The sequence below is a fragment of the Bacteroidetes bacterium SB0662_bin_6 genome, assembly GCA_009839485.1.
In the GTDB taxonomy this organism is placed as follows: domain Bacteria; phylum Bacteroidota; class Rhodothermia; order Rhodothermales; family VXPQ01; genus VXPQ01.
The window spans coordinates 57,672-115,342 of record VXPQ01000018.1 but is presented as its reverse complement, the minus strand read 5'-3'; the positions used below and the strand labels follow the sequence as shown (position 1 = coordinate 115,342).

At 58.4% G+C, this 57,671-nt stretch carries 39 protein-coding genes (2 of these 39 cut by a window edge); 18 read left to right on the top strand and 21 right to left on the bottom strand.

What is annotated here, in order from left to right:
- The 3 genes from F4Y00_02890 to F4Y00_02880 all read left to right on the top strand — a co-directional run.
- Positions 1–372 carry the 3' end of a sulfatase-like hydrolase/transferase gene (locus F4Y00_02890; GenBank protein MYE03907.1) on the top strand. Its footprint begins 1,056 nt before the window's first position, so only the last 372 of its 1,428 coding nucleotides appear in the window; its start codon lies off the left edge, out of view; its stop codon occupies positions 370–372.
- Between the two features lie 10 nt (positions 373–382).
- The gene (locus F4Y00_02885; protein ID MYE03906.1) at positions 383–2,311 is read left to right on the top strand and encodes an alpha-amylase; all 1,929 of its coding nucleotides are present in this window, start codon (positions 383–385) and stop codon (positions 2,309–2,311) included.
- A 237-nt stretch (positions 2,312–2,548) separates the two neighbouring features.
- Positions 2,549–4,867: a T9SS type A sorting domain-containing protein gene (locus F4Y00_02880; protein MYE03905.1), complete on the top strand. Its 2,319-nt coding sequence runs from the start codon at positions 2,549–2,551 to the stop codon at positions 4,865–4,867.
- A gap of 119 nt (positions 4,868–4,986) precedes the next feature.
- On the opposite strand, the gene F4Y00_02875 is transcribed toward F4Y00_02880, so the two are convergent.
- Genes F4Y00_02875 through F4Y00_02865 form a run of 3 tightly spaced genes read right to left on the bottom strand, consistent with a single transcriptional unit; the run spans position 4,987 to position 8,168 of the window.
- Positions 4,987–5,520, bottom strand: a complete 534-nt coding sequence (locus F4Y00_02875) for an ATP-binding cassette domain-containing protein (protein MYE03904.1) — start codon at positions 5,518–5,520, stop codon at positions 4,987–4,989.
- 30 nt (positions 5,521–5,550) lie between these two features.
- Entirely contained in the window at positions 5,551–6,327 is a 777-nt protein-coding gene (locus tag F4Y00_02870) for a restriction endonuclease subunit S (protein MYE03903.1), read from the bottom strand.
- Positions 6,318–8,168: an N-6 DNA methylase gene (locus F4Y00_02865; GenBank protein ID MYE03902.1), complete on the bottom strand. Its 1,851-nt coding sequence runs from the start codon at positions 8,166–8,168 to the stop codon at positions 6,318–6,320. The genes F4Y00_02870 and F4Y00_02865 overlap by 10 nt, the downstream gene beginning before the upstream one ends.
- 394 nt (positions 8,169–8,562) lie before the next feature.
- Here F4Y00_02865 and F4Y00_02860 point away from each other — a divergent pair, with 394 nt between their 5' ends.
- Positions 8,563–8,952: a hypothetical protein gene (locus F4Y00_02860; protein MYE03901.1), complete on the top strand. Its 390-nt coding sequence runs from the start codon at positions 8,563–8,565 to the stop codon at positions 8,950–8,952.
- A 15-nt stretch (positions 8,953–8,967) separates the two neighbouring features.
- Here F4Y00_02860 and F4Y00_02855 read toward each other — a convergent pair whose 3' ends face one another.
- From F4Y00_02855 to F4Y00_02845, 3 genes are all read right to left on the bottom strand, one after another.
- Positions 8,968–9,642 (bottom strand): hypothetical protein, encoded by a 675-nt coding sequence (locus tag F4Y00_02855; GenBank protein MYE03900.1) that lies wholly within the window; start codon positions 9,640–9,642, stop codon positions 8,968–8,970.
- Positions 9,643–9,676: 34 nt separating this feature from the next.
- Positions 9,677–10,087, bottom strand: coding sequence for a sel1 repeat family protein (locus tag F4Y00_02850; protein MYE03899.1), 411 nt, complete (start codon positions 10,085–10,087; stop codon positions 9,677–9,679).
- 97 nt (positions 10,088–10,184) lie between these two features.
- Positions 10,185–10,559: a methylated-DNA--[protein]-cysteine S-methyltransferase gene (locus F4Y00_02845; protein ID MYE03898.1), complete on the bottom strand. Its 375-nt coding sequence runs from the start codon at positions 10,557–10,559 to the stop codon at positions 10,185–10,187.
- 434 nt (positions 10,560–10,993) lie between these two features.
- Between F4Y00_02845 and F4Y00_02840 the strand changes: the two genes are divergently transcribed.
- From F4Y00_02840 to F4Y00_02825, 4 genes are all read left to right on the top strand, one after another.
- Positions 10,994–14,347 carry a c-type cytochrome gene (locus tag F4Y00_02840; protein MYE03897.1) on the top strand — a complete coding sequence of 1,118 codons (3,354 nt, stop codon included), beginning with the start codon at positions 10,994–10,996 and terminating at the stop codon, positions 14,345–14,347.
- Between the two features lie 982 nt (positions 14,348–15,329).
- Positions 15,330–16,412, top strand: a complete 1,083-nt coding sequence (locus F4Y00_02835) for a DNA cytosine methyltransferase (protein ID MYE03896.1) — start codon at positions 15,330–15,332, stop codon at positions 16,410–16,412.
- Positions 16,409–19,444, top strand: coding sequence for an ATP-dependent helicase (locus tag F4Y00_02830; protein ID MYE03895.1), 3,036 nt, complete (start codon positions 16,409–16,411; stop codon positions 19,442–19,444). Before F4Y00_02835 ends, F4Y00_02830 begins: the two co-directional genes overlap by 4 nt.
- Complete coding sequence (locus tag F4Y00_02825) at positions 19,422–20,990, top strand: ATP-binding protein (GenBank protein MYE03894.1); 1,569 nt, start codon at positions 19,422–19,424, stop codon at positions 20,988–20,990. Before F4Y00_02830 ends, F4Y00_02825 begins: the two co-directional genes overlap by 23 nt.
- Before the next feature lie 229 nt (positions 20,991–21,219).
- Here F4Y00_02825 and F4Y00_02820 read toward each other — a convergent pair whose 3' ends face one another.
- Positions 21,220–23,961: a UPF0182 family protein gene (locus tag F4Y00_02820; GenBank protein ID MYE03893.1), complete on the bottom strand. Its 2,742-nt coding sequence runs from the start codon at positions 23,959–23,961 to the stop codon at positions 21,220–21,222.
- 109 nt (positions 23,962–24,070) lie between these two features.
- Here F4Y00_02820 and F4Y00_02815 point away from each other — a divergent pair, with 109 nt between their 5' ends.
- On the top strand, positions 24,071–29,017 hold the full coding sequence (locus F4Y00_02815; GenBank protein MYE03892.1) for a T9SS type A sorting domain-containing protein: 4,947 nt from the start codon (positions 24,071–24,073) through the stop codon (positions 29,015–29,017).
- Positions 29,018–29,114: 97 nt separating this feature from the next.
- On the opposite strand, the gene F4Y00_02810 is transcribed toward F4Y00_02815, so the two are convergent.
- The 3 genes from F4Y00_02810 to F4Y00_02800 form a co-directional block, all read right to left on the bottom strand.
- Positions 29,115–29,879, bottom strand: coding sequence for a DUF1080 domain-containing protein (locus F4Y00_02810; protein MYE03891.1), 765 nt, complete (start codon positions 29,877–29,879; stop codon positions 29,115–29,117).
- A gap of 136 nt (positions 29,880–30,015) precedes the next feature.
- Positions 30,016–31,410 carry an MFS transporter gene (locus F4Y00_02805; protein ID MYE03890.1) on the bottom strand — a complete coding sequence of 465 codons (1,395 nt, stop codon included), beginning with the start codon at positions 31,408–31,410 and terminating at the stop codon, positions 30,016–30,018.
- 31 nt (positions 31,411–31,441) lie between these two features.
- Positions 31,442–32,551, bottom strand: coding sequence for a Gfo/Idh/MocA family oxidoreductase (locus F4Y00_02800; protein MYE03889.1), 1,110 nt, complete (start codon positions 32,549–32,551; stop codon positions 31,442–31,444).
- A 209-nt stretch (positions 32,552–32,760) separates the two neighbouring features.
- Between F4Y00_02800 and F4Y00_02795 the strand changes: the two genes are divergently transcribed.
- From F4Y00_02795 to F4Y00_02780, 4 genes are all read left to right on the top strand, one after another.
- Entirely contained in the window at positions 32,761–33,807 is a 1,047-nt protein-coding gene (locus F4Y00_02795; GenBank protein ID MYE03888.1) for a hypothetical protein, read from the top strand.
- Positions 33,808–33,810: 3 nt separating this feature from the next.
- Complete coding sequence (locus tag F4Y00_02790) at positions 33,811–35,010, top strand: VCBS repeat-containing protein (protein MYE03887.1); 1,200 nt, start codon at positions 33,811–33,813, stop codon at positions 35,008–35,010.
- An 81-nt stretch (positions 35,011–35,091) separates the two neighbouring features.
- Positions 35,092–37,710 (top strand): dehydrogenase, encoded by a 2,619-nt coding sequence (locus F4Y00_02785; GenBank protein MYE03886.1) that lies wholly within the window; start codon positions 35,092–35,094, stop codon positions 37,708–37,710.
- Between the two features lie 97 nt (positions 37,711–37,807).
- Positions 37,808–38,755: a phytanoyl-CoA dioxygenase family protein gene (locus tag F4Y00_02780; protein ID MYE03885.1), complete on the top strand. Its 948-nt coding sequence runs from the start codon at positions 37,808–37,810 to the stop codon at positions 38,753–38,755.
- 32 nt (positions 38,756–38,787) lie between these two features.
- Here F4Y00_02780 and F4Y00_02775 read toward each other — a convergent pair whose 3' ends face one another.
- Both F4Y00_02775 and F4Y00_02770 read right to left on the bottom strand, forming a co-directional pair.
- Positions 38,788–39,228 (bottom strand): type II toxin-antitoxin system VapC family toxin, encoded by a 441-nt coding sequence (locus F4Y00_02775; GenBank protein MYE03884.1) that lies wholly within the window; start codon positions 39,226–39,228, stop codon positions 38,788–38,790.
- A complete protein-coding gene (locus F4Y00_02770; protein MYE03883.1) occupies positions 39,225–39,464 on the bottom strand; it encodes a hypothetical protein in 240 nt (79 codons plus the stop codon). Before F4Y00_02770 ends, F4Y00_02775 begins: the two co-directional genes overlap by 4 nt.
- A 25-nt stretch (positions 39,465–39,489) precedes the next feature.
- Between F4Y00_02770 and F4Y00_02765 the strand changes: the two genes are divergently transcribed.
- From F4Y00_02765 to F4Y00_02755, 3 genes are all read left to right on the top strand, one after another.
- Positions 39,490–41,349, top strand: a complete 1,860-nt coding sequence (locus F4Y00_02765) for a DUF5060 domain-containing protein (protein ID MYE03882.1) — start codon at positions 39,490–39,492, stop codon at positions 41,347–41,349.
- Between the two features lie 98 nt (positions 41,350–41,447).
- Positions 41,448–42,110 carry a Uma2 family endonuclease gene (locus F4Y00_02760; GenBank protein ID MYE03881.1) on the top strand — a complete coding sequence of 221 codons (663 nt, stop codon included), beginning with the start codon at positions 41,448–41,450 and terminating at the stop codon, positions 42,108–42,110.
- On the top strand, positions 42,037–42,711 hold the full coding sequence (locus F4Y00_02755) for a Uma2 family endonuclease (protein ID MYE03880.1): 675 nt from the start codon (positions 42,037–42,039) through the stop codon (positions 42,709–42,711). Before F4Y00_02760 ends, F4Y00_02755 begins: the two co-directional genes overlap by 74 nt.
- A gap of 53 nt (positions 42,712–42,764) precedes the next feature.
- On the opposite strand, the gene F4Y00_02750 is transcribed toward F4Y00_02755, so the two are convergent.
- The 6 genes from F4Y00_02750 to F4Y00_02725 form a co-directional block, all read right to left on the bottom strand.
- Complete coding sequence (locus F4Y00_02750) at positions 42,765–43,310, bottom strand: RidA family protein (protein ID MYE03879.1); 546 nt, start codon at positions 43,308–43,310, stop codon at positions 42,765–42,767.
- An 86-nt stretch (positions 43,311–43,396) separates the two neighbouring features.
- On the bottom strand, positions 43,397–44,578 hold the full coding sequence (locus F4Y00_02745; GenBank protein MYE03878.1) for an exo-alpha-sialidase: 1,182 nt from the start codon (positions 44,576–44,578) through the stop codon (positions 43,397–43,399).
- Complete coding sequence (locus F4Y00_02740) at positions 44,571–45,773, bottom strand: protein-glutamate O-methyltransferase family protein (GenBank protein ID MYE03877.1); 1,203 nt, start codon at positions 45,771–45,773, stop codon at positions 44,571–44,573. Before F4Y00_02740 ends, F4Y00_02745 begins: the two co-directional genes overlap by 8 nt.
- Positions 45,774–45,786: 13 nt before the next feature.
- Entirely contained in the window at positions 45,787–47,460 is a 1,674-nt protein-coding gene (locus tag F4Y00_02735) for a sodium/solute symporter (GenBank protein MYE03876.1), read from the bottom strand.
- 387 nt (positions 47,461–47,847) lie between these two features.
- Positions 47,848–49,521 (bottom strand): sodium/solute symporter, encoded by a 1,674-nt coding sequence (locus tag F4Y00_02730; GenBank protein ID MYE03875.1) that lies wholly within the window; start codon positions 49,519–49,521, stop codon positions 47,848–47,850.
- A gap of 18 nt (positions 49,522–49,539) precedes the next feature.
- Positions 49,540–50,970 (bottom strand): fucose isomerase, encoded by a 1,431-nt coding sequence (locus F4Y00_02725; protein ID MYE03874.1) that lies wholly within the window; start codon positions 50,968–50,970, stop codon positions 49,540–49,542.
- A 141-nt stretch (positions 50,971–51,111) separates the two neighbouring features.
- Between F4Y00_02725 and F4Y00_02720 the strand changes: the two genes are divergently transcribed.
- Positions 51,112–51,969 carry an SDR family oxidoreductase gene (locus F4Y00_02720; protein MYE03873.1) on the top strand — a complete coding sequence of 286 codons (858 nt, stop codon included), beginning with the start codon at positions 51,112–51,114 and terminating at the stop codon, positions 51,967–51,969.
- An 87-nt stretch (positions 51,970–52,056) separates the two neighbouring features.
- Here F4Y00_02720 and F4Y00_02715 read toward each other — a convergent pair whose 3' ends face one another.
- Together F4Y00_02715 and F4Y00_02710 are read right to left on the bottom strand one after the other, a co-directional pair.
- Positions 52,057–54,582: a TonB-dependent receptor gene (locus tag F4Y00_02715; GenBank protein ID MYE03872.1), complete on the bottom strand. Its 2,526-nt coding sequence runs from the start codon at positions 54,580–54,582 to the stop codon at positions 52,057–52,059.
- 358 nt (positions 54,583–54,940) lie between these two features.
- Positions 54,941–55,621 carry a hypothetical protein gene (locus F4Y00_02710; protein ID MYE03871.1) on the bottom strand — a complete coding sequence of 227 codons (681 nt, stop codon included), beginning with the start codon at positions 55,619–55,621 and terminating at the stop codon, positions 54,941–54,943.
- A 303-nt stretch (positions 55,622–55,924) separates the two neighbouring features.
- Here F4Y00_02710 and F4Y00_02705 point away from each other — a divergent pair, with 303 nt between their 5' ends.
- The gene (locus tag F4Y00_02705; GenBank protein MYE03870.1) at positions 55,925–56,875 is read left to right on the top strand and encodes a shikimate dehydrogenase; all 951 of its coding nucleotides are present in this window, start codon (positions 55,925–55,927) and stop codon (positions 56,873–56,875) included.
- A 120-nt stretch (positions 56,876–56,995) separates the two neighbouring features.
- Here F4Y00_02705 and F4Y00_02700 read toward each other — a convergent pair whose 3' ends face one another.
- Positions 56,996–57,671, bottom strand: the 3' portion of a protein-coding gene (locus F4Y00_02700; GenBank protein MYE03869.1) for a sugar kinase. It continues 353 nt past the right edge of the window; only the last 676 of its 1,029 coding nucleotides appear in the window; the start codon falls outside the window, past its right edge — the gene reads right to left on this strand; its stop codon occupies positions 56,996–56,998.

Sequence of the window (57,671 nt, the reverse complement as noted above, 5' to 3'; positions counted from 1 at the left end):
CTCCTCGATTACGCGGGCGTGGCCATCCCGGACGATCTCAAGGCCATGTGGCCGGGGCAGTCGCTGCGCCCTGTCATAGAAGGCGCCGGCAGCATCGATCGCGACATGCTGGTGGGACACGCCACCCAGCAACGCAGCGAAGACGACGTGATGGGGCAGTCCGCCGATCATTATTATGTACGTACGCCGAGATGGCATTTTATATGGGACGCGCGCGAAGGAAATACCGGCACCGCCTCCATGCAACTGTATGACATGGAGCGCGACCCGGAAGCCTCCGAAAACGTCATAAGCGGCCACCCAGATCTCGCGCCCCGGTTTCTGGAAGCCATCACGGCCTGGAAAGCAAACATCGTTTCGAGTACCGAATAAACGCATCGTTATGAAACATCATGCAACGCCCTGCGGCGCCATGGAAACCCGCGCCCTGACCGTCTTTCTCGCGGTATTGCTCGCTATCACCGGGCTATCCTGCCAGGTGGAGGCCGGGGGAAACACCGCGGACGAATCCGTGACGACCTCCGACGACCTGACCAGCGTGCCCGAATGGAGCCGCGAGGCGATCTGGTATCAGATTTTTATGGAACGATTCCGCAACGGCGACCCGTCCAACGACCCCGTCTTCGAGAGTACCGAAGGGGCATATCCCAACAGACCGTTCGAAGGATGGAGTCCCACCCCGTGGACCCATGACTGGTACGAACAAGAAGACTGGGCTGCGGCTTCCGGCGAGGAGTTCTACCGGACCGTGCAGGCAAGGCGGTACGGAGGCGACCTGCAAGGCGTGCTGGACGGGCTCGATTATCTGGAGGAACTGGGCGTGACGGCGCTGTACATCAATCCGATCAACGATGCGCCGTCGCTGCACAAGTACGATGCCCGGCACTACAGGCATATCGACCGGCATTTCGGGCCGGACCCTGAAGGGGACGCCGCGATCATGGCGGAGGAAAACCCGGTCGATCCCGACACCTGGCAATGGACGTCAGCGGATCTGCTTTTCCTGGAGCTCGTCGACGCCTTGCATGAGCGGGGCATACGCATCATCCTCGACTATTCGTGGAATCACACGGGGATTACGTTCTGGGCCTGGAAAGATATTCTGGAGAACCAGGCCGCCTCGCCCTATGCGGACTGGTATGAAATCGTCCAGTTCGACGACCCCGACACCGAGGAAAACGAATTCGAATACCAGGGCTGGCTGGGCGTCTCCACGCTCCCCAACCTGAAAAAGGTCGGGGTGGACGAGAACGGATTCGACGAGGGCAACCTGCATCCCGAGGTGAAACAGCATGTGTATCACGTGACGCGGCGCTGGATGGACCCCAACGGGGACGGCGACCCGAGCGACGGCGTAGACGGGTTCCGGCTGGACGTGGCGGAGCACGTGCCCAAGGGGTTCTGGCGCGAGTACCGGGCCTTTGTGCGCGACATCAACCCGGACGCCTATCTGGTGGGCGAGGTATGGTGGGAAGACTGGCCGGACCACATGGCCGATCCGGTTCCCTGGGTGCAGGGCGACGTGTTCGATGCGGTGATGAATTACCGCTGGTACATGCCCACCCGGAGTTTCTTCGCCGAAGCGCCGCCCCACCTTACGGCCACCAGGTATATCGCCCACCTCGATTCCGTGGAAAGCGGGATCGACCGGGCGCATCTCGAGGCCATGATGAATCTCGGCGCCAGCCACGATGCCCCGCGCCTCGGCACCTCGCTCTACAACAACCAGACGAAATACAAATACCAGGCCCACCCCCGCGGCAATCCCGAGTACAAGATCGATCGTCCGGACGAACGGACCGACGCCGTGCGGCGCCTGTTGCTGACCCAGCAGTTCACGTATTACGGCGCGCCGCATATCTGGAACGGCGACGAAGTGGGCATGTGGGGCGCGGACGATCCCGACTGCCGCAAACCGCTGGTGTGGGCCGATCTTGCGTACGAGGACGAGCGCAGCATGCCCCATGAAACACCCCGCCGGACGGACCAGGTTGCGCCGGACATGGAATTGTACGCATTCTACCAGGACCTCGCGCGCATCCGCAAGGCGCACATGGACCTCTTCGTGCGCGGCGATCTTGACTATGTGCTGGCCGACGACGACCGGCGGCTGCTTGCCTATGTCCGCACCTGGGAAGGGGAAGCCGCCCTGGTGGCGTTCAATGCATCCGAAGAGACGCACACGGCGGATATCGCGATCGAAGGGAGTTTCGAGGATGCACTGGCGCCGGAAACCACCGTGCAATCGGAAAACGGCCAACTCACGCTGGAACTGCCTCCCCGAACGGCCATGATCCTGATTCGGGGATGAGGGCAAGACGTTCCATGAAAGACTTGCTGCCTGTTTCACGGGTCAATCCGTACATCCCCGCCACGGATTTGACAACCGAACCCCGGCGATGTATTCTGTGAAGGATGTGCAGAGAATGTACATATTGTACATTTTGTACATATTTTGCGAGGAGAGGTACGTAAAAGCCGCTGCCCCAAACGGAATAATCCGGCGTGGCAGTGCCCCTGAATCCGCGAAAAAACTCTTTACAAGACGATGAAGGCTAAACTATCCATGTTCCTGGGATGCTTGCTGGCGTTTGCAGGCATATTTGCCGGTGCACGCCCGGCCTTTGCGCAGGATGTCTGTCCGGCGCCGGAAGGCATTACGCCTCCGGGTTCGGCCATCGCAACGGCCGAACAGGTGGAGAATGACCAGGCCACCCTGGCGCAGTTGGTGAGCGATTATTGGAATTACGCATTTCAAATCACGATCAGCGCTCCCCGGCTGTCGGCCGGGTACCTCGGATGTCTTTTGACGCACGAGGGCCCCTGGAATTACGGTTCCACCTACATTGCTACGATGACCCCCAGCGGCACCCTGGCTCTGCACGGGCAGGATGTGCTTTTGACGGGCGGAGTGGTTGACTCTACGATGCTTGAGGCGGTCAGTGCGGCGGCGGATATGTCGGCAACGGGCGGCGCTTCCGAGTTCGAGGGCGACGACTTCTACGCCCGGCCGTACTTTAATCCGGACGGCAGTGCAGGCATCCTGACCGCCGGCCTCGATATTCAGGAATCCCACGTCACGGAACCTGAGATCGATCCCGGCGATCCCCCCGCCGTACAGGCCCGCGACGTGATGGATCGCGAGAGCCTGAAGGCCTTCGTGAACGGAGCGGCGGACTATGCCCAGGCGCTCTATGAGGAAGAAGGCTATGATGCCGGTCTCAGAATCAAGCGGGTATTCCGGGATACGACCGGCTACTGGAGGTACGGTCCCACCTACCTCTTTATCATGGACGGCACGGGTTACACATATTTCCACGGGGCGTTTCCGGAGAAGTACGAGCTTCAGGCCCCCACGCAAACCCTCAGGGACGCCGTTACCGACGAGCTTATTCTTCCGCAGATTATCGAGGCGGCGGCGAGCAACCCCGAGGGAGGCTTCGTCGAATATCATTTCGACAACCCCGACGACGACACCGACAGCGCCGACATACCCAAGGTGACCTTCGCCCGCCAGTATGAGTTTACATTCACTCTGCCCAATGGTACTGAGGCAACCAATGAACTCATCCTGGGCGCCGGCATATACGAGGATGCCGTGGCGGCGTGCCGGAGGCCGGAGGGAATTCCGGAGATACCCGCGAGCAATGCAACGGCTCAACAGGTAGAGAACGGCGAGGCCACCCTTACGGAGTTCGTGACCGGTTTGTTGTTATACTCGCGGCAAATCCGGAATCACCCCCTTTCGAACGGTTACGCCGGATGTCTTTTGACGCATGAGGGGCCCTGGAAATACGGTTCCACGTACGTGGTTACCATGACGGCCACCGGTAGAGTGGGTCTGCACGGAGACAATGTGGTTTTGTCGGGCAGACTGCTCGACCCGGCTGTTCTCGAGCCGATCGCCGCAGCAGCGGCTTCGTCGCTACGTGGCGGCACGTTCGATGTGGGAGGCGACGACGGGTACGCCGGCCCTTACTTTAATCCCGACGGTAGCGCGGCCCTCGTGACGATCGGCCTCGATATTCAGGAATCCCATCTCGTGGACGAACCCTTCGACCCCGGCGAGGCCCCTGCCGTAACGGCCCGCGATGTGACGGACCGTGCAAGCCTGAAGGCTTTCGTGACCGGGGCAAAGGATTACTTGGGGAATATCAATACCACGGAAGGCTATGAAGGCCGCCTTAGAATAAAGAGGGCGCTCCGGGATACGACCACCGGGTACTGGAGACACGGCCCCGTCTACCTCTTTACGATGGAACGCACCGGCTACACGTTCTTTCATGGGGCGTTTCCGGAGAAGTACGAGTTTCAAACCCCCACGGAGACCCTCAGAGACGCCGTTACCAACGAGCTTATTCTGCCGCAGATTATCGCGGCGGCGGCCAGAAACGACGGAGAGGGAGACTTCGTCAGGTATCATTTCGACAACCCCGACGACGACACCGACAGCGCCGAAATACCCAAGGTGACCTACGCCCTGGAGAATGAATTTACAATCACCCTCCCCGATAATACCGAAAGAACCAATGTAGTCATCATTGGCGCCGGCATATATGGGGATGACATGACGTCGGTCGAGCCTTTGGACGGAGAAATTCCTGCGGCCTTCGCGCTGGAGCAGAATTATCCGAACCCGTTCAATCCCGCCACAACGATCGAGTTCTCCCTCGAGCGGGCGCAGGCGATCACGCTGACGGTCTATGACATGCTCGGCCGCGAGGTCCGGGTGCTGGCGGACGGTGTGCAGCCGGCGGGCCGCTACAGCATTTCGTTCGATGGAGCGGGTCTGGCCGGGGGTACGTACCTGTACGTGCTGCGTACCGGGCAGAACGTCTCGGTGAAGAAGATGACCTTGCTCAAATAATTTATTCCGGCGGGGCCGGCGCCTGCAAACCTTCCTTGTGGGCGCCGGACACCCCCTGCTGTGAGATATATCCTCCGGTCGCCGGAAGTATCTGATGGGAGAACGGGGTGGTCATCCGATCAGCTCCCGACCGGCCGGAGCCGGTCAAGCGGGGTGAAATCCGGACGGAACGTCCCCTGCTCGATGCGATACACGCGGTCGGCCCGCGGCAGGAACGCAGCCGAATGCGAGGCCACGATCGCAATGCAATCCTTGCGGTAGCGATCCAGCATATCCATGGCCTGCTGCGCCGTCGTGCTGTCCATGGCGGAAGTGGGCTCGTCGAGAAGGAGCACCTGCGGATCGCGCACCAGCGCCCGCGCCAGACCCACCAGTTGCTGCTGTCCACCGGAAAGCGCAGCGCCCCCTTCTCCCACAAGGGTCAGGTACCCGCCAGGCAACGTGTCGAAAAAGCCGGAGAGTCCGAGTTCCTCGCATTTCCGCATGGCTTCCTGCGGGTCGATTGCAAGACCCAGCCGGATGTTGTCGACCAGCGTGCCGCTGAATATCCGGACATTCTGAGGCACCACGCCAAGCATATCCCGCCATCCGGTCACGGAAAATTCGTTCCAGTCGCACCCGTTAACCAGCACCTCGCCGATTCGGGTTGTAATCCGCCTTTACTAGCTCCAACCAATGGGATACTACGTGGAAATTGGTGGTAGCTCAGCCAACCTCGCTTGGACATCAGTCAGTAAAACTGCATCCAATTCTTCTTCTATAACGGCCGTTGGTCTATAAGCCTGCTGACCGCTGAGAGACCCAGTGATTTCCTCAAGGGCCTTGCTCCAATCTCTATTGGCGACACGGATTGCTTTTCTGTATTCGCGTAAGGCAGCGACCACCTTCGCTGCGATTGCGTCCTGCTCTTCAATTGTGGGTACCGGGATGATTGTCTTTTTAACATCGCTGTCAAGAATAGCCGGATAACTTGAACCGGTGCTCCACTTTCGAAATTGCTCCAAAGTACTGGGGAGGCGCAATGCGTAATGAAGGTAAAACGGGTTGACATCATCATGTGCACGCACGATGGAAAAGGCCGTTGATGCAATTTGATCGTGTAGCTTCACGGGCACAACAGCAATAGCACCTCGTGTTGGCCGGCATGTAGAGACCACGAGATCAAACGCTCGCACTACTTTTCGTGCGCGGGATGGAGCTTCCGAGCCTTCGATGTCCTGTGGGTTTGTCACTACTCCGATAGCTACATCCACTGAAGAGATATCAATGTATCGGAATCCTTTGTCCGGTTCCCTTGTTGGATCACGTTTATCCTTAACTATATCTGCGACTTGATCAACGCGCCTTAGAAGACTCTTCGAAAATTTGAGGATGCCTTCGGGCGGCAGGTGGAAATCTATGTCCCAACGACCGGCACTCTGTAGCTCCTTAGAATTCTTAAGTAGAATCTTCATCTCCACCCCACCTGTGCATGGAATGCCGCAATGGCGGCTGGCACCTCGGTACCCGTCTTCGCTTTCCCGGTCGCTTCGTACCCAAGGTTCTCGATCTCACACAGGAACGCAGGTTGAGAATCGGTGGGCCTTTCGCCTTCCTTGAGCTTTTGAAAGACGCACAAGCATGTCTTGACCATTGCGCCGAACGGAGTAAATGCGTCCTCTGGAAAGAAGAAGATGGCCTTGATACTGGCAATTTCATGTACCCACTTCCGCACAAATAACGCTCTCTTGCCCTTCGTCAAATGCTCAGGCAACACAATCGCCAACCTTCCACCCGGCTTTAGAAATTGCAGGCTCCGCTCCAAACCTAGTATTTCAAGTGGCAGAGACTTCCTCTTGTGGCCCAAGTCGAAACGACCGAGCATCTCTATGACCTCTTGTTTCATGATGCTCCCAAACGGTGGGTTAGTAAGGACAATATCGAAGATTGCTGGATCTTGGTTGCCGTCATCGCGCAAAGCGATCACATCAGGGTAATTGTCAAAACTCAATAGAGCGTCTTGATTTCTGATATTTGTGTGGCCATCATCGTGCAGCATCATGTCTGTCATTGCAACACGCACCATCCGGTCAGATTTGTCAATCCCATGCAGATGGAAAAATTTGAATTCGTGCAACGCGTGCGGTGTAAGAGAATGACTTTGATTCTCCACCACGAACTTCAGCGCCTTGGTCAGAAAGTGTGCTGAGCCGCAGAACGGATCAAGAATGAGGTCTGTAGCCCGTGGCTGTACGATGCCTATTGCCAATTCTACGATGGGATCAGGCGTGAAGTATTGTCCCATTCCAGCCCGAATTGCGGGCCCGAGGATTTTCTGGAATGCCCTACCTTTTATGTCTGCCTTGCTATCAATGAGAGAAAATTCCTGCAAGCGCTCCACTACGCGATACAGAGCCACGTCTGACAAGCGCAGCTGATTCTTGAAAACTCCTCGCGATCTCTCGTAGCCCGGAATCCGCTTAGAATACACCTCGATATCAGTGTTCCGCGCCTCTTCGTAGAGCACCCGAATATTTGATGCGACTTCTGATGCGTTGCTGGCTCCAAATGTCTGAAATCGAAACGGAGTACCCTCAGCCTGTTTGGTAACATTACGTTCGTCGAATATCTTTGCGTAGATCACTTTGCAAATTTCGTCCAAGGCCTCATCGGCATGTAATCCATCCGCATCACGCGATGCACTGTGACAGTCAAATAAAACACGCTCGTAGTCGTTATCCAGCACCTTTAATCCAGTGCTTCGGCCCTCTCCAATATTATCGGGCAACTCGCGCACCAATTGCGCCCTAATCGACGGTTTCAGACCATAGGATGGTAAGTCAGGAATGTACTCAAAGTCATTGGGATCGACCTTCTTACGAATGGCCTTGACCCGTTCACCATCAGTCACCATGCCGATGGTCGCGGTATGTGTGGAGGCAAGATATGTTTCGAGCTGTCGCTCCGCTTCTGTGAACTCGCTGTCAGAAATTCCGCGACTCTTGGTTTCCACATATAGGAACGTGCGGTGATTCGCGTTTTTGATAGAAACATCAGCCTCTTTCTCAGTGGAGCCCATCTTTACAAGTTCCTCGACAACGATCCGCTCTCCGATCCAATGGACGGGATACCTGTATGCTTCAAGAAGTTGAGCCAGGACCCATTGGCGAATGAACTCCTCAATCTTGTACTCGGCACCGTCGTAGGTGCCGTGAATTTCGAAATATTCTTCGGCTCGACGCTTACCGTCCATCACATTGCCGTGGCCGGGAAACAGCCAGTCTTCAGGCAGAACCAGATAATAATTGCCTATCAAAGCCATTTCATGTCCCAGTTCTTATTGCCGCCACGCAGTGCCTCTAGGGACACCCATGCCCACACATGGGTGCTGAATGCGGTTTGGATAGCAAAAAGTATATAATCCCCTTCAACAACGGCAAGAAACCCTTCTATCGGCAAGCCGACAAAAGGGTTTCCGCAAGCGGCAGGCCCCGCAGGATAGCGCCATTGCGCAGTGCTTTCGCCTGTTACGATTAAGGCAGGGCGAACCTAATTGCATAATATCCATAAACCGTAGGGAAATTCCAATTTTTTTTGCAAACCCCAATCTTGTCACCGACGTATCTTGCCGCAGTCGAAACAGAACGGACCTGCGCCTTATCCATCACGCCGCGCATCTCCCTTAACCCTCCTCGTACGCACCCGCTACATACGTCATGCAATCGCTCACGCCGAACGTCATCGTCGAAGCCATCGAACCGGTGCTGCCCTTCTGGGTGGACCGCCTCGGATTCACCGTCACCGCCAAGGTCAACGAAGGGGATCGCCTCGGTTTCGTCATCCTGACGCACGGCCCGGTCGAGGTGATGTATCAGACCCTGGAGAGCGTCCGGAACGATGTGCCGGAACTGGTCGATATCCCCTTGCGGGGAAACGCGCTGTTCGTCAAGGTGGCGACCCTGGAGGAGCTCGACGCCATAGACGAAGCGCTGGCCGATGCGGACCGGGTCATTCCCCGCAGAAAGACCTTCTACGGAGCCGACGAAATTACCGTACGCGAGCCCGCCGGGAACGTGGTGACGTTCGCCCACTTCGCCGGGTCGTAAGACGGGCGCCGCCCGTTACCGGGCAAGATACGGGCGGACGACTTCCGCCCAGATGGCGTAGCCCGCTGCGTTCAGGTGCAGCCCGTCGTCCACGAAAATGTCCGGCAACGGCTCGCCGTCCTCGCCCAGCATCGGGGTGAAGATATCAATATAGTCGAGGTGGTCGCGGGCAGCGGCATACTCCTCGATAAGCCCGTTGGCTTTTCGCATCTCGTCCATGAGAGACCGGCGGGCCAGACTCGGCTTGATGGCGATGAATGCGATGCGGGTATCCGACAACTGATCGTGCACCAGGGAAACGAACTGCTGATAATCCGCAAAGACCTGTTCGGCGGTCTTGCCGGCAGCTACATCGTTGTCTCCTTCGTAGACCAGGATAAGCCTCGGGGCGTACGGCGTAACGATCCGGTCTGCAAAGTGGATCAGGTCCGACATCTGCGAGCCTCCGAACCCCCGGTTGATGACCCGGGCATCGGGAAAATCTTCCGCCAGCGTGCTCCACAGGCGAATGGACGAACTGCCTGCAAAGAGGATGGCGCCCTCAGGCGGCGGATTCGTCTCGTCCATCTGCTCGAAGGCCTGTATGGCCTCCTCCCATTGCTCCTGCGCGAGAGCCGGCTGCAATGCTGAGAAAAGCATCAGGATACCGGCAAGAAGAGCCGGATACAGGGGGGCTTTGATATGCTTCATGGCTGCACGCTTCATATTATTACGGAATAATAAGTTATGGGCTTATGTCGGACATCTGTTCAAAGAACACCCTCCAGTTACTCTTTTCCATGCCGGTCATGCCTAAATACTCCCGGAGCATTCGCATAAAGTGTTTGCGTGTATGCGGGGAAGGGTTTCTGTCGAACTTGTCAAATGATGATTTCAACTCTACCGCTTCCCCAAATCCCTGATCTTCTGCCCGATAGAGCCATTTTTTCCCTTCCTCGTAGTCCGTATCGTCAAGGAGTATGAGCCACTTGAGAAATAGCATCATGCTCAATGTGAATTGTGCCCCCGGATGATTCTGTTCATCTGCTACGCGGCGGAAGCATTCCATTGCCTTGGGGAAGTCTTGTGGGAAGCCCCCAAGCCCCCTTTCATACATTTTGCCACGCCTGTAATCGTCTAATTCAGAGCCCTTCATCGTTTTGTCTCCATACTATTATATAAGGAGTGTATTCTAACAGGGCATCCGGGTTTCAAGTGATAGTGTCAGCCATTCCTATCTGATCGGGTTTTCCCTACCCGAACAATTCCCCCTGTGCTTCCGGCGCCTGACCCTGTTCGAGGGCGAGCAGGAAGCGTTTCCGCTCCAGGCCGCCTGCATAGCCGGTCAGCGAGCCGTTTGCGCCGATCACCCGGTGGCACGGTACGACGATGGAGACCGGGTTGCGCCCGTTGGCGGCGCCTACCGCTCGCACCGCGTCGGGTTTGCCGAGCGATTTCGCCAATTCCCCGTAGGATTGCACGGCTCCGTACGGTATGGCGCGGAGCGCCTCCCATACGCTTCGCTGGAATGGCGTTCCGCGCAGGGCAAGCGGCAGGTCGAAATCCCGGCGCGCTCCGGCGAACCACTCGCTGAGTTCCCGTGCCAGTTGCTCCGCCAGCGGGTCCATGCCAGGGGCGCCGTTTTCCGACTCGCCGCCGCAGGAAACAGGCAGGTCCAGCCGCTGCGCGAGCCTCGTCAGATATTCGCAAAGGGAATCGGTTTCCCGGAGCGTTTCTTCGGGGGGGAACGTCAACAGGCACAGCCTGCCGGCCGTGCCGGAGCCCCCGGTGCATCCGGCCAGCACGGGTCCGAGCGGCGTATCCAGAAACCACAGGCGCATCGATTCCGGCGCATTCCGGTGCGCGCCCGAAGGGGATCCGTTCCCGGAAGAAGCGTATCCGGCGCGCCGATTGACGGCCTCGAGCAATTTCCCGTTCAGCACGGCGGCCGCAGGGATTTCCCGATTCGTTTCCCGGTGGATTCCCATGCAAGAATTGTCTATCGTTATGCTTCTGTAGTGCGCCTGATCGCGCAACATCACATACTGTCCATGCGGCCTCAATGTTCACCTCTTCCTGTGCTTCGCTGATGTTCCGTCCCGTTTGCCGTTTTTACCTGTTTGCCCCGGTGCTTGTCCTGTTGTTTTTTAGCGCGTTTTCCGCGTGCAGTCCCGCGCAAAGCACCGGCGAACGGGCCATTGCCCCCCCGGATACGCTGCCCTTCGTTTTTGCGTCCGAACCCGCCGTCGAACTGGATCCCGCCGAAGCCGCGAACAAGGCTCGGGAGACGGAAGCCGCCCTCGAGGCATCCGCGGCGCCCGGCCTGGTTCTTTCCATGTACGCCACCGAGGATCTGATCCAGGATCCTGTGGCCATCGATGTGGCGAACACCGGCGAAATGCTTGTTACCAGATCGAGCCGGACCATGGGTCTGCTGGACATACGGCAGCACCCGGATTGGCGGCTCGACGCGCTTGCAATGAAGACGACCCATGACTTTGAAGCGTTTATGAGAGAGGTCATGGCGCCGGAGTTGAGCGACGAGAACGGATGGATACCCGATCTCAACGAAGACGGGTCGCGGGACTGGCGCGATCTGACGGTGGTCAAGGAGCGGCTTTATCGCATCGAGGATACCGACGGCGATGGCGTAGCCGACCAGGCGCACACGGTCGTCGCCGGTTTCAATACGCTGGTTTCGGATATTCTGGGAGGGCTGCTGGTGCACGAAGAAGATATCTATTTGTCCGCGGCGCCGGGCGTGTACCGGCTGGAAGATGTACTGGGAAATGCCGCGCCGGACGCCTCGGACGTAACCACCCTGAGTTGGGGATACAATGTCCACCCCGGATTTTCCGGACATGGCGTGTCCGGTATCACCGTAGGGCCGGAAGGACGCATTTACTGGGGCGTCGGCGATATGGGGTTGAGCCTTGTCTCCCAAGAAGGGGAATCTATCCATTATCCCCAGGAGGGCGCGATTCTCCGGGCTTTTCCCGATGGCTCCAGGCTGGAACTGTTCGCCCGCGGACTGCGCAATACGCATGAGTTTGCGTTCGACGCCCACGGCAACCTGATCAGCGTGGACAACGACGGGGATCATCCGAACGAGAGCGAGCGGCTCGTATACCTCGTAGAGGGGTCCGACAGCGGTTGGCGAACGCACTGGCAATTCGGCAAATACCACGAGGAAACGAACAACCCCTATAAGCCCTGGATGGACGAGGGGTTGTATCTGCCGCACTTCGAAGGGCAGGCGGCCTTTATTACTCCCCCGATCATGAATTACCATGACGGCCCGACGGGGATCGTGTACAACCCCGGCACCGCCCTGAACGAAGCCTGGAACGGCCGGTTTTTCATGTCCGAGTACACCGGTTCCGCCTTCACTTCGGATATTCATGCGTTTCGTCTTGCGCCCAGAGGGGCAGGGTTCGAACTGGCGGAAGAAGATGTGGCCGTGAAGAGCGTACTCGGCGTGGGGTTGGCGTTCGGCCCGGACGGCGCGCTGTACTTTGCCGACTGGATCGACGGATGGCGCACCAAGGGAGCCGGGCGCGTATGGAAACTCGACGCCGCCGAGCCGGATGAAGCGGTGCGCAGCGAGGTGCGCGCGCAACTGGCCGCGGATTTTGGAGAGGTAGAGGCGGAGGCGCTCTACGATCTGCTGCATAGCCCGGACATGCGGGTGCGGCAGAAGGCGCAGTTCGAACTGGCGCGCCGGGGGGATGCGGAAACGTTTCTGCGAGCCGTTCGGCAGACCGAAACGGCCTATGCCCGCATTCATGGCGTCTGGGGGATCTGGCAACTGGCCTTGCGGGATGTGGAGCAGGCCGCGCCGTTGGTCGCCTTGCTGGAAGATGCGGACCCCGAGATGCGCGCGCAGGCCGCCAAGGTCCTTGGAGACGTGCGCTATGCGGCGGCAGGCGAAGCGCTCGCGCCCCTTCTTGCCGACGATTCCGACCGGGTCCGCTTCTTTGCGGCGGAGGCCCTCGGGCGCATTGCATACCACCCCGCGCTGGACGGGCTGGTGACCATGCTTGCCGAGGCTGGGGGCGAGGACGTATATCTGCGCCACGCCGGTTCGCTGGCTCTGGGGCGGCTTGGCGATGCGGAGGCGCTCATGGCGCTTACCGGGCATGCCTCCGAGGCAGTACGAACGGGGGCCGTGCTTGCGCTGCGGCGCATGCAGCACGAAGGGGTTTCGGCCTTTCTTGCCGACGCCGACGAATTCGTGGTTACGGAGGCAGCCCGCGCTATCAACGACGACGGGGGCATTCCGGAGGCTCTGCCTTCTCTGGCCGCCCTGCTGGATGTCACTTCTTTTGAGAACGAGTCTCTGTTGCGCCGGGCGATCAGCGCCAACCTGCGGGTGGGCGGCGATGCCGATGCCGGTCGTCTGGCGGCCTATGCAGCGCGGGCCGATGCGCCCGCGGCAATGCGTGCGGAAGCTATTGCCGCGCTGGGCGTGTGGGCGGAGCCCTCCACGCTCGATCGGGTAGACGGCGCATATCTGGGGCCGGTACACCGCGCCGGGACGGCGGCGCAGGAAGCGGTCGCGCCCCTCGCAGAAATACTGTTGGCCGATGAGGAGGCGGCGGTGCGCGAAGCGGCCGCCGGTGCGGTCGCCCGCCTGCATATCGACGGCGCCGGCGCCCACCTTGCGGATCGGCTGCGCATGGACGACTCGGAGGAAGTCCGCGCAGCAGCCTTGCAGGCGCTGCTCGACATACCGGAAGCGGATCATGCGGGCGCCGTGCGGCAGGCGCTCGCGGATGAGAGCGCCGACGTGCGCATGCTTGCGCTCGAATTGGTCACGGAAACCGATTTGAGCAATGACGAAGTGGCGTCCGTGCTCGGCGAAGCACTGCATCAGGGTAGTGTGCCGGAGCAGCAGAGTGCGCTGACTACGCTGAGCGCATTGCCCTCTCCGCAGACGACCGAAGTCCTGGGCGAATTGCTGGATCGCCTCGAGAACGGAGAAGCCGCGCTGGAAATCCACCTGGATATTCTGGAAGCGGTGGAGGCGGCCGGTTCCGATGCCCTGAAAACCCGGGTAGAAGCCTGGCGGGCAGCGAATCCGCCGTTTGCCGCGGCGCTCTACGGCGGCAACCGGAGGCGTGGCGTGAGGATTTTTCTGGAGAACTCCGCGGGAGAGTGTACCCGCTGTCATCGTCTCAACGGAGAGGACGGCGTAGGGCCGTCTCTTTTGGGAATCGGGTCGCTGCTGGACCGGATGCAGTTGCTTGAATCCCTGGTGGATCCCGCGGCTCGCATCGCGCCGGGTTTTGGCGCGGAAGGCGGTCCTTCCGCGATGCCCGACATGTCCGTCCTGCTTTCGGAGAGAGAAATCCGGGATCTCGTGGAGTTTATGGCTTCGATACGGGGCTCCGGGCGGACCGGAGGGGATGGGTAAGGTACCTTGGCTCTGCGGGATTTTGGATATTGTATTTTTGAAAAAAAGACGAAGGGTTGGGTGTAATCAAAGCCTTACCGTATCCTGCATAGAACAGAAAGGCGATTGCAAGCAAGCCTTGCCGGACTGCGTGAAATCATCGAATGTCCCCAAGAGCTTGTAATCATTCAGCTGTTCAACCTAAAACCTGTGTAATTCACATACACCAGCATAACTATACGAGCCATGACAAACGAATGGGAAGACTTCAAGGCTGCATTCTCCCAGACAGCGGGTTACCTGAAGATAGGAGAAGTTCTAATACACGAAGGCCTTACTCAGGAGAAATATAAGGATTTGCACACACGACTGCGGAGTGATCATGGAGACAATCTAGACATAATGGCGCCCGAACAAAAGGATGATACTGATACCTGGGTACTGAAAGTTCGTGGACATCGGGTAGAGCTATAGCAATGGGGAGATTGCGGAAAAAATTCCTCGGCACTGTACTCCATCACTTGACATGCTAGCTATAGGGTAGGGCGAGCCGCCGATCTAGGCAGAGCCCCGCATTACCACACGTTCAAGCACCGGGCACATTGTACCACAGTCGAGAAGCGGGTACGATCATTTCGACAACTTGTAATTGCTGTGCAATGCCTGGACCCACATGAAAGGCCGCCGGTTGCAGGAACTGGATTGCGAGCGATTCTAGGCCAGCCAATTTCGGCAAGTCTCATCATCTAACTCCCACCGGTTTCTGTCACTAGTTCGAAAATAAACGTTCTCTCCTCGTTCTAAAAAAGAACAAAGCACTGGGAGAAGAGAAGGGATTATTCGGGTAAGGGGGAACCCGCTTGAAACAGAGGGCTTCAAAAAATTTCGATGTAAGCCCACACTCCATCAGAGTATATGACATGGTGAAATCAAATCTTATGTGTCGTCGCAGAACTTCCCGACTTGTCAAGGCAAACCACTAAGGGAAAACGGTAACCCAATCATGGACAGCTTCCCGTACACTTCTCTTCTGGGCCGAAGCAAAACTGAAAGACGATGGCCAACGGCTATTGACCTTTTCTCGGGATCGGGCGCAGCATCGGCAGCTTTGAAACGAGCTCATTTCCGCGTTCTTGCTGCGGTCGACAATGACCCCGTTGCGTGTGCTACATACAGGTTGAATCATCCCCGTGTACCTATTTATGAAACGGATATCCGGAATCTCGCACCGTCAACTCTCAGGAATGAATGTTTGGCTAATACTTCCTTAGATTTGATGATTGTATGTGCGCCTTGTCAGCCGTTTAGCAACCAAAATAGAAACAGAAAAGGAGATCGTCGCTCTCGACTCCTGATTGAAGCAGCGCGATTCGTCTCCGAGTTGAAACCAAAGGTATTGTTCGTGGAAAATGTTCCTGGCCTCGCGGCTGATGTGAATGCCAATCTGCTAACCGAGTTTCGCGAAGCCTGCGGCCCAGCGTATCAATTCAGTCAACCATTACACGTTAATGCCGCTGACTATGGCGTTCCCCAGAGACGGCTTCGATGCTTGTTGATGGCGACAAAAAACGGACCAGTCCCCTCATTACCACCTCCAACCACCCCACCTGACAAGCGTCGAACCGTACGCGATGCTATTTTTAACCTCAGGCGCCTCTCATCGGGGGAGGTAGATCCAGACGATCCACTTCACCGGGCCCGAAACCATCGGCTTATCGCACTCCGCCGATTGCAAGAAATCCCGCAAAACGGTGGAAGCCGGAAAGATTTGCCAAAGTCATTGACTTTGAAATGCCATCGTTCTGCGAATTGCTATCCAGATGTTTATGGGCGTATGAGATGGGACACCGTAGCTCCTACCTTGACTACCGGATGCACCGACGTTACACGCGGAAGGTTTGCTCATCCGGAGGATGACCGGGCACTTACACCTAGGGAAGCTGCTTTGCTACAAACGTTTCCGTCTGACTATGCGTTCGCAGGATCGCCCCAAATGGTGGCCACGCAAATTGGTAACGCCATTCCCTTCGAACTAGTACGAGCCCTAGCCCCAACATTCCGCGAAGCCATCCGGCAGCATGGATGACTCTTTCTCCGACAACAAGTCAGCAAGCCGCGATCGATCACGATAGCGGAAACCTTCTTATCCTTGCCTGTGCCGGTAGCGGGAAGACCGAAACGCTCGCGCATCGGATTGCCAAGATGGTAAAGGATGGCGTACGCCGCGAATCAATCGTCGCCTTCACTTTTACCAATCATGCAGGCGCCGAGCTAAAGCATCGGGTCAGACAACGGCTTGAGACTATGCTGCCCTCTGAGCCCTCTCTCGGGGACATGTATGTTGGAACGATCCATTCATACTGTCTAAAAGTTTTACGAGAGCGAAAAGAGGATTTTCGTCGCTTTGAAGTAATGGATGAGACCCGCCAAGCAGCCCTTTTGGCTTCCAATTTTTATCGCTTTGAAGACTCTGGCAGGGGAATTGGACTTGAGAAACTTCTCTCTCGTACGCGAATGAAGACGTTTGGCGATACACTGCATACATTCATGAATACGCTGAATGTTCTGCATCAGCAAAGGCTCGACCTCCGAAACATCGAAGATAATGTGCTTGCTAAGACGGTAGAAAATTATCGAGAGATTGTATACGGATATCCAAACTATTTTCTGGACTTCAACCAAATCATTGATGACTTGATCGATTTTCTTGAAAAAAATAAAGATCAGTTGATGAAGCTTCGTTCGGATCTGTCTCATCTTTTTGTCGACGAATATCAGGATGTGGATGATCGCCAAGAGAGACTTATTGACCTGCTCACCGATAGCGGCTGTGGTCCCCACTTGACTGTAGTAGGTGACGATGATCAAGCTCTCTACGGGTTTCGTGGAGCAAGGGTAGAAAATATGTTGGGGTTTGAAGACCGATATCCTAATGTCACGACCGTTCAATTGACAGAGAATTTTCGGTCCACCCACGCGATCGTTGAGATTGCCGATGAGGCTGTCAGAAAAATTTCTCATCGCATCCCAAAGGAGCCAGTTGCACGTGTATTTGTGCCTGATGGTTCGCCAAAAGAACACCTCGCAGATCCAGGTGATGTGCAATTACAGCGCTTCACAACGGAAGCTGACGAAGCAGCGTGGGTCGCGAAAAGGATTGAGGAATTGCGTGGGACTGTATTCAAGGAAAAAAATGGAGAAGAACGAGGCCTAGATTACGGTGACATGGCGATTCTTCTGCGAAGTGTTCGGGGAGCTGGAACGGACTTTTCGAAAGCGCTCCGCGATCATGGTATACCTGTCGTTGTCAGTGGTACGGGCGGTCTCTTTGACAACGATGAAGTTCGGCTTATTCAGGCAAGTTTTTCTCTGCTGGCAAAGTCAGATTTCTATCTACCAGGGAAAGACGGAAAAATGCAGCTAATAAACACAGTCGGAACCCGCGAATTCATACGAAAAAAGATCGCCGATCTAAGGCATAGCAACCACTTTGGAGATAGTGCCAACTCCACCCATTATCTATCTTGGATCGACAAGATGCGGGCTGATCTCGACCAGAGGAGATTATCGAGAGATGAACGCGATGTTCATAAGGGATCTAGGATATATCCGCAGGCACTATTTCAGAAAATGCTTCAAGAACTCGGAATCCTTGAAGACAACTGGCCTAACGATATCATGTTTAATATGGGTGCTTTCAGCAACCTATTAACACAGTTCGAGTCGGTACATCAGTGGATCACTCCGGCTCGATTGAAAAGTCTGTGTGTTTTTCTTTCGATCTGGGGTGCACGTCACGTAGATGAAGGAGGTATTAGTGAGGTCGCATCACTTAACTCTGTGAAGATAATGACGGTGCATGCCTCCAAAGGATTGGAGTGGCCGGTTGTGTTCCTCCCGAGAATCTCGTCGCATGTGTTCCCTAGTAGCCGACGCAATCAACCTCTCAATACGTTTCTTCCAGAAAACTCTTTCAATTCTGATACTTATGTCGGTGGCGACGACGCTGAACGGCGCCTATGGTATGTTGGACTCACACGTTGTGCAAAGTTCCTGAATGTGTCAACTTTAGACCGCTCTCGTAAAAGGCCAACCGCCTACTTCAAGGAAATCGCACATGACTGTGTTTCAAGAAATGGAACCGACTCTACACCACGTAGAAAGACTAGTCCACAACCTCCTGCTTACGCTGACATGCTTCAGACCACCTATTCTGATTTGGCAACATTTCGACGATGTGAGCGAGAATATCAATTACGCACATTGATGAACTTTAGTCCAGGCGTTGGAGAACAATTTGGCTATGGCCAACAGATACATAACATCCTCGCCGAGATACACCAGAAGGCCATCGACGGGACACCTATCGATGCATCCGAGATTGAAGAGCTTGTAAAAACAAGGTTTCATTTGCGTTACACCCGGGGAGATCCGTTTAAAGCCATGCAAGAAGCTGCAATTTGCAGCCTGACACGGTATGTTGAAGAATTTGGCGACAAGATTATGGATTCTCGTGCTGCAGAGAAGTCATTCGAATTACTCGTCCCAGATTCCGATGCACTGATTTCTGGCGTCGTTGATCTTCTTGAGCGGCGGGATGCTTTAGATGTACCTCCATCCCAACGAGAGATTGTCGGTCTCGTCGAGTTCAAAGCGACGCGCATCAAATCGTTAAAGGATTATGAAAAAATTCATGAACGAGTGCAGGACCAAATACAACTCTATGCTTTAGGCGTTCGATATGCTTTCTCTCAAGACCCCCAACAAGCAGATATACACATCATTTCACACGCGGAATTTCCAGAAGAACTCGAACAACAGGGGGTTAAGGCTAGAATACCGATAGATGTCACCCCTCCTACCCTTAGAAAAGCACAAGAAAAGGTCAAGACAACTATTGAAGACATCAAGAAAGGAATCACCAACAGCAATTTCCCGAAAACAGGTGTTGCAGAGGGGCAATGTAAGGAGTGCGACTTTCGTGTTTTCTGCTCTGGTTATCGTGAGTTCATATCAAATTCCAGGAATGTAACCAAGACATCCACTCCAGAAGAAGATCGCAAGGAAGAAATGGATCAACTTATTGAGGAAACTTATGCCCGGTCGTCGTCTGAGTAATAGCGAGAAAAATCTCCTCGATTTCTGGCAACAACCTCCGTCAGACTTTTCCCAAACTTTGCTGAAAGCAATAACGATCGACGGACCACCTAAGTTGCGTGGAATCGAGAAGTTGCGAATCGAATTTGACTATCCAATCACTGCAATATGCGGACGGAACGGTGTCGGGAAAAGTACAATCCTATCACTGGCTGCACTGTCAGCAAAGCGTCCGAAAGACTGGCGGGTTGCTCCATGGCCAACTTCACCAAGGCGTAAACAATCATCTCTTATGAACTACCATTGGAGCGATTTCTTTTTTCGACATCATAGTGCTCCTTCATATACTGATTTTAAGGTCAGGTTTGATTACAGCATAGCAGGCAACGAAATTGAGATCGAACGTCTTCGAACAGAGAAGTATCGCTGGCGGACAAATCCAGACTATGGCCGGTCAAAACAACCTCGATTTCCAAAACGATCAATCGAGTTTGTATCACTGTCTCGCATTCTTCCCCCCAGTGAATTACGCGACGCACGGAATGCGTTTGGCACCAAAAAAGAATCAAGCACCGAATCCCTTAGTGAAGATATATTGGAAAACCTTTCCTGGATTTTGGACCGTCCATACACAACGGTCGATGTACACGAAACCAATAAAGTCAGGCTAGCAAGATGCAACGCAGGTGCCGATTATAGTGGTTTTGATATGGGCGCTGGGGAAAATGCGGCAATCGCCATCCTTTCGGCTTTGGGGCGGTTGCCGAACGCGGGTTTACTTCTCATCGAAGAAATTGAGCATGGGTTTCACCCTGAAGCACAAAAGAGGCTAATCAATGCCCTGACAAAGATTGTCAAGAAGACAAAACAACAAATAATATTCACCACACATTCGGAACATATTATCGATGCCCTTCCCAGAGAAGCTCGAGTTCTAGTGAATAAAGTGAATGATGACCACAAAGTGTTGCAATCTCCGACCACACGGTTAGCAATGTCAAATATGATCGGTACAACCCAAGAAGAGGCAACGATCTATGTGGAAGACGACTTTGCCGAGACTCTCGTGTCTAACTGCTTACCGTTGGCTCTTAGATCGAGAGTCCGTATCGTAGCCATAGGTGATGCCTCTAAGGTTGCCAGCCAAATGGGAGCCCATATTCGAGGTGGTTATCTGGGACAGGCAAGGTGCATCTTCGACGGAGACTGCCAAGGCGCAGAGATAAATAAATGGATGAATAGAGAAGATCTTAAGGGAACTCCAAAAAAGTATTATAGCCAACTTCCTGGAGACGATCTGCCCCCGGAACGCTGGATCGTTCGGGAACTTGAGAAACAACCTTATATAGGCAAATTCGCCACTCAGATCGGGAGCAACGAGTCGGACACCCTCCACAAAGTTAAACAGGTGCAAAACTTACCGGATCATCATGGTATACCATACCAACTTTCGAAAAGCCTAAATCTTCCCGAAAGGGACATAACGTATGCAATGATAACTGCACTTGCACTAGAGCATCCGGCTCTCGAAGAAATTCGCTGCACAGTCAAAGAAATGCTCAAATAGATATCCGCCCCCTTAACAGGCAAAAAATCCGATACATTATTTGCGATAACATGGTTTCGTAAAAGAACTATCCAAGAAGCATTCAGGTCGTCGGCGCAGGCACCGAAGTGTTTCTGGCAGGTGGTGACTTGGAGCCGAACTATATCAAGAATGACAAGGCCCACAAACTCAGCATTTCCGTCTACCGCACCGCTGTCTTATGGAAATATATCACCGCCCCTACCCTCCCCTATTCCGTAATCGCCCGGTCCAGTTCCTCCATCACCTCGCCGTACTGCGCCCAGTCGCCGGATTCGAACGCTTCACGCAATTGGCTCCACAGCGCGCGCACACGCTCCAGATCGTCCGCCGACACCACCACCGGAGCGGCTTCCACAGCCCCTTCGGAATCCGGCGCAACCTCTTCCGGCGCAACCGCCGCAGGAGCAGCCCCCTCCCCAAATATCTCGGCCAGCGACTCGTCCAGGGTCGGCTCCATGGCGATATCGTCCCCGAACGCCACGATGACCCGCTGCAACTGCGGAATGTCCACGCCTTCGGCCAGCAGAAACACCGGCTCGACGTACAGGAACGAATTCTCGATGGGAATAACCATGAGATTGCCCCGGATCACCCGCGAGCCGCGCTGATCCCACAACGCCAGTTGCTGGGAGATTTCCGGGTCCTGGTCGATACGGGCCTCGATCTGAGCCGGTCCGTAGATAAGGCGCTGTTTAGGCAGCTTGTACACGACCAGACGCCCATACTCTTCCGGATCGGACTTCGCCGCCATCCATGAGATCATATTGTCCCTGTTTTCGGGCGTGAGCGGGCTGATCAGCATGAACTCCAGCACGCCGCGGGCGCCTTCCGCCGCGTCGTCCGGCTCCGCGGGAAGCCGGGCCAGCACATAGTACGGCTCCATGATGAGCTGCTGGCCCCCGTACTTCTCGAACGGCCGCGTCCACAGGTCTTCGTTGTTGTAGAACACCTGCGGGTTCGTCATGTGATAGCGATTGAACCGTTCGAGCTGTATTTCGAAAAGGTCCTGCGGATAGCGGAAATGGCGCTCGAGTTCCGGAGGAATATCTTCGCGCGCCTTGAACAGATTCGGAAAAATGGACCGGTACACCTGCAATACGGGGTCCTGGTCGTCCACGATATAGTAATCGACCGTGCCCTCGAAGGCGTCCACCATAATCTTTACCGAATTCCGGATATAATTGAAATTTCGGAACGGTTGGGAATACGGGAAATTCCGCGAGGTCGTGTAGGCGTCCTGCACCCAGTACAGCCGCCCGCTACCGAGGACGAGATACGGGTCGCGGTCCAGTTCCAGAAACGGCGTAATCCGCTCGATGCGCTCCTGTACGCTTCGCCAGATCTGCAATCTGCTCCCGGAATGAATGTAGTCCGAAAGAAGAATGTTTATATCGCTGAGTTCCCAGGCATACAACAGGCGATGGAACAGGGTGCGAATGGGCAGCCCGCCCTGTCCTTCGTACGAATTGTATACGTTCTCGTCGCCGCTGGGGTAATGCAGTTCCTGAATTCCCGTATTGACGATGTAGTAGCCGCCGGTTTCTTCCTCTCCGTAATAAATGGCCGGATTTTCGACGGTCAACTCCTCGTACCCGTAATCCGGCGGCAAATCCTTGACGACCAGGATCGGCTCGCCCTGGCTGTTCATTTCCGTAACGGGGCTCAGAGCCACGCCGTACCCGTGCGTGAACTGCAGGCGGCGATTCACCCAGTTGTTCGCCTGCCCCGGCAGCTCCGTCGATATCTCGCGGGCCGACACCATGACCTGCTTTACATCGCCGCCGTATTCGTACCGGTCGTTGTCTACGGAGAAAAATTCGTAGTACGTGCGGATTTCCTGGAGCTGCTTGTAGGTCTGGATCAGCAACCGGGGATCCCAGAGCCGGATGTTGTCCACGGCGTCCCGGTTTGTTTGAATATCCCCGATCCTGAGCGTGTCGTCAGCCTCGTACTCGATCTCCGTGACTTCATGGAGGTTATAGGCCAGCCGGGTCATGGCGATGTTGTGCTCCAGGTACGGCGTCTCCAGTTCGAGTTCGTTCGGTTCTACAAGAAACTGCTGCACCAGACCGGGAAGCACCATGCGACCCAGCACCCAAGCAAGCACGGCTACGCCGACCGCGGCTCCCATCATCCTGCGGCTGACAGCCCGCCTTGTGCTCACGACAAGGAACACGGCAAGCAACGCCACAGTGACCAGCGCAATCCACAGCGCGGGCAGCACGATCTTCACATCGGTGAATCCCGCTCCGAAGACAATCCCCTGCGAGGAAAAGAGAATTTCGTAGCGGTCCAGAAAGAGACCGAACGCGAGCAACAGCAACCAGAGCGCGGCATTCAGTTTGAGGTGCGTGCGGACATTCTTCCGGCCATGGAATCCCCGGCGTATGCCTTCGAACCTCATGAGACGCAGCGTGGAGTAGATGCCCAGCAGAAAAAGCAGCGTAACGAAAACAAGCAGCGCAAAGGACGTTTGTATCATCTCCCAGAAAGGGAGCTGGAACATGTAAAAACCGATATCCTTGCCGAAAATGGGGTCGGTCTGTCCAAAGGGCTCATTCCACAAAAACCGGAGCGATTCGTCCCATCCGAGGTAAAAGGTGAGGGCGAACAGCAGGGCAAAAAACAACGCCACGCCGGTCAGCACCTTCTTCACGCGACCGTATTGTTTCGGCTCGCCGAGATTCAGTTCGATGTCCTGGAGCGGCGTGCCGGCGAAGGTCGCCCAACGCAGTTCCCGGGCCAGCATCCGCGCATTGACGATCAGGAAAACGCCGGCAATCAAAAACGCCAGGATACCGAGACTCAACTTCGCGAGTTTGAGCGTCCAGAAAACGCCCTCGTACCCTACCTGGCGCATCCACAGCCATTCGAAAATGGCCGTGGAAGAAAGGCTCAGTACGATGAGCGGAATGATGATATAAAGAAGAATGCGCAGACGTCGCGGCATAGGATCACGGAGTCGATGAGGGCCCGTATCTTTCGAGGAGCGTGGGGAATCTTACCGCCTTGCCGGGCCATTCTGTTTATATTGCACAAATACCCCCTGGAATTATACGATGAACGCGGTCAATTTGTTAGGTCCTGTACAAAAATTGACATTGCGGTCTCCGGGCGAATGGTTCTTACGAACGGCATTCCCGGCACAGATCCCGCTGTTCCTGCTCGCTTTCGGAACCGCTTCCGCACAGGACGCAGCGCCGGTCGTGAACGAATTCATGGCGTCGAACTCGGCGACGCTGTACGACGAGGACGAGGAGACCTCGGACTGGATCGAACTGTATAACCCGACCGGACAGGCGATCGATCTCGGCGGATGGGCGCTCACCGACAACGAGGAGCAACCCGACAAGTGGGTGTTTTCGGCGAAAACGCTCGACGCCGGCGAATACTTCGTCGTGTTCGCTTCCGGAAAGGACCGGCAACCGGAAGCAGGCGTGTGGAACAGCGTGGTGCGGCGCGGCGACCTGTTCCGCTATTTTCCGGGCACGGAGCAGCCCCCCGCCAGCTGGAACGAGCCGGGGTTCGACGCAAGCGAGTGGGACGAGGGAATGAGCGCGCTCGGATACGAACGGAGTGACGGGGGCGCGGACATTCAGACAGAGGTGGACATCGAAAATCTGCTCTCCCTGTACGCACGCATCGAATTCACGGTGGACAACCCCGACAATGTACTTCAGGCCGTGTTGCACATGGACTACGACGACGGGTTCGTGGCGTACCTGAACGGCCAGGAAATCGCCCGCAGCTTCATGAATGCGGGCGTTCCTTCCTTCGATACCCCGGCTTCGGGCCTGCACGAGGCCATGATCTACCAGGGCGGTGAGCCAGAACCGTTCGGCATATCGAATCCGCAGGACCTGCTCAGGGCAGGCGCAAACGTGCTGGCCGTCGAGGTACACAATGCCAACGCCACCTCTTCGGACCTTACGCTCATCCCCTTCCTTTCCCTGCAAACGGAAACGCGACCGGCGGCGTACCGGGGACCGGCCCCGGAAATCACGTTCGCTTCCCGGACCGAGTTTCACACCAACTTCCGCCTTGCCCGCGGCGGCGAATACCTTGCGCTCATCGACCCGGACGGACAACCCGTATCCGAGTTTACGCCGGAATATCCGGAGCAACGTCCCGACGTTTCCTACGGGCTGATCGACGGGGGCTATACCTGGTTCGACCTGCCCACGCCGGGCGGACCCAACGTACCGGGCATGAGCGATGTCCTCGCGCCGCCCACGTTCAGCACGTCGGGCGCTATTCTCGACGAACCGTTCTCGCTGTACCTGTTTCCCGAAACGCCCGGCAGCATCGTCCGCTATACGCTGGACAATTCGGACCCCTCGGAAGGAAACGGGACGCCCTATACCGAACCGCTCTACATAGACGAAACGACCGTGGTGCGCGCCGCCGCCTTCATGGAGGGCGTGGCGCCCTCGGCCAGCGTGACGCGCACGTATATCTTCCCGGCGGACGTGATCCGGCAAACGCCGGGCAACATGCGGGCAAAAGGCTGGCCTTCGTTCTGGGGCGGCAACGATGTGGATATGGGCATGGACCCGAATGTCGTCGAAGGACAGGAAAACGACGTGATGGCGGCGCTGACGGCCGCTCCCTCCTTCTCCATCGTCCTCCCGTTCGATTCCCTCTTTCACGGCGCACGGGGGATATACTCGAACGCGCTCAACTATGGACGGGACTGGGAGCGCCCCGCCTCCCTCGAACTCATCTATCCTCCGGACTTCCCGCCGGAAACCGGTCCCCGCGCCCGGCACGGCGGGCGGGACGGATTCGCGGTCAATGCAGGCGTGCGCATCCGCGGAGGATGGAGCCGCAACGACGAGAACCCCAAGCATGCCTTTCGCCTGTATTTCCGGGGCGAATACGGGCCGAGCACCCTTTCCTACGCGCTCTTCGGCGACGAGGGCGTGGACGAATTCGACAAGTTCGACCTGCGCACTTCCCAGAATTATTCCTGGTCGTTCAACGGTTCTTCGGCCAACACGATGGTCCGGGAGGTGTTCTCCCGCGATACCCAGCGCGACATGGGGGTCCCCTACACCCGAAGCCGCTACTACCATTTGTATCTGAACGGCCAGTATTGGGGCCTCTTTCAAACCCAGGAACGATCCGATCACTGGCACGGCGCTTCGTATCTCGGCGGCAATCCGGACGACTACGATGTCGTCAAGTCCGCCGGGCTGGACGGCGGATACACGGTAGAGGTCACGGCAGGGGTCTTCGATGACTGGCGCTTTCTTTACGACGAAGCCAATCGGCTGGCCGCGCTGCCCGCAGAGGAGGAACGCGATGCGCTGTACATGAAACTGCAAGGGCTGAACCCGGACGGGTCGCGCAACGCTGATTATCCGGTGCTGCTGGATGCGGACAATCTGATCCAGTACATGCTCGTCATTTTCTGGACCGGAAACACGGATTCGCCGATTACGCCGTTCAATGGGACCAACAATTTCTTCGGCGTCCGGGATCGCACCGGCGAGCGGGGCTTCGTCTGGTTTGCGCACGATAGCGAGCATTCGCTCTTTTCAACTTCTCAGTTCGGAGACGGCCACAACCGGACCGGCCCCTTTCCCGCAGGAGACCAGTTCCAGTTCAGCAACCCGCAGTGGCTTCACCAGCAATTGATGGGGTCGAACGAATACCGGCTCCGGTTTGCGGACCTTGCGCAGCGCCACCTGTCCGGAAACGGAGCATTGACCGGGCCGGAGGCTCTGGCCCGGTGGACAAGCCGGGCCGACGAAGTGAGCACGATTATTCTTGCGGAATCGGCGCGGTGGGGAGACTCCAAACGGGAGCCGGCTTTCACGCCCGCCGACTGGCTCCGGGAAGTGACTTCCGTGGAGAACGGGTTCCTGACCAGGCGGACTCCCATTATCCTCGAACAACTCAAACGAACCCGCCGGTACGAATCCGGGAGGTCCCGCAACGCGCTGGTGGAGGCGCCTCTGTATCCGGCTGTGGATGCGCCCGTGTTCAGCCACCCGGAAGGCGAATCGTCCGACTCCTTTACGCTGACCGTGCAGTCGCCGTCGGGCGGAACCGTTTTCTATACGATGGACGGCGCCGATCCCCGCATGCCCGGCGGGAATGTTTCCGGGTCGGCCATGGCGTACGACGGCGCGGGAATCGCCCTCTCCGGGTACAATCGCGTCATGGCGCGTGTCCGCTCGGACGACGGCGCATGGTCGGCCATGGAAGAGGCAGAATACTTTGCAGGCATCGCCTCCCCCGGTTCTTCGCGACTCGTCATTTCGGAAATCCACTACAACCCGACGGAACCCACCGATGCGGAAATCGCGGCGGGATTCGACAACAACGACGATTTCGAATTCATCGAGTTGCACAACCCTTCCAATGCACCGGTTGCGCTGGGCGGACTGGCGTTTACCGACGGCATTGCGTTCGCCTTCGGGGAAGAGACGCTTGCGCCGGGCGCCCGGATCGTCGTGGCCGCCAGCGAGAACGCCTTCCGCATGCGGTACGGACCGGGAGCGAAGGTGGCCGGCAGTTACGCCTCGGGAAGGCTCAGCAACGGCGGCGAGGCGCTGACACTCAGCAACGCTGCCGGAGAACGCCTGCTCCACATTCAATACAATGACGGCGACGCCTGGCCGGCGAGGGCGGATGGCGGTGGCAGTTCGCTGACGCTGGATCCCGCCGCCGCGGACAATATCGACCGTGCCGGAGCATGGCGGGCAAGTATCGAATACGGCGGATCGCCGGGCGCATCGGGGCGCGCCTCCTTCCGCGACGTGATCGTCAATGAATTGCTTGCGCACAGCGATCCTCCCGAGGTGGACGCCATCGAACTGCACAACCCCACAAGCCGACCAATCGATATCGGCGGGTGGCTTTTGAGTGACGGCGCCCCCCTGGACAAATACCGCATTCCCGATGGCACGACCATTGAGGCCGGCGGATACGTCGTCTTCGACGAGAACGATTTCAATGCCCCCGGCGCGGAGAACGGCTTCGCCTTGAGCAGCGCATACGGGGATGAGGTGCGGTTGGTCGCCGCGGATGCGAACGGGAATCCCGCCCTGTTCGCCGACGAGGTCGCCTTCGGGGCCACGCGCACCGGGGAAACGATCGGCCTGCCGCCGGGTGATATCCATGCCTTTGTGCCCCTGCAGGAACCCACGCTGGGCGGTCCGAACAGCGCGCCGAGACCGGCGCAGGTCGTGTTTCGGGAGATTATGTATCACCCGCCGGGCAACAACCCGAATCTCGAATATGTCGCGCTCTACAATGCGGGCAACGGCACGGAAAACCTGACCGGGTGGACCTTGCGAAAAGGCGTGGACTTCACGTTTCCGGACGGACTCCAGCTCGCGGCGGGGGACAGCCTGTTCGTGACGGCTTTCGACCCGGCCCTCGAAACGGAAAATGAAGCCACGCTTCGGCTGGCGTACGGCTGGGACGACGGGCGGCGGCTGATCGGGGGCTGGGAAGGCCGCCTCGCGAACGAAGGAGAAACCATCGAACTGAACCGCCCGGACGATCCCCCGGCGGACGACCCGTCGTTCGTCCCGGAAGTACTCGAAGAGCGGGTCACCTGGACCGATACGGCCCCGTGGCCCGAAAGCGCAGACGGCGGAGGGGCGGCCCTGTACCGGACCCGCGCTGCCGGGCTCGGCAGCGACCCGGCGCATTGGGGTACGGTGATGCGGATGCTCACCGTACATCCGATCGAACGTCCGCCCGATCCTCCTGAGTTGTACGGCAGGGCGTTCGATCTGTCGGCGGCGTACCCCAACCCGACGCAGGGAATGGCCCGCACCCACCTGACAGTCGGCAGAACGCAACATGTCCGCGCCACGCTATACGACATGCTCGGACGCGAGGTGCGCAGCATCCTGAACGGCACGGTGGCCTCCGAAACGATCGAAACGCTCGTCGTGGACGGAGCCGCCCTGGCGAGCGGCGTCTATCTCCTGCGCATCGTGGCCGAAGATTTCTCCGCCATGCGGACGTTCACCGTGGTGCGGTAGAAGGGCGATCCGCATGGGCGGGGGCCTTGGGACGCGCCTTTTCCCGGTTGCGATTTTGCGGTTCGGCGTTGGATGGTCTTGTTGCGCTCTGCGGGGCCTAATGCTCCTTCACGTAGATATTACGGAACTGCACCAGTGAGGGCGGGCTGACCCACTCCCCGGCGTCGTTCTTGTGGCCATGGTGCTGCAACCCGATGGGGCCGCAATCGGGAATTTCGTTCAGGTGAATGCGGTCGATGACGAGTTGGCCATTGATCCATATGGTCATGAACTTGCCCCGAACGACGATCTTCGAAGCGTTCCATTCCCCGATCGCCTTGTCCGCATTGACGAGCGGCAAGGCGGCCCGGCGCACTTCCGGCGGCTGGTTCCGATCCATGCGGTAGCCATAGACTTCCCCGGATCCGTACGGCCAGTTCCAGATGTTGTGCTGGGCCTTGCCGTGGCCCCGCGGGAGAATGCCCGAATCGGAATCGGGCACGGACATCACCATGAAGTTGCCGTCCTGATCCCTCTTGTGCGTGCCGTCGGCAAGGATGATCGGCACCCGGGGATTCGTGTACGGCGCTACGGTGGTGAGGCGCCAGTCGATCTTGAGCGTGTAATCGCAATAATCCTTTTCGGTCCAGAGACTCTTGTCTCCTTCGGCCTCGCTTTCCGCGTCATAGTCGATCACCCCGTCGATCACCTTCCAGTGGCCGCCGTCGCCTTCGGGAATGACCCAGCCGTCGAAATTTTCCCCGTTGAATATGGAGGTGTAGCCCTCGGGAGCCTCCATCTGGGCATGGGCCGTCCGGGGCACGGCGCACAGCGCGAGCAACAGAATCATGCAGAGCGAAAGTGCATAGCGTGTCGATTTCATGGTGTCAGGTGTGTAATGAAAAAAGAATGGCGTACGGGTTACGTATAAACACGCAGCGGAGCGCCCCCGGATTTCCCGGCGGCGCTCCGTCCGTACGTTGCGATGAATGTACAGGTGATTGCGCAGAAAACCGGCGCTAAAATTCAGCCGGGCCCTCGACCCCGCCGGTCTCCTCCTCCGCCTTCAGTTCGATGGCCTTGTACCCGCCCTTCGACCGGAAGTACAGGATCAGGAGTACGTAGCACACGAACATGAAGGCCGGAAGCCAAGCCACGGTCCGCAGTGCGGACTGGCTCGAAGCCGACTGCACGGCAAGGACGCGATCCTGATCTTCCTGCGAAAGCAGCGCCACTGCATCGTCGTTGAGGGTGCGCGCGTCCAGCAGACCGGAACCTTCCGGTTGAAGCACCTGGTCGACCAGTTCGGGCGCCGTAGCATGGAGTTCGTTATCTATAAACTGGTCCTGGATAGAACCGAGCACCGGATTCCCCAGCAACCCCGCCGCAAGCATACCGACGCCGGCGATCGTGTTAATCGTCATGGCGCCGCCATGCGGAAATCGCTCGGAAACCACGCCCAGCGTCGTCGGCCAGAAGAAGGTCTTGCCGAGGCCATAGCAGGTAGCGGCAAGAAATACCGCAAGCATTGCCGACCCCGCCTCCGAAAGCAGGACGAGCCCTACGCAGGCGATCGCGGCGCTGCACGCGAGGAGGCCCAGCGGATTGATCCGGTGAACGATCGGCCCGGCGAAAAACCGCAGAACGAACATGATGGCCGACGTATACACCAGGACCCACAGCGGATGCACCGGGGTGTTGCTCAGTACGCTTTCCATCAGCGCCGTAATCCAGCTGTCCGTACCCAATTCGGTAATGGCCAGGGGGACCATGATGATGAGTAAGATGATAAACAGGGGATGGTACATGGCCCTGAGCATGCCCCCGTACCCGACGCCTGCGGCCACGCGTTCCTGCACCGGCCAGGTCTCCCGAACCAGCATCCAGCCGTAGACCAGCGTAGGCAGAATCACGAACGCCACCTGCCAGCGCCAGCCGATATCGCCGACCGCAATAAGCAGGATGCCGCCCAGCACAAGACCGCCCGGCCACCCCGCATGCAGAATGTTCAGGTGGTGCGTCTTGGACTCGGGATACAAGGTAGCCACCGCCGGATTGATGACGGCTTCCACGATACCGTTCGCCAGCGCCAGGATGAAGGTGCCGATGTAGAGCACCCAGAACGGGTCGCCTATATGCCCGGCGCATATCGTCACGACCGCGGAGAGAAGGTGCCCCGCGCACGCGATGCGGATGGAGGTATGATATCCGATCTTGTCAATGATCAGACTGAACAGAATGATCGTAATAGGGAAACCCAGCAAGCCTGCCCCGGCAATCCATCCTACCTGTTCCTGGCTCAGATTGAACTCATCGCCCCATGTACCAAGAAGGCCGGCTCGAATAACGAAGCCGAAAGACGTAGCGACCAGCGCTATAATGCTTCCTACAAAAAGACGGTTTTTATTGACCATGATGGTGTTGCGGAATAAATGAACGGGAAATTCAGGAAACCTCGGGGATGTCGATGCGCCGCCCACCCTGCATCGCCGATTCGTGGGCGCAAATGCCCGTCATCGTCCAGTTGGCTGCAGGGGCCGCATCGGAGACCGACTCGCGGTCTTCCAGAATCGCCCGAAGAAATTCGTGGACCATATGGGGGTGCGATCCGCCGTGCCCGCCGCCCTGAATGAACGAGGTGTGCTCGTGCTCGTCGTCGTAGACGCCGCCGGTGGTAAAGGGCGCAATCTCGTCAGGAAGCAGATGGGCGTAGTCGGGGACCTCGACGCGCTCGGCATCTTCGTAACCGGAGTATACGACCGGTCCGTCGCCGATCGTCTGCTCCCACTCGAACGAGCTTTCCGTGCCGTACACGTCGAAGCTCTCCCGGTACTGCCGAATGGTGTTGAAGAGGGACCGGGTCACCTCGCAGCACAGGTCCGAATCCACCATCGACACCAGCGCGGACTCGACGGCAAACGGGGAACCGTAGGGCTCGATGTAATCGTCCTGGATGCGCCCGGAGCCGAAACACACGACAGACTCGGCGCGCGCCCCGGCAAGCAACAACAGCGGACTGACCGCATGCGTAGCATAGTGCATGGGAGGAAAGCCGTACCAGTACGCGGGCCATCCGGGCAAGCCCATGTTCTGCTGATGCGAGCCGCGCAGAAACTGTATTTTCCCGAGACGTCCGGATTCGAGAAGTTCCCGGGCATACAGGAATTCCCGGGTGTAGATGGCCGTTTCCATCATCATATACACTTTGCCGCTCCGGCGACGGGCCTCCGCGATCCGGAGGCATTCGTCCACGGTCGTCGCCATAGGCACGGTGCAGGCCGTATGCTTGCCTGCTTCCAGGGCGGCCAGGGACATGGGAGCATGGGCCGCAATCGGGGTGTTGATGTGAATGGCGTCGACCTCAGGCTCCGCAAGAAGCGCTTTCAGGTCCGTATAGCGGCGCGCTACGCCGAATTGATCTCCGATTTCGTTCAGACCCTTTTCGTCCCGCTTGCAGATCGCCCACAGCTCGGCATCCGGATGGCGTTGATATATCGGGATGAACTCCGCGCCGAAACCCAGTCCGACAACTGCAACGTTGATCTTGTCCGGCATAGTGTTTAAGCGATACGGGAGATGTAAATTCAGCAGGCAATATAACATCTTTACAAAGATTTTACATTCTTCCTGAAATTATACCGTGAGGCGGCTTGTTTTTCCGGTCCTGTCGATCGCGACATATCCGTTCTGGCGACGCGGATGCCGGAAAGAAGGGTTATTTTACCGGCCCATGCACAACCACCGAAATCCACGCTGTCCGGATCATGCTTTTTCGCTGCGCCTGCTTCCTGTTGCCGGGTCTTCTCGCAATACTGCTGCCCGCCTTGCGCCCCGCCTTCGCGCAGGAGGCTCCGGATGCGAACCGCGAGTATGTCCTTGAAACCAACATCCTCGGATACTGGGGCGTGGGCGGCGATATCGACGGGGTGCGCAACCCGGTGCTGCGGGCGGAAAAAGGCGAAACCGTACGTATCGTGATTGTGAACATCGAACCGCTCGTGCACGATCTGGCCCTTGAAACATTGCAAATCAAAACGAAGGAAATCCTGGACATCGGCGAGCAGACCGACCTCACGTTTACCGCCGCGGAAGACGATATCTATTACTGCACGATTCCGGGGCACCGGGCCGCCGGCATGGAAGGACGGTTTGAGATTATACGGGAAGCAGGGGTTGCCGCCGGCCCTGCGCCGGAAGCGACCGGGGAGGGCGGGAATACAACGCGCGTGCCTTCCCTGAGCGAGTTGCCCCCTGCGGAAAATATTCCCCTGCCTGCGCTGGAACTGCCGCCAGGCACGGGTTTTCAGACAACCGGCAGCCTCACAAGTACGGAGCTGACGGACCTTCTGGATCACCCCAACGAGCACATCCGGGCAAGGGCCGTGCAATTGCTTGCGGAGGACGGGAATGCCCCGGAGCATGTCCTGAACGCCTTTGCACGCATAGCCCGGGAGGACACCTCCGCACTGGTGAGAACGTACCTCGCGGAAACGTTGCGGCGAATCGCGCCGGAGCGACGCTGGGATGTGCTGGAAGGGCTGCACAGCCATGCGGAAGACGCTGCAAACTATGCGCTAGCGATACTGGTCTGGTACGCCACCGAGGCCGCCGTGCCGACGGATATGGATCGGGCGCTGGCGCTCGCACTGGTTTCGGAATGGCCAAATGTGTTATCCTTTACGGTACAGCGCATCGCCGCGGAAGGATCGCAGGAAGCGCTTCGCATCCTTTCCGGGCGTTTGCCCGAAGCGAACGCCGAAGCACGAAAAACCATCCTGTACGGCATCAACCGGATCACTAAACCCGACTGACTCATGGCCAAAACAATGTATGCGACGTTATGTGCAGGTCTCCTGCTCTGTACGGCAGGCGCTGCATCGGGACAATCCGCCTTCGACAAAACGCACCTCACCGATCTTTTTTTGGCGGAAGGAGGCGCCATCGGAGACCTGAACGGCGACGGCGCGGCAGATCTGGTGGCGGGTCCGTACTGGTACGCCGGGCCCTCGTTCGAGGCGCGTCATGCGTTTTACGCACCCAGGCCATTCAGCATAAGGGGCTTTTCGTATTCGGACAATTTTATCGTCGAGGTGCACGATTTCAACGACGACGGGCGGAACGACATTCTCGTGATCGGATTTCCGGGGCAAGAGGCGTTCTGGTACGAAAATCCCGGAGAGCCGGATACAGAAGGCGCCGGGTACTGGACGCGGCATCTCGCCCTCCCCAGGGTGGACAACGAGTCGCCTCACATTCTGGATATCGACGGAAACGGACGCCCGGAGATCGTCTGTCATGTGGACGGGTATCTGGGCTATGCATCGTACGACCCGGAGCGCCCGGCCGAGCCGTGGGAATTCCGGCAGGTCGCCGGTCCGTACGAGGGATTATTCCGCTTTACGCACGGATTCGGGGTCGGGGACGTGAACGGCGACGGGTTGCCTGACCTGCTCATGTCGAACGGATGGTGGGAAAATCCGGGATTCGATGCAGATACGCCCTGGGAGCGCCATGAAGAAGCGTTTGCCCTGGGCTCCGCGCAAATGTACGCCTACGATGTGGACGGGGACGGGCTGAACGATGTGATCGCGGGCCGCGACGCGCACGGCTGGGGCCTTTCATGGTTCCGGCAGCTCCCGGACGGCGGCTTCGAGAAGCACATTATTCTCCGGGGAGATGCGGCGCGCGAGCCGGGCAGGGTCCGATTCTCCCAATTGCATGCCGTAGCGCTGGCGGACATGGACCGGGACGGACTGAAGGATATCGTGACCGGAAAACGATTCCGGGCGCACGGCGAGGCCATGGACCCCGAACCGAATGCCCCGCCTGTGCTCTACTGGTTCCGGCTCACGCGGACGGACAACGGCGATGTCGTCTGGATCCCTCATCTCGTCGACGACGATTCGGGGGTCGGGGTCGCGCTCGCGGTGAAGGACGCGAACGGCGACGAGTATCCGGATATTCTGGTCGTGAACAAGAAAGGCGCGTATATCTTCCGCCAGAATATCCGGTAAACGGCTCGCTGGACACGAAAATGCAAAACCCGGGGCACACGCTAACTCGAAGTCGTAATCACCTAAATAATTTAGGTTAACATGAGACAGGAATTAATTTTTTGCCATTCCTCTTTTTCGTGCAGCGCCCTTGTCGCCGCTGCCTTCCTGCTTGCCGTTTCGACCGGTTCCGGACCGGCGGCCGCACAGGATGCCGGGCATGCGCCGGCGGCCGACGGGCGCACGCTGAACGTAGACTTCGAAGCAGGTGACCTGACCGACTGGACGGCGGAAGGCGAAGCCTTCGGAAACGAACCCGTCGAAGGCGACCTGTTCGCCTCGGGTGAGGCGGTTGTCGCGGAAATGATCCAGGCGCTGCGGGAACGGCGCAGACAGGAACCCGCTGCCTTGCGCAGCGGACACAAGGGCGCCCGGTGGGTCAGTTCCGGCGTGGTGCACGGACCGGCAAGCCGGGGTATGCTGACATCTTCCCCATTCGAGGTTACGCATCCGTACGCAAGTTTTCTGATTTCCGGGGGTGCGCTGGAAAGTACCCGGGCGGAATTGATCCGGGCCAGCGATGGGGCCGTCATTTTTTCGACGAGCGGCGACAATGACCTTACCCTGCGGCCCGTCGTGGCCGATCTGGAAGAGCATGTCGGCGAGACCATCTTCATACGCCTTGTGGACGAGGACACCGGCGGCTCCACGGCAGCCTACATTCCCGAAAATGCGTACGCGCACATCAACTTCGACCACTTCCGTTTCCATGCGGAGCGGCCTTCCTTCCCGGATGAACTCGATCCTTCCGGCATTGCAAGGCTACCGGCCTGGGATCCGGTATTGCTGGAAGGGGGAAGCGCACAGGAAGCCGCGCAGACGATGACCGTCCCGGATGGTTTCAGTGTGCAACTGGCCGCGGCGGAGCCGGATGTCGTCAATCCCATTGCGATGGCGCTCGACCACCGGGGGCGCGTGTGGGTCGTCGAGGGGCTGACCTATCCGGTCCGGGCGCCGGAAGGCGAAGGCAAGGACCGGATTCTCATTTTTGAAGACACCGACGGGGACGGCGCGTTCGACGTACGGAAAGTCTTCATGGAAGGGTTGAATCTGGTGAGCGGCCTGGAACTGGGTTTCGGAGGGGTATGGGTCGGAGCAGCCCCCTACCTGCTTTACATCCCTGTCGACGCATCCGGAGATCAGCCCGCGGGCCCTCCGGAGGTGCTGCTGGACGGGTTCGGCTACCACGACACGCACGAAACCCTGAATTCCTTCATGTGGGGACCGGATGGCTGGCTCTACGGTACGCACGGCGTGTTTACCCACTCGAACGTGGGCAAACCGGGTGCGGAAGACGACGAACGCGAAAAACTCAATGCGGGCGTATGGCGGTATCACCCGACGCAGCACATTTTCGAAGTGTTTGCGTACGGCACCAGCAATTCCTGGGGGCTGGACTGGGATGCGCACGGGCAACTGTTCCTGACGGCCTGCGTCATTCCGCACTTGCATCACGTCATTCCCGGCGCCCGCATGATGCGGCAGGCCGGCCAGCATTTCAATCCGTACGTGTACGACGATCTGGACCCGATCAGTGACCATGTGCACTGGGTGGGCAATCTGGGACCCCACGCAGGTAACCGGCGGTCCGGTGTAGCGGGAGGCGGGCATGCCCATGCAGGCGCCATGATCTACCAAGGGGGCTCGTGGCCGGAAACATACCACGGACGCATTTTCATGCATAATATCCACGGATTCCGGGCGAACACGGAAATCCTCGAACGAAGAGGCTCCGGGTACGTGGGCCGGCACGGAGAAGATTTTCTGCTGACCCATGACAGTTGGTCCCAGATGCTGGACCTCGTATACGGCCCGGACGGGTCCGTGCATGTCATCGACTGGTACGACAAAAACCAGTGCCATCACGGGAACCCCGAAAGCCACGACCACGAGACCGGGCGCATCTACCGGATTTCGCACGAGAACGACAAGTGGATGCCAGTCGATCTGGAGCGGCTCTCTCCCTTGGAACTGGTCGAACTCCAGATGCACCCGAACGACTGGTATGTGCGCACCGCGCGGCGCATCCTGCAGGACCGGGGGCCGGACGAAGCCGTGCACGAAGCGCTATGGACCCGGTTCGAGGAAAATCCGGACGAGACGCGGAAGCTGCGGGCGCTCTGGGCGCTGCATGTGACCGGCGGCCTTTCGGACGAGTCGCTGACCGCCCTGCTCGACCACGAAAACGAACACGTCCGGGCATGGGCGATCCATCTTCTGGCCGAAGACCGGGACGTTCCCGAAGAGGCGGCGCAGGCATTCACGCGGATGGCCGGGGAGGATTCTTCCGCCCTGGTCCGACTCTACATCGCAAGCGCCCTCCAGCGCATGCCCCCCGACCGGCGATGGGACGCGCTGGACGCGCTCACGAAGCGGGCCGAAGACGCCGCCGATCAGAATATCCCGCTGATGGCATGGTATGCGCTGGAGCCTCTGGCGCCGATGGACATGCAGCGGGCCATGGACATGGCGCTCTCGGCCGAGTTGCCCCGTATCCTGTCGTTCACCGTCAGCCGCATCGCGGCTACGGGCACGGAAGAGGCGCTCGCCCTGTTGTCCGGGTACCTGGGCACGCTGGAAGACACGGATAAACAGGCCGTGATTATCGACGGCCTCAACCAGTTCGTAGAACAGGCGGAAAGCGACGAACAAGACGATTAAGGATACTATGATCGAAGCAGACTTCATCAGAATATCCTTAAAGTGGGGTATATTTATTCCCCGATAATTTTTTCAACTAAAACCTGTACCGGAACCCATGCAGGAAACCATGAAAGGCCCGGATCACGAGGGCAATCAGGCGCTGCTCGGCGTCCAACTCAAGGATATCGAAAAAACGCTTCCCCTCCGGGTTCTCTCCGAGGAAGACTGGGAGCACTGGACCACCTGGGGCTATGTGATCGTGCACGACGCCATCCCCCCTGACCATGTCGAGCATCTGAAGGCTTTTTTGTGGGAATTTCAGGAAATGGACCCCAACGACATGTCCACATGGAGCGCAACGGACCGGCGTGCGCACGGGATGGCGGAACTCAACAACTCGGGTATGGTGGAGGTGTACAATCACCAGCTCCTGTGGGACACCCGGCAATCGCCCCGGGTATACAACGCGTACGTGGACATCTGGGACCGCGAGGATTTGTGGGTCACCATCGACCGGGCGAACCTGAACACGCCCAACCGGGACGGGCGGAAGTTCGGGGGCTTCATCCACTGGGATGTGGACACCTCGCAGGATCCGCTGCCCGTGAACGTGCAGGGGGTGCTGTCTCTCGTGGATACGGACGCGGAAGTCGGCGGACTGCAATGCGTCCCTGAACTGTTCCGCACCTTTGACGAATGGGTCAAGACGCAGCCTGCGGACCGGGACCCGTTCCAGCCGGACACGACCGGGTTCGAAGTACAGTTCATCCCGCTGCGCGCCGGGGACCTGATTATCTGGAATTCGCTGCAGGCGCACGGAATCCGTCCGAACACGTCGAAAGATCGGGTGCGGATGGCGCAGTACGTCTCCATGTACCCGGCCAGCGAAGACAACGAGAATATCATCCAGCAGCGCATACATTCCTGGCGCGAATGCGAACCGCCCAAGGGCATTGCCTTCCCGGGCGACCCGCGCGAACTGGAAAAGAAAGTGTATGGAAACGCCGAGTTGACCGACCTCGGCAAGCGGCTGCTGGGGCTGGAGCGTTGGAACGGGGCGTGAGGGTGGCCGGGTGAAGATTGAGGGTGCCTTGGCTATGCCTGCATCGCCAGAGCCTCCTGTATCGAAAGCACAATCCGGCTCACGCGCGCATCGGCAACCTGTGCCAGTTTGCGGCGGAAGCGATCGTCCGCCGTAACGAAAGGCCAATCTCGCTCAATGGCCAGCGCCAGATAGATACAATCGTACGCGGCATGATCCAGTTCTATTGCAAGACGCGTGGCTGCATCCATCAGGCGACGCGTGGGCAACAGTTCGACATCGGCTCTTTGTATGAGATGCGCGGCCATGATCGCTTCATCGGTGGTAAGCTCCGCGCGCTTTACCTTCTTCCAAAGAATGTTCGAACATTCGGCAATCAAAAGATCGGGAGATGAAAGAGGAAAATTCTGCAAAATGGCCAAGGCATTCAGAGAATCGTCCTCATACACAACCCATTTGATGGCAATGCTGGCATCAATAACAAAGCGATTCACCGTTCCTCCCGTCCTTCACGTTGGAGCACCTCTGAAGGGGTCTGTGAGCGCCCCTTTGTCATGGAACGCAGCCGAGCCGCTAATTCGTCAAACGCAGGTTCCACTTCCGCCGAAAGCGCCTGGCGCAGAATTTCACGATGCTCCGCTTCCGCCGAACGCCCGTGGCGCGCCGCACGGCGTTTCAGACGCATGACCAGATCCTCGTCCAGATTACGAACTTGCAGGTTTTTAGGCATCACAATCTCCAGAAATATGACATATATGATAGCATATAATGCATATAATATCAAGCGGATCCTATGGAATAAAGCATTTTTATTCTGCTACCTCGCGCTCGGATTCACTCCTTCTATCGGAGCCGCGCAGCAATCGGCTCAGGCCGTCATCGCCGGGGAACAGAGGCTGTATCATCCGATCAGCATCACGTTCGAGGGTCCGGAAGCCTCCGAAACCGGCACTCCGAACCCTTTCCGCGACTACCGGCTCAACGTAACATTCCGGCATGAGGAAACGGGAGACCAACTCGTCGCGCCGGGCTACTTCGCCGCCGACGGAAACGCCGCGGACACCGGAGCCGATTCGGGGAACCGGTGGCGTGTGCATTTTACGCCCCACCGGACCGGGGCCTGGTCCTGGAAAGCTTCCTTCCGGACAGGAACCGACATCGCGATCCGGCTGGACCCGCTGGCCGGGGAGCCCACGTCCTTCGACGGCGTGCAGGGCGCCTTTGCCGTATCCGGGACCGACAAGACCGGGCGGGGCTTCCGGGGCAAGGGTATGCTGCGCTATGTGGGAGAGCATTATTTGCGCTTCGACGACGGCTCCCGGTTCGTGAAAGGAGGCGCGGACAGCCCGGAAACCCTGCTGGCTTACGCGGATTTCGACGGCACGTCTGTCCATGCGGGCGACGTTCCGCTCAAAACCTGGGAAGCGCATACCGGGGACTGGAACGAGGGAGATCCTGTCTGGCAAGACGGCAAAGGGAAGGGACTCATCGGTGCCCTGAATTATCTCGCCTCGGAAGGCCTCAACGCCGTTTCGTTCCTTCCGATGAATGTCGAGGGAGACGGCAAAAATGTGTGGCCGTGGATCCGGCACGACGCCCGCGACCGCTACGATGTCTCCAAACTCGCACAGTGGGAGCGTATCTTCGCCCATGCCGACAGCCTGGGCCTCTACCTGCATTTCAAGACACAGGAAACGGAAAACGATCTGCTGCTGGACGGCGGCGAACTGGGCCCGGAGCGCAAGTTGTATTACCGGGAACTGGCGGCGCGTTTCGGGCACCATCTCGCCCTGAACTGGAATCTGGGCGAGGAGAACGACATATGGGAAGAACTGGACGATCCGCAACAGTACCACATCCGGTCTTATGCGGAGTACATTCGTGCGCTGGACCCCTACGACCATCCGATCGTGATACACACCTACCCCAACCAGCACATAGAGGTGTACACCCCTCTACTGGGAAATGCTTCCGAACTGGCGGGGATTTCCCTGCAAACGCACTGGAACCGGGTGCATGAGCATACGTTGCTGTGGCGGCGTGTCTCGGCGGCGGCGGGCAAAAAATGGGTGATCGCGAACGACGAACAGGGCAATGCACAAGTCGGCGTCATGCCGGACGGCCCGGAAAACAACCACGGCGACATCCGGCGGCGCACCATCTGGGGGCATCTCATGGCCGGGGGCGCCGGGCTGGAGTTTTACTTCGGCTACCAGCACCCGCACAACGACCTGAATCTGGAGGATTTCCGGAGCCGGGACCGGTTCTGGGATTACGTGCGCCACGCCCTGCATTTCTTCGACGCCTGGCTGCCCTATTGGGAAATGGCGCCGAACGACGGCCTGGCGCCGGGCGACCGGTACGTGCTGGCGAAGCCGGGAGAAATGTATGCGGTGTATGTGCCGGAGACGTCGCCGGATGACGAGGGCATATCCCTGCACATCCTTCCGGGCAACTACTCCGTGCACTGGTACGATCCGACAGAAGGCGGTGCGCTGCAAACCGGCAGCGTGGCGCATGTCGAGGGAGACGGCGCTGTGTCGATCGGTGCACCGCCACCCGGGCCGGACGGCAAGGATTGGGTGGCGCTGGTGCGGGCGGAGGATGGCGAATAGAGAGGTGGGAACCTTGCGGGATGGTATGAACCTCCCGATGCTTCGAAACCCTATTCAGGCGATCCAAATTATTCCCGTTTGGTCGGAAACAAGACCGGATGAGGCGCTTTATTCTACTGCCGGACATTTCTATTGGACCATTCTTGCAGGGAGGTATGCTCGTGACGACCGTAATGACCAAAATCCGTGCGCGAATCGGTACGGATCCTGTTCCGCCCCGGCCCATGACGGTGGAGGAGTACGCCCGATTCGAGGAGCCGGAGGACGGATACAAGTACGAACTGGTTCGGGGCGTACTCATGGTGCAAGAGCCCAGTCCGGGCTATCCGCACGGATCCCTGCAAGCCGATCTGGCGTGGCGCCTCGGAAACTGGGTGCGCCAAACCGGACGTGGCAAGGTGGCAGTGGATATGGGTTGCATTATCCGCATGACCCCCGCGACTGTCCGGGGACCGGATATTTGCATTTTCCTCGAACCGGTATCCTGGGAAAACACGCCAGGGAACTGGGCGCAGGGAGCGCCTGAAATAGCGATCGAAGTACTCTCCCCATCGAACAGACCGGGAGCCATGCGCGAAAAGATGCGCGATTACTTCGAGGCCGGAGCGCTGCGCGTATGGATGGTGGACCCGAAGACCCGCACCGTGACCATACACCGGGCGGACGGGTCAAAAACAATTTTCCGGGATGGGGACCGTCTCGAAGACCCGGAGGTACTGCCGGGATTCGAGTTGGAGCTGGAGGAATTATTTGAGGGATAGGCCCATGACGACCGTAAGAACCTCAACCCGCGTGCGAACCGGAAAAAGCCCTGCCCCGCCCGAACCCATGACGGTGGAGGAATATGCGCGGTTCGACGAGCCGGATGACGGATATTCCTCCGAACTCTTCCGGGGCATCGTCATCCGGGAACCGCTTCCCGGCTGGTCGCATGGGCGCAGCCAAAGCATATTGGCGCGGCGCCTGGGCAACTGGATGGAAGCGTTCGGGCAAGGCGAGGTTTTCGCGGAAACCGGTTTTATTATCAGCGACCGTCCGGCGACCGTGCGGGGACCGGATGTGGCCGTGCTGCTCGACCGACGATTCCGGGAAGGCGAACCCGGCAACTGGATACGTGGAGCGCCAGACGTAGCGGTTGAAGTACTCTCCCCATCGAACAGACCCGGAGCCATGCGCGAAAAGATGCGCGATTACTTCGACGCCGGGGCGCTGCGCGTATGGATGGTGGACCCGAAGACGCGCACCGTGACCATTCACCGGGCGAACGGGTCAAAAACAATCTTCCGGGACGGGGACCGCCTTGAAGATCCGGAGGTATTGCCCGGATTTGTATTGGAGGTGAGGGAGTTGTTCGAGGGGTAGGGGCTACCCGGCATCCCGGACCGGCATGCTTGTTCATGCACAGGAGCTTTCCCCTACTCCACCTCCACAATCACCTCGATCTCCACGGCAATGTTATCCGGCAGCGAGCCCATGCCAATGGCGGACCGGGCATGACGACCCCTGTCGCCGAAAACTTCCACCATCAGGTCCGAGAATCCGTTGATGACTGCAGGATGAGCTCCGAAGTCCGGGGCGGCGTTCACCATGCCCAGCGCCTTGACGACACGCCGGACGCGGCTCAGGTCCCCGAGTTCGTCCTTCATCGTGGCGATCAACTGGATTCCCGTCAGCCGGGCCGCCTCGTACCCCTCTTCGACGGACAGGTCCGCGCCGACCTTACCCGTCACCAGCGTCCCGTCGGGACGCAGCGGCCCTTTCCCGGACAGGTACAGCAGATCCCCCGTTTGCACGGCATTGACGTAATTGGCGACGGGCGAAGACGCCTTGCGCAGCGTAATACCCAGTTCGGCGAGGCGCGCTTCGGGGTTGTAGTCCTGATCCTGCGCAGAAGAGGGCCCGGCGGAAAACGCCAGCACGAAGGGAACGATCATGGCAAATACCTTGTGTTTGTTCGGCATGGATTTCTGAATGTGTGGCTATTCGGGAAGGGAAGACGCCAAGAGCTGTCGCATTACAGCGGCGCGCCATGAACCGGCGAATAAGCCTACCCCTGCATCGCCTCCGCTTTACCATCCAACTCGTCGAGCGTAAAGCGGACGCTGACGATATAGGGTTCCGCGCCTTCGTCCCAATGGCCGTAGGTCGTTACGACGAACACGCCGTCGGGAAGCACCTCCACGCCGGGATAGGCGGTATCCCATTGGTGTTTGTTGTCCATCAGGCGCACGCGGTACTGGCCTTCGCGCCCCTCGACAAGGTCCTCGTAGGTACCTACCCAGCCGACCCAGTCACCCTGTGTCGGCGTCTCATGCGCCGTGTCGCGGAAGGAAATGAAAAGGCGGCCATCGGGACCATACCTGGCCGTGTGCCGGTCTCCGGTGAGCGCGCCAGGCGCCTCGCGAGGCGTGCTCCAGGTCTGGCCTTCATCGTCGGAAAACATGATGAAGGAATTCAGGGTGCGGCTGTTTTCGCGCAGTAACAAAGCGATCTGGTCGCCGTCGGGCGAGCGGACAAGGCCGGGCTCGCACAAATGCGCCGTCGGATGCGTAGCGATGACTTCCGGCGCCGACCATGTCAGGCCACCGTCTTGAGAGAGCGTTTTGTAGACGTGGAAAACGGGCGGGTCCTGCTCCTGATCCTCCGGGCCGATGAAACGCCCGTCATCGTGAAAAAGCGCCATGTAATCGCCATTCTTCAGCCGCTCGACCGACCCCATGGTAACGATGCCGCCAAAGTCGCCGATGGGTTCGAGTTCGCTCCAGGTGGTCCCGTCGTCTTCGGAAACAGCCATGCGGATCGGATGAAGACCCGAGAACAGGATCAGCCGCTTGACGCCGGCCGGATCAACGACGCGGTGAATCGTAGGAACCTCGCGGGAAGTGGCCCAGCTGTCGGGCACCGGCAGGCGGTCGCTCCAGGTGAGGCCGCCGTCGGTGCTCCGTTTCATTACGATGGCGCCGCCGCCATGCCCTTTCGGGTAGACCGTGATGATGGTCCGATCATCTTCGAGCAGGACCGTCGTTGGGTGGCCGAGGTACTGTCCTTCTTCCTTGTCGACCATCACCTGCCGGTGCGTCTCGTCCGCCAGATCGATCAGCGGGATGGTAAATCCTCGAGGAACGGCCGATCCCTCTGCAGCAGGTATGTCTTCGCCTTGCTGCGTACAGGAAAACAGGCCGAATAACAAAATCAAGGCGACAAGAAATGGCTGGCAGCGTCTATGCATAGGTTGAACCTTCTTCATCGAAAACAGGATGCTCTTGACCCGCAGCATATTGCATCACGCCGTAGGTCCCGTTAGCCCGCCATTGCGGATGCTCGACCTCCAGTTCGGCGGCCCGCTCAGGCGGGACCTCCACGAGCGTATCGCTCTTGAGCGTGCGAAGCAGCGCCAGCGGAGCAGGGAAAGGCCCCAGCGCTTCGCTCATGGGTGTTTCGAGCGGCCAGATCGCGTCGTTCGTCGCCCGCCGGTAATTGGCGTCGCCCTTGCTGATCGCCAGCGCTGCCTCTCCGAGGGCATGTGCTATGTGGGACGATAATTCCCAAAACCTTCCGTCCGTGTTCCAGAAATAATCCGCCTCCATGCGAAGACGGCCCTCCTGCATGTACCCGGAAAGGCGGGCGGAAAGACCGGCGGCGGCCCCTCCCCGGGCGGTCATGGCCTGCAGCATGTCGTGAAGGTCTACGGGAATCACATCACTCACCAGGACAGGCAGCATCTTCACGTGGAGCACGATTTCCGTAGCTAACCCCTCCGCAAGCAGCAGATCGCTCCATGCCAGATCCATTGCCTCCTCGGTGCCCGCATTGTCCATAATGATATGTACGGAACCCGGGGAACGCTGCAGCAATCCCGCTACAATCTCTTCCGACCGGTCGGTCAGAAGATGTTCGTCGGTTGCATGCACGCCCTGCTCGGCCACGGTCATGATGCTCAGATCGATGCGATTGCCCCACAACATGGCCTTCAGCATACGCACAAGGCGCTCCGGCAGCGCCCCTTCGAAAGCCAGTACCTCCTCCAGCGTACTCCACAACGCCTCGGAAGCCATTTCTTCCTGCTTGAAAGGCGCAAACGGATCTCTGCCCGATGCAAGAAACCCGGACGCTTCGACGATCAGGCGGTACACGAGCATTTCCGCAAACAACCACTCCGTGCCCAGCCAGGTCTCCCCTTCGCGTTGTGCGTACCGAGGCAGCCACAATGCATGATCGGGCGCCGGAGCTTCGAAAAGGCGCAGCGGGGCATTCCCGGCCACGTCGTCCCGGAGCCGTTTCAGTGCGTCCGCCACGGGATCGGCGTACGCATTCCGGGCGATCGTGTCGTCGATGATCGAGGGCACCCGGACCCCCATGGAGCGATGCGCAAAGGCATTGCTCGTGTCCGTTCGGACCGGGAGGGGTAGATCGTTTCGTTGCATGGCGTGCCCGTACTTACACCCAGAAACTGAAATAGAGGTAAATGCAGAGCACCAGCCCCAGCACCAGCACGGTACCCGCTACATCGAACCAGCCCCAGGAAGAACGGATTTCGATCTTTTCCTCGGGGGTGAGCGTCCCCCGCGACAAGCCTTTCAGTTTACTCAGTGGATCGGCGTCTTTCGCATAGGACAGTGCAATGATGAGCACGATGCTTGTGAGGAAGAGTACACCGGCAAAATAATACGCATTGAAGGTGCCGATCGCCCCCAGCATGCCCGTCGGTCCCATCACACCGCTCTGGACCAGCGTCTGGAGCGTAAGCTTCAGCATACCCAACCCGAACCCGACGACCAGGCCCCAGAATGCCCCGTGGCCGTTGATGCGCTTGAAGAAAATGCCCAGGAGAAAAACGGCGACAATGGGCGGCGTCAGAAAACTCTGCATGTTCTGGATGTAGTGGTAGAGCCCCTCGTTGTTTTCCGAAATGACCTTCATGATCGGAATCCACAGGATGCCAAAACCCACCACCACGCCAGTGGCGATCCGGCCGACCCCAACGAGCCGCGTCTCGGACGCGTTCGGCCGCAGTTTCTCGTAGATATCCATGGTAAAGAGCGTGGCGCACGAGTTGAAGAGAGACGACAGCGAACTCATCAACGCGGACAGTAAGCCGCCTACCACAAGGCCCCGCAACCCCGCCGGGAGCAACTCCGCCACCATCGTGGGAAACACCATATCGCCCATGAGATTGCCCTCGGCGGAAACCGGGATGGCGAGCAGACCCTGTTCGTGAAGCGCATATCCGATCATGCCCGGCACGAGAAAGATGAACACGGGCCATACCTTAAGAAAGCCCCCGAAAATGGCCCCGCGGCGTGCATCCGTCAGCGATCGGGCCGCCAGGGTGCGCTGGACGATATACTGGTCGGTACACCAGTACCAGATGCCTGCAAGGGGCGAGGCGATCATAATCGCCAACCACGGAAAATTCGGATCGGAAATGGGGCGCCATAGTGCAAAGCGTTCGGCGTTTTCACCCACAATGACCCGCATCTCGTTCCACCCCCCGAGTTCGGACAACCCGAACATGGTAATGAACGCCGATCCCATGAGCAGCAGCACGGTTTGCAGCACTTCCGTGTACACGACGGCGCGCAGGCCGCCGAAAATGGTGTAAATCCCTGTCAGCACCACCGTGGCGAAGGCGCCGACCCAGAACGCGTTGTCGGGCGTCCCGAATGTGTCGGGCAGGAGCGTTCGGAAAACGAGGGCGCCGGCGTACACCGTGACGGACACCTTCGTGAACACATAGGCGACAAGAGACATGATCGAAAGAATCCAGCGGGACCGGGCATCGAACCGGCGTTCCAGAAACTCCGGCATGGTGAAGACACCGGAACGGTAGTAGAACGACACGAATACCCATCCCAGCACAATCATGACCCACGCATGCAATTCCCAGTGCGCCAGAGCCATCCCGTTCAGCGCACCGCTGCCCGCAAGCCCCACAATGTGCTCGGAGCCGATGTTCGAGGCAAAAAGCGAGGCCCCCACCACAGCCCATCCGACATTACGCCCCGCAAGAAAGTAATCCTCGGAAGTCTTCGTCCTGCGTGCGGACCACCACACGATCCAGACAAGCAGCATGAAATAGCCAAAGACAATAATCCAGTCAATGGGGGTCATGATTTCCTCATTGATCTCTTATCCGTGATGATACGCTTCCCAATCCATATAGGATACTCTGATTAAGTCCGCGAAGTTCAGAGGCTGCGAGGGGTGCGCTGGCAAGGAATGACGAAGCAGTGTGGTAGGCCCCACACAATGAGGAATGACGCAGCCAGCGTGCTTCTCGCAGCCTCCCGAAGGGCGCTTCACGCACGAACGTGAAGCGCTGATCGAAGTGGACTTGATCAGAGTATCCTATACTTGCCGAGCGCTTCGCGCCCGGCTCCGGCTACACGTGCGCACGTGGCGGCCGCATGACGTTCGAACCCGGATTCGCACATGTATCGGAACAATTCCTGCATAATCGGGAGCCGGCAAATCGTCTTGTTGCATGGCGGCCCGCACCTACAGCCAGAAACTGAAATACAGGTAGATGCAGAGGACCAGCCCCAGCACCACTACGGTGCCCGCCACGTCGAACCAGCCCCAGGAAGAACGGGTTTCGAGTTGTTCCTCGGAACTGAGGGTCCCCCAGGTCAGGCCTTTCAGTTTGCCCAGCGCATCGGCATCCTTCGCCCAGGACAGGGCCACGACAAGCACAACGCTGATGAGAAAGAGCACTCCGGAGAAATAATACCCGTTGAAGGCGCCGATCCCCCCCAGAATGCCTGTCGGCTCCATCACGCCGCTCTGAACCAGCGTCTGGAGCGTAAGCTTCAGCATGCCCAGCACGAAACCGACGAGCAAACCCCAGAACGCCCCGTGGCCGTTGATGCGCTTGAAGAAAATGCCCAGCACAAACACAGCAGTAATGGGTGGCGCCAGAAAACTCTGCACGTTCTGCAGATAATCATAGAGCCCTTCGTTGTTTTCCGAAATGACCTTCATGATCGGAATCCACAAGATACCAAAAGCCACCACCACGCCGGTGGCGACCCGTCCGACCCGAACGAGCCGAGCCTCGGATGCGTTCGGACGCAGTTTCTCATAGATATCGACGGTAAAGAGCGTGGCGCACGAGTTGAACAGGGACGCCAGCGAACTCATCAACGCGGACAGCAAGCCGCCCACTACGAGTCCCCGCAAACCCGCCGGGAGCAGTTCCGCCACCATCGTGGGAAACACCATATCGCCCATGAGATTACCTTCGGCGGATACCGGGATGGCGAGCAGGCCCTGTTGGTGAAGCGCATACCCGATCATACCCGGCACGAGAAAGATGAACACGGGCCACACCTTCAGAAAGCCCCCGAAAATGGCCCCGCGGCGCGCATCCGTCAGCGACCGGGCCGCCAGGGTGCGCTGGATGATATACTGGTCGGTACACCAGTACCAGACCCCGACAACAGGCGAGGCGATCATCACCGCCAGCCAGGGAAAATTCGGATCGGAATTGGGGCGCCAGAGCGCAAATTGTTTGGCGTTTTCGCCCACGATGGCCCGCAGCTCGTTCCATCCCCCCAATTCGGACAACCCGAACATGGTAATGAACGCCGACCCCATGAGCAGCAGCACCGTTTGCAGCACTTCCGTGTACACGACGGCGCGCAGACCGCCGAAAACAGTGTAAATCCCTGTCAGCACCACCGTGACGAAGGCGCCGACCCAGAACGCGTTGTCCGGCGTCCCGAACGTGTCGGGTAAAAGTGTCCGGAAGACAAGGGCGCCGGCGTACACTGTGACGGACACTTTCGTAAACACATAGGCAACCAGAGAAACGATTGAAAGAATCCAGCGGGACCGGGCATCGAACCGGCGTTCCAGAAATTCCGGCATGGTGAACACGCCGGAACGATAGTAGAACGACACGAACACCCACGCCAGCAGGATCATGATCCATGCATGCAACTCCCAGTGTGCCTGCGCCATCCCGTTCAGCGCACCGCTGCCCGCAAGCCCCACAATGTGCTCGGAGCCGATGTTCGAGGCGAACAGTGAAGCCCCCACCACGACCCAGCCGACGTTGCGCCCGGCAAGAAAGTAATCTTTGGTAGTCTTTGTCTGGCGTGCGGACCACCACACGATCCAGACAAGCACCATGAAGTAGGCAAATACGATAATCCAGTCAATGGGGGTCATGATTTCGGTACTGATTTCTTATGCGTGATGATACACTTCCCAATCCATGTACTTGTCGAGCGCTTCGTGGACGGCTCCGGCTACGCGCGCCCGCGTGGCCGCCACATGGTGTTCGAACCCGGATTCGCACATGTACCGGAGCAATTCCTGCATGTTCGCCACCTCGAACACTCCGTATCCTCCGAAGGTTCGGAGTTCGTCCGGCGTGAAGGCGCCCTCTCCCACGTAGGCGCGTATGCGGCCTTCCAGGTCGTCCGTGGTAATCCGGGCGAAGGTGAACGGCCCGGGGGCGACCCGCCCCACAATCGTGCCGTACGTATTCTCCTTGCCGACCGACCCGGCGATGATTTCCTGAAAATCCATGCGGTGTGCGTCCGCCCCCTCATCCACAAAAAAGGATTTGGGCAGATTCGAGCAGTGGAATACGACTCCTTTGTTCGGATCGTCTCCGTAGTCGTTGTTCCAGTCGAGGAGCGCCGCAGGCACGCGGGCCGCTTCCTGCAACACATACATGCTCAACGCCCCCACGATATCGGCCTCGCAGGCGCTCGCCATAAGCCGGTCGCTCATCATGCTCATCGCCGTACAGGGCACCACCCCGTAGAACTCTTCCAGTGAGGTCCAGCACTGGATGGCCGTCGCCGCAAGGCCCTGCTCTTCCATGAACCGGTCGATGCACACCCCCAGTTTAGCCATCTTCAGCAGGCTTTCCCTGGGAATGCCGTCTATCCGCGTATAGGCGTGCATCGCCTCGATCTTGTCGGCGACGGAAGTATCGTCGTCGTCCAGACGACGAATCCATCCGAGCAATTCGGACAAATCCAGCGTTTCCACGGAAATACCGGACCGTTCCAGCAGTTTTTCGCTGTAGCGGACCGTGTTGAAGGCGGCAGGCCGGGCGCCGATCTGACCCAGGCGCAGGTTTCTGAGTGAGCGCACGACGCGGCAGGTAGCCGCAAAGCGGCGCAGGTCCTCCGCAAACGCCTCGCTTCCGGGGTCCATCGTGTGCCGGCTGGTGAGCGAAAACGGAATGCCGTACTGCCGCAGGTTGTTGCAAACGGATATCTTGCCGCAAAAACTGTCCCGGCGGCTCGCCAGCGACATGTCCGATTTCGAATCCGCAAAGGCATGCACAAGCACAGGCACGCCGAGATCGGCCCAGCGCAGCGCGTTCGCCACGGCCCGCTCGTCCCCGAAATTGGGCAGCGTGACCAGTACCCCGTCGATGTCGTCGCGGCGTGCGCGAAACAGATCGGCGCACAGACGCGCCTCCGCAAGCGTTTCCACCGCGCCGTTGTTCGTGGCCTCTTCGGGCGTGATCACGACATGGATGCCTTCCTGCTCCAGCAAGGCTATAACCTGCCGGCGTCCGGCGCTGCACAGATGGTCCGGGAAAAAGCCCCGGTTGCCGACAATGACGCCAAGCGTCACCGGATTATCGTTCGTCATATGCCCTCCTTCTTCGTATTTTCGATACGATGTCTGATGCGCACATCTTGCACCGGCGCACCCGCACAGGCTCTTTTCTGCAATGATTTACGCTCGCCCGCATAGAATAAACGACATGCAAGACAATCTTTCGTAACGATTATGCAACATTCTATCTATGACCTTACGGGGCGCGTAGCCGTCGTCACGGGCGGATCGGGAGCGCTGGGGTCGGCCTGCTGCCGGGGACTCGTCGAGGCCGGCGCCTCGGTGGTCATCCTGGCGCGCAACAAAAAGCGAGTCGAGGATGCCGCCCGGACGCTGGAAGAGGCCGGGGCCACGGCAGCGGCGGGCATCCCCGCGGATGTACTCAAGAAAGATCAACTCACGGCGGCCCGCGACCTCATCCTTGAACGCTTCGGACAGGTGGATATTCTCGTGAACGCCGCCGGAGGCAACATCAAGTCCGCCACGCTCAAGCCCGGGGACAGCATTTTCGACATGCCGGAAACCGCCTTCCGGCAAGTGTTTGACCTCAACCTGATCGGAACCGTACTGCCCACGCAGGTTTTTGGAGAAGTGATGGGAGCGGCAAGAAAAAACGCCGGAGAAGAAAAAACGGAAACTCCGCGCGCCGGCGCCATCGTCAACGTCTCTTCCATGGCGGCGGGCCGTGCGCTCACCCGGGTCGTGGGCTATTCCGCAGCCAAGGCCTCCGTGGAGAATTTCACCCGGTGGATGGCCGTGGAGCTTGCCCGGATATTCGGCGACGGACTCCGCGTGAACGCCATAGCACCGGGGTTCTTCATCGGAGAACAGAACCGGAGCCTGCTCCTGAACGAAGACGACTCACTGACCGAGCGGGGCCGGCAAATCATCGACCATACGCCCATGGGACGCTTTGGCGAAGTGGACGAACTCGCGGGAACACTCGTCTGGCTGTGCAGCGACGCCTCACGATTCGTGACCGGCGTGGTCGTGCCCGTGGATGGAGGCTTCGGCGCATTCAGCGGCGTGTAGCGGGGATACGGCCGCCGGCTTACGGATTCAGTTCCCCCGTATTGGTGACAGGCAACGCACCTTGTCAGACAATCCAGGACGCAGGGCCTACATCTGCACTTCCTGCTGTACTTCCTGATCCATGCCGTCTCCTCTCTCGTAGTTCCCGCGCCGTCGCTGCTGCCGTTGCCGCCCGAAATTGTACGTCAGGGAAAGATTGGCCTGGCGGGCATTGAAACTGCGGACGCTCTCCTGGTAGAACCGGGGCGTGTCGCGCGTGATGTTGAACTGCATCATGTCAAACGGATCGCGGATCTGCAGGCTTAGAGTAGCCCGTTCGTTGAGCAACTGCTGGCGCGCCCCGATACTTACCCTCGAAAACGCACCGATACGGCCGTTTTCAATGTCCATAGGCGCCCGGTAAAACCAGGAGAGTTGGACGGACAACCCCTCTCGAACACTGAGCGTGGCATTCGCGCGGGTCGACCAGCCCCAGGCATCGTTGCCGAGTCCGCTCTCCACGTTGGATCCGTCTGTCTGCATCCGAAAGGCGTTGAAACTGCCGAACGCATTCAACCGGTCCGTCAGCCGCAGCGTACCGATGGACTCGAAACCCCAGGAACTGCTTGAATCGAAGTTGCGGAACGTCGTGATCGACACCCCTCGATCGTTAATGAATTCGTACCACTGGATTCGGTTGTTCGTCTGGCGGTAATACGGAGTGAGCGTGATGGAAACAGAACCGGCAAAGTGAATGTAGCTGCCCTCCACCGCATGCGTGTATTCCGGTTCGAGATACGGATTTCCCTCGCGACGGGAATACGGATCCAGGTTGTCGTTGAAGGGATTCAGCCGCCAGGTGCTTGGGCGACTGATGCGTTTGCTGTAGCTGAACTTGAGCTGCTTCCAACTCGTTTCGGACCGGGACAATTCCCAGGTCAGGAATGCACTCGGGAAGAGACTGTTGTAATCGTTTTCGTACCGCTCGTCCGCCGTGGTCAGGTCGAACGTCGTCCGCGCCTGCTCGTAACGCAAACCCACCTGCGCGGCAATAGGCCCGAACTCCTGCTGCACGATGCCGTACGCGGCCTGGATATTCTGCCGGTAGTCGAATGTGTTCGTCCTGCGAACATCCGTCAGATACGTATTCAGGTCATAATCGAACGTCTCAACTCCGAACCGGCTGTCCAGCAAATCGATGGACCCCCTGTATCCCGCCTCCAGTTTGCCGTTGCCCAACGGGCGGGTGTAATCCAGTTGAAGTGAACCTTCGCCCGTGTTTTCCTCCTGCGTCGAACGCTGCTGGAACGAATCCGTCCCCACACCGGGAACAACCTCCCCGAGACGAAGCCCATCCAGCGCATAGCTGTTCTCGTCTTCCTCTTTCTCTTTTTCGTACCGCACCTCGGCCTGTAGCTCATGGGTCCCCGGCGCAACAATTCGGGAAAACGTGAGGCGATAATCCTGGTTCAGGTCCGTCCGGTCTCCAAGGCGTGTCCGGTCGTAGCTGTTCATCTCCACCTGATTCGCATCAAGAATACGATAGACATTCAGTCCGTCCTGATCTCCCCCGCGCACACTCAGCCTCGTAGCCAGCGACAGCACGTTCTTGTCACTCATGTTGTAATCGATGCTGGTGCTGAAGTTATGCGAATCGCCGCCGCGCTCGCCCCGATCATCTTCGTCGATCACAAAGAGCGGATCGGCTACGCGATTTTCCTGCCAACGATCCCCTGTCGAGTTACGCACGCCGTGACGGAATCCGTAGTTCACGAACGACGAGAACTTGCCCTGTATAAAATTGAGAGAGCCTCCGGCATTGTAACTCTCCTGCGTACCGCCTCCGGCCGTAAGGCTTCCACCGAAACCGAGATCCTGATCCTTGCGCAATACGATGTTCAGGATACCGGACATGCCGTCGGGTTCGTACTTGGCGGACGGATTGGGTATGACCTCTACCCGGTCGACCGAAGTTGCCGGTAACCCCTGCAGGAAGGTGATAAGCGCTTCCCCGGTCATGGACGTAGGACGGCCATTGAGAAGAATGGCCACGTTCTGGTTGCCCCGCAGACTGATATTGCCGTCGATATCCACTTCCACCGACGGAATTTCCTCCAGCACCTGGCTTGCGTCGCCCCCGGCGGACACCAGCTGGTCCCTGGTGTTGTACACGGTCCGGTCAATGCCGACCTCCATAAACTCCCGACGCTCCTCGACAATCACTTCATCCAGCATCTCTACATCGGTCTTCAATTCGATGATACCGAGATCGGCGGTCCATGCCCCCGGACGGAGAGCGATATCCGAAATCACCTCCGTGAGATACCCTACAAAGTGGACCTGCACATAATATCTTCCCGGGCGCAGCCCTTCGATCAGAAAAGCCCCTTCGGAGTCGCTGATTGCCCCGGTGGTAAGCGAAGAGTCCCGTACGCTCCACACGGCTACGGAAGCGGATGGAATGGATTCGCCCGTCTCCGCGTCAACCACGCTTCCGGAAATTTGCGTCGAGGGCATCTGTCCCCCGGGCCTTCCCCCTTCCCCCCGGTTACCGAACTGCTGGGCATAAGCCGACTGGATGGGAGCAACGGCAAACAGCAGGCCGACAGCAATGAACATCGTGGATCGTAGCATGACAGCGATATCCTTTCAGGGTGTGATGAATTTGCGCAAAGAAACGCCGGACCACGTCTGTAGCCCGAAGTTTCCGGCAAGGAGATGCAAGGAGCACACGTATAAGACCTGCAGAACGGAAAATTCATTCCATGAACGCCGCCGGCTTTTTTGAAACGCCGCCGCAGACCGTCTTGTTGCCTGCGTGTATATCGAAATAACGCACAAAAAGATGCGAGGCGCGCAAAAGCACGCCTCGCGGTCTTAAAGTATCGTTGGTGGGTTGGAAAAGCGGTAGGCGGTCAATCGGCTACCGGCAACGAGTCGGACACACGACAGCAGCGTATCCGCAACGCGACAGCGCAAACGGGCGCACGATTCATTGCGCCGCGGGCTCCTCCGTCGCGGGCCCCAGAAGATCTTCCGGATTCTCCGGTACCTCGGCGGGACGATTCACTTCGATATCGCACAGGGTACCTGAAGTACCCCCCTCCACATCAGTGTCGACGAAAATAGGTATATCCGCATCCGGGTCGGCCCCCAGAGTTAAACTGACCGTAATATCGGTAGACAGATCTATATCGCACATACCGGAACGATCATCCAGTTCCCAATCCACCATGCCCGTCGAAGTGCTGGTTTGTGTAATGGTAATCGTCACCGCATTGTCGCTCTCGGGCCCCTCAAAGGATATCATGCCTTGCTCGCGCATGCCCGACTGGCTATCGAGCGTGAAGGTGGTGTTCTCAACGGTCACCACGCATCCCGATGGAGCAAACGAAAAATCGTAATTGGGGACCAACCCCCCGCCATCCGAAGTGCCAAGCGTGACCCTACCTTGCAGGTTCATCGAACCTCCCTCGGAACACGCGTAGGTCGTATCCACCGGGATGCCTGCAAGCAGATCTTCCGGAGTTAGTGTGTCATCTTCTTCCGGAATGGCGCCGGATATCACGTCATTCACCACGGAATCCGTGCTCAGCGCCTGGAAACCGGTACCAATGGCCGTCAAAAGCGCATCCACCTCCTGCCTTGTCAGCATGTCTTCGGTTTCTTCCATGCTGTCGCAGGCGGTGAGCGCCGAACACAAAAAAAGTATACAAGCGAATACTACGTAACGGGATAACATGGCGAACCTCCACAGATTAAGGTGTATGATCCGGTGTGTAAAGAATTAAGGCAAATACTGTGCCATAAATCCTTCCATCGCATCGCAACCCGCTTAAGGACACGCTGATCAAGCCCGCAAAGCTCAGAGGCCGAGAGGCGCCCGCCGGCAAGGAATTTTGATTGGGATATCCTGAAGAAACTCCGCGAAAGCTTCGGTATATTAGGGCCTCCTTCCCTTCGACCACCGGTCAACATGTCCTCGGCACCCTTCCGGCCGGCAACCGCCCCGACCCTGTATTTCATCGGGGTAACCACAAAGCAATCTTCCATTGTGCCCATCTTCCCGAAATGGGCCGGACACCTTGACCTGAACAATGCGCGGCTCGTCGGCGTGGACGTTCCGATCGGCGCAAGCCCGGATACCTACCGGGACATCGTGCGCTTCATAAAGAACGACCCGCTCTCGAAAGGCGCCCTGATCACCACGCACAAAATCGACCTTCTCGCGGCGAGCCGGGACCTGTTCGACGAACTGGACCCGTATGCGCACCTGCTCGGAGAAATTTCCTGCATTTCGAAGCAGGGTGAACAGCTTGTCGGCCACGCGAAAGACGCTGTGACAGGCCGCCGGGCGCTCAATGCGTTTCTTCCGGACGGATACTGGAAAGAAACCGGCGCCGAGGTGCTTTTTCTGGGAGCCGGCGGCGCTACCGTAGCAACCACGAGTCTGCTTCTGACTGCCCAGAGCGACGATCAACCGGCACGAATCACGGTGACGGATGTGGATCCTGGCCGGATACGCAGTATCCAGGCCGTGCACAACCGGGTGGAGCACGATGCAAACGTACAGTATCTCCTCGTCCGGGACGCTGCAGGAAACGATGCGGCGATGCAGACCCTCCCTGCACGCTCGGTGGTTATAAACGGTACGGGTATGGGCAAGGATCGTCCGGGATCACCGGTATCCGACCAGGCTGTCTTTCCTGAGAACGGCTATGCCTGGGATTACAATTACCGGGGCGATTTCCTCTTCCTGAAACAGGCGGAGCAATGCCGCCGCGGGGTCAGGACGGTGGATGGCTGGACCTATTTTCTGTACGGGTGGACCAGCATCATCGCTGAAGTGTTCGGCGTCGCCATTCCGGAAGAAGGCCCGGAATTCGAAACCCTCTCGGACATCGCCGCCGCATACCGGCGCAGATGACCTGTGAAACAGGCACGGCCGGCAGACAAAACCCCGAAAGCCCGGCAAGGCTCGCCACGCGTCGTCGATCAGGGGGAATGACCGCTCGTATCAAGGACGCGCCGAAACACGCACACTTATCTACCGCTCCACGCGTCCCGAACCGGACCCCTTCGCCAGATTTTCAACTTCCTGCACCGAGACCAAGTTGAAATCGCCCGGGATCGTCTGCTTGAGGCAGGAAGCCGCCACCGCGAACTCAAGGGCTTCCCGGGAATTATCCTTCGTAAGCAGACCGGCAATCAGGCCCGCCGCAAACGCATCGCCGCCGCCTACGCGATCCACAAGCCGGATCTCGTAGCGGGTTGAACGCTGCGGCTCGACGCATGCCCCGTCGTCATGCAACAGGGCGCTCCAACCATTCATGGACGCCGAGAAACTCTCTCGCAGCGTAATCGCCACGGCGCGAAATCCGTACTCTTTTTTGAGTTGCCGGGCAAGACCGAAATACGCCTCCTCATCCAGTTCGGCCGCTTCCACATCGGACGCGCCTGCCCTGAAGCCGAGGCTGCGCTCCGCATCCTCCTCGTTAGCAATGCATATGTCCACATACTGCATGAGGGGGCGCATCACGGCCTGCGCTTCTTTTTCCGTCCACAACTTGGCCCGAAAGTTCAGATCGCAGCTTATGGATGCCCCGGCGCGGCGGGCGGCCCGGCAGGCTTCCTCAAGCATCCGACGAGGAACCTCGCCGAGCGCCGGGGTAATGCCGGTCCAGTGGAACCATGCGGCACCGTCGAATACGGCCTCCAGATCG

Coding starts and splice junctions, on each gene's coding strand:
- F4Y00_02885 (MYE03906.1), top strand. CDS start 383: ATGAAACATCATGCAACGCCCTGCGGCGCCATGGAAACCCGCGCCCTG.
- F4Y00_02880 (MYE03905.1), top strand. CDS start 2,549: ATGAAGGCTAAACTATCCATGTTCCTGGGATGCTTGCTGGCGTTTGCA.
- F4Y00_02865 (MYE03902.1), bottom strand. CDS start 8,168: ATGGCTTTGATAGGCAATTATTATCTGGTTCTGCCTGAAGACTGGCTG.
- F4Y00_02860 (MYE03901.1), top strand. CDS start 8,563: ATGCAATCGCTCACGCCGAACGTCATCGTCGAAGCCATCGAACCGGTG.
- F4Y00_02855 (MYE03900.1), bottom strand. CDS start 9,642: ATGAAGCATATCAAAGCCCCCCTGTATCCGGCTCTTCTTGCCGGTATC.
- F4Y00_02850 (MYE03899.1), bottom strand. CDS start 10,087: ATGAAGGGCTCTGAATTAGACGATTACAGGCGTGGCAAAATGTATGAA.
- F4Y00_02845 (MYE03898.1), bottom strand. CDS start 10,559: ATGGACCCGCTGGCGGAGCAACTGGCACGGGAACTCAGCGAGTGGTTC.
- F4Y00_02840 (MYE03897.1), top strand. CDS start 10,994: ATGTTCACCTCTTCCTGTGCTTCGCTGATGTTCCGTCCCGTTTGCCGT.
- F4Y00_02835 (MYE03896.1), top strand. CDS start 15,330: ATGGACAGCTTCCCGTACACTTCTCTTCTGGGCCGAAGCAAAACTGAA.
- F4Y00_02830 (MYE03895.1), top strand. CDS start 16,409: ATGACTCTTTCTCCGACAACAAGTCAGCAAGCCGCGATCGATCACGAT.
- F4Y00_02825 (MYE03894.1), top strand. CDS start 19,422: ATGCCCGGTCGTCGTCTGAGTAATAGCGAGAAAAATCTCCTCGATTTC.
- F4Y00_02820 (MYE03893.1), bottom strand. CDS start 23,961: ATGCCGCGACGTCTGCGCATTCTTCTTTATATCATCATTCCGCTCATC.
- F4Y00_02815 (MYE03892.1), top strand. CDS start 24,071: ATGAACGCGGTCAATTTGTTAGGTCCTGTACAAAAATTGACATTGCGG.
- F4Y00_02810 (MYE03891.1), bottom strand. CDS start 29,879: ATGAAATCGACACGCTATGCACTTTCGCTCTGCATGATTCTGTTGCTC.
- F4Y00_02805 (MYE03890.1), bottom strand. CDS start 31,410: ATGGTCAATAAAAACCGTCTTTTTGTAGGAAGCATTATAGCGCTGGTC.
- F4Y00_02800 (MYE03889.1), bottom strand. CDS start 32,551: ATGCCGGACAAGATCAACGTTGCAGTTGTCGGACTGGGTTTCGGCGCG.
- F4Y00_02795 (MYE03888.1), top strand. CDS start 32,761: ATGCTTTTTCGCTGCGCCTGCTTCCTGTTGCCGGGTCTTCTCGCAATA.
- F4Y00_02790 (MYE03887.1), top strand. CDS start 33,811: ATGGCCAAAACAATGTATGCGACGTTATGTGCAGGTCTCCTGCTCTGT.
- F4Y00_02785 (MYE03886.1), top strand. CDS start 35,092: ATGAGACAGGAATTAATTTTTTGCCATTCCTCTTTTTCGTGCAGCGCC.
- F4Y00_02780 (MYE03885.1), top strand. CDS start 37,808: ATGCAGGAAACCATGAAAGGCCCGGATCACGAGGGCAATCAGGCGCTG.
- F4Y00_02770 (MYE03883.1), bottom strand. CDS start 39,464: ATGCCTAAAAACCTGCAAGTTCGTAATCTGGACGAGGATCTGGTCATG.
- F4Y00_02765 (MYE03882.1), top strand. CDS start 39,490: ATGATAGCATATAATGCATATAATATCAAGCGGATCCTATGGAATAAA.
- F4Y00_02760 (MYE03881.1), top strand. CDS start 41,448: ATGAGGCGCTTTATTCTACTGCCGGACATTTCTATTGGACCATTCTTG.
- F4Y00_02755 (MYE03880.1), top strand. CDS start 42,037: ATGGGGACCGTCTCGAAGACCCGGAGGTACTGCCGGGATTCGAGTTGG.
- F4Y00_02750 (MYE03879.1), bottom strand. CDS start 43,310: ATGCCGAACAAACACAAGGTATTTGCCATGATCGTTCCCTTCGTGCTG.
- F4Y00_02745 (MYE03878.1), bottom strand. CDS start 44,578: ATGCATAGACGCTGCCAGCCATTTCTTGTCGCCTTGATTTTGTTATTC.
- F4Y00_02740 (MYE03877.1), bottom strand. CDS start 45,773: ATGCAACGAAACGATCTACCCCTCCCGGTCCGAACGGACACGAGCAAT.
- F4Y00_02735 (MYE03876.1), bottom strand. CDS start 47,460: ATGACCCCCATTGACTGGATTATTGTCTTTGGCTATTTCATGCTGCTT.
- F4Y00_02730 (MYE03875.1), bottom strand. CDS start 49,521: ATGACCCCCATTGACTGGATTATCGTATTTGCCTACTTCATGGTGCTT.
- F4Y00_02725 (MYE03874.1), bottom strand. CDS start 50,970: ATGACGAACGATAATCCGGTGACGCTTGGCGTCATTGTCGGCAACCGG.
- F4Y00_02720 (MYE03873.1), top strand. CDS start 51,112: ATGCAACATTCTATCTATGACCTTACGGGGCGCGTAGCCGTCGTCACG.
- F4Y00_02715 (MYE03872.1), bottom strand. CDS start 54,582: ATGCTACGATCCACGATGTTCATTGCTGTCGGCCTGCTGTTTGCCGTT.
- F4Y00_02710 (MYE03871.1), bottom strand. CDS start 55,621: ATGGAAGAAACCGAAGACATGCTGACAAGGCAGGAGGTGGATGCGCTT.
- F4Y00_02705 (MYE03870.1), top strand. CDS start 55,925: ATGTCCTCGGCACCCTTCCGGCCGGCAACCGCCCCGACCCTGTATTTC.